The organism is Pseudomonas sp. P20, from assembly GCF_016463925.1.
Classification (GTDB): domain Bacteria; phylum Pseudomonadota; class Gammaproteobacteria; order Pseudomonadales; family Pseudomonadaceae; genus Pseudomonas; species Pseudomonas aeruginosa.
In genome coordinates this window covers 160,626-215,703 of sequence record NZ_JAEMVM010000001.1, presented here as the reverse complement: position 1 = coordinate 215,703, position 55,078 = coordinate 160,626, and the positions used below count along the sequence as shown (strand labels likewise).

52 protein-coding genes (1 of these 52 running past the window's edge) are annotated in these 55,078 nt (G+C 67.5%); 28 read left to right on the top strand and 24 right to left on the bottom strand.

All coding sequences use genetic code 11. The annotated features are described in order from the left end of the window. The 3 genes from tse3 to metG all read right to left on the bottom strand — a co-directional run. Positions 1-864, bottom strand: partial view of a type VI secretion system effector muramidase Tse3 gene (gene tse3 / locus JHD77_RS01005; protein ID WP_003092026.1) — the 5' portion only. 363 nt of this gene lie to the left of the window's left edge; only the first 864 of its 1,227 coding nucleotides appear in the window; its start codon is at positions 862-864; its stop codon lies off the left edge, out of view. A gap of 86 nt (positions 865-950) precedes the next feature. After that, entirely contained in the window at positions 951-1,751 is an 801-nt protein-coding gene (locus JHD77_RS01000) for a DUF4349 domain-containing protein (RefSeq protein WP_003117530.1), read from the bottom strand. A 33-nt stretch (positions 1,752-1,784) separates the two neighbouring features. Further along, on the bottom strand, positions 1,785-3,821 hold the full coding sequence (gene metG / locus JHD77_RS00995; protein WP_031755534.1) for a methionine--tRNA ligase: 2,037 nt from the start codon (positions 3,819-3,821) through the stop codon (positions 1,785-1,787). Between the two features lie 130 nt (positions 3,822-3,951). Here metG and apbC point away from each other — a divergent pair, with 130 nt between their 5' ends. The 9 genes from apbC (at position 3,952) to rarD (ending at position 12,816) form a co-directional block, all read left to right on the top strand. Beyond that, complete coding sequence (gene apbC, locus JHD77_RS00990; protein ID WP_003092020.1) at positions 3,952-5,046, top strand: iron-sulfur cluster carrier protein ApbC; 1,095 nt, start codon at positions 3,952-3,954, stop codon at positions 5,044-5,046. A gap of 100 nt (positions 5,047-5,146) precedes the next feature. Next, positions 5,147-5,713, top strand: coding sequence for a dCTP deaminase (gene dcd / locus JHD77_RS00985; protein WP_003092017.1), 567 nt, complete (start codon positions 5,147-5,149; stop codon positions 5,711-5,713). Between the two features lie 423 nt (positions 5,714-6,136). After that, positions 6,137-7,024, top strand: a complete 888-nt coding sequence (gene rhlA / locus JHD77_RS00980) for a 3-(3-hydroxydecanoyloxy)decanoate synthase (protein WP_003092013.1) — start codon at positions 6,137-6,139, stop codon at positions 7,022-7,024. 65 nt (positions 7,025-7,089) lie between these two features. After that, complete coding sequence (locus tag JHD77_RS00975) at positions 7,090-8,370, top strand: glycosyltransferase (RefSeq protein WP_003117532.1); 1,281 nt, start codon at positions 7,090-7,092, stop codon at positions 8,368-8,370. Positions 8,371-8,494: 124 nt separating this feature from the next. Continuing rightward, complete coding sequence (gene rhlR, locus JHD77_RS00970) at positions 8,495-9,220, top strand: quorum sensing system transcriptional regulator RhlR (protein WP_003119559.1); 726 nt, start codon at positions 8,495-8,497, stop codon at positions 9,218-9,220. 179 nt (positions 9,221-9,399) lie between these two features. Beyond that, positions 9,400-10,005, top strand: coding sequence for an acyl-homoserine-lactone synthase RhlI (gene rhlI / locus JHD77_RS00965; protein ID WP_031755535.1), 606 nt, complete (start codon positions 9,400-9,402; stop codon positions 10,003-10,005). 154 nt (positions 10,006-10,159) lie between these two features. Beyond that, positions 10,160-10,966, top strand: a complete 807-nt coding sequence (gene pheC / locus JHD77_RS00960) for a cyclohexadienyl dehydratase (RefSeq protein ID WP_003092003.1) — start codon at positions 10,160-10,162, stop codon at positions 10,964-10,966. Between the two features lie 93 nt (positions 10,967-11,059). Continuing rightward, positions 11,060-11,920 carry a carboxylate/amino acid/amine transporter gene (locus tag JHD77_RS00955; protein WP_003092000.1) on the top strand — a complete coding sequence of 287 codons (861 nt, stop codon included), beginning with the start codon at positions 11,060-11,062 and terminating at the stop codon, positions 11,918-11,920. Next, a complete protein-coding gene (gene rarD / locus JHD77_RS00950) occupies positions 11,917-12,816 on the top strand; it encodes an EamA family transporter RarD (RefSeq protein WP_003103767.1) in 900 nt (299 codons plus the stop codon). The genes JHD77_RS00955 and rarD overlap by 4 nt, the downstream gene beginning before the upstream one ends. Before the next feature lie 20 nt (positions 12,817-12,836). Here rarD and JHD77_RS00945 read toward each other — a convergent pair whose 3' ends face one another. Next, a complete protein-coding gene (locus JHD77_RS00945; RefSeq protein ID WP_003103763.1) occupies positions 12,837-13,433 on the bottom strand; it encodes a C40 family peptidase in 597 nt (198 codons plus the stop codon). 456 nt (positions 13,434-13,889) lie between these two features. On the opposite strand from JHD77_RS00945, the gene JHD77_RS00940 reads away from it, so the two are divergent. Then, entirely contained in the window at positions 13,890-15,584 is a 1,695-nt protein-coding gene (locus JHD77_RS00940; protein ID WP_003103761.1) for an NAD-dependent malic enzyme, read from the top strand. Positions 15,585-15,699: 115 nt separating this feature from the next. Here the strand turns inward: JHD77_RS00940 and JHD77_RS00935 are convergent, their stop codons facing one another. The 4 genes from JHD77_RS00935 to JHD77_RS00920 all read right to left on the bottom strand — a co-directional run bounded on the left by JHD77_RS00935 (position 15,700) and on the right by JHD77_RS00920 (position 19,580). Further along, on the bottom strand, positions 15,700-16,158 hold the full coding sequence (locus JHD77_RS00935) for an NUDIX hydrolase (RefSeq protein ID WP_003113894.1): 459 nt from the start codon (positions 16,156-16,158) through the stop codon (positions 15,700-15,702). After that, positions 16,155-16,697, bottom strand: coding sequence for a dihydrofolate reductase family protein (locus tag JHD77_RS00930; RefSeq protein WP_003103756.1), 543 nt, complete (start codon positions 16,695-16,697; stop codon positions 16,155-16,157). The genes JHD77_RS00935 and JHD77_RS00930 overlap by 4 nt, the downstream gene beginning before the upstream one ends. Before the next feature lie 19 nt (positions 16,698-16,716). After that, positions 16,717-18,045: a mechanosensitive ion channel family protein gene (locus JHD77_RS00925; RefSeq protein ID WP_003103754.1), complete on the bottom strand. Its 1,329-nt coding sequence runs from the start codon at positions 18,043-18,045 to the stop codon at positions 16,717-16,719. Between the two features lie 167 nt (positions 18,046-18,212). After that, positions 18,213-19,580, bottom strand: a complete 1,368-nt coding sequence (locus tag JHD77_RS00920) for an MFS transporter (RefSeq protein ID WP_191519413.1) — start codon at positions 19,578-19,580, stop codon at positions 18,213-18,215. A 185-nt stretch (positions 19,581-19,765) separates the two neighbouring features. Between JHD77_RS00920 and JHD77_RS00915 the strand changes: the two genes are divergently transcribed. Next, positions 19,766-21,106 carry a DEAD/DEAH box helicase gene (locus JHD77_RS00915; RefSeq protein ID WP_003122185.1) on the top strand — a complete coding sequence of 447 codons (1,341 nt, stop codon included), beginning with the start codon at positions 19,766-19,768 and terminating at the stop codon, positions 21,104-21,106. Positions 21,107-21,227: 121 nt separating this feature from the next. On the opposite strand, the gene JHD77_RS00910 is transcribed toward JHD77_RS00915, so the two are convergent. Beyond that, on the bottom strand, positions 21,228-22,943 hold the full coding sequence (locus tag JHD77_RS00910) for an MFS transporter (protein WP_003103747.1): 1,716 nt from the start codon (positions 22,941-22,943) through the stop codon (positions 21,228-21,230). Positions 22,944-23,159: 216 nt separating this feature from the next. On the opposite strand from JHD77_RS00910, the gene JHD77_RS00905 reads away from it, so the two are divergent. Further along, positions 23,160-24,485: a hypothetical protein gene (locus tag JHD77_RS00905; protein ID WP_003103745.1), complete on the top strand. Its 1,326-nt coding sequence runs from the start codon at positions 23,160-23,162 to the stop codon at positions 24,483-24,485. A 323-nt stretch (positions 24,486-24,808) separates the two neighbouring features. On the opposite strand, the gene JHD77_RS00900 is transcribed toward JHD77_RS00905, so the two are convergent. The 5 genes from JHD77_RS00900 to JHD77_RS00880 all read right to left on the bottom strand — a co-directional run bounded on the left by JHD77_RS00900 (position 24,809) and on the right by JHD77_RS00880 (position 32,744). Then, positions 24,809-25,039 (bottom strand): YheU family protein, encoded by a 231-nt coding sequence (locus JHD77_RS00900; RefSeq protein ID WP_003091959.1) that lies wholly within the window; start codon positions 25,037-25,039, stop codon positions 24,809-24,811. Between the two features lie 51 nt (positions 25,040-25,090). Beyond that, positions 25,091-27,847 (bottom strand): hybrid sensor histidine kinase/response regulator, encoded by a 2,757-nt coding sequence (locus JHD77_RS00895; RefSeq protein WP_031755537.1) that lies wholly within the window; start codon positions 27,845-27,847, stop codon positions 25,091-25,093. A gap of 136 nt (positions 27,848-27,983) precedes the next feature. Further along, a complete protein-coding gene (locus tag JHD77_RS00890) occupies positions 27,984-29,180 on the bottom strand; it encodes an osmoprotectant NAGGN system M42 family peptidase (protein ID WP_003111432.1) in 1,197 nt (398 codons plus the stop codon). After that, positions 29,177-30,934, bottom strand: a complete 1,758-nt coding sequence (gene ngg, locus JHD77_RS00885) for an N-acetylglutaminylglutamine synthetase (protein ID WP_003111433.1) — start codon at positions 30,932-30,934, stop codon at positions 29,177-29,179. Before ngg ends, JHD77_RS00890 begins: the two co-directional genes overlap by 4 nt. A 40-nt stretch (positions 30,935-30,974) precedes the next feature. After that, the gene (locus JHD77_RS00880) at positions 30,975-32,744 is read right to left on the bottom strand and encodes an N-acetylglutaminylglutamine amidotransferase (RefSeq protein WP_003119567.1); all 1,770 of its coding nucleotides are present in this window, start codon (positions 32,742-32,744) and stop codon (positions 30,975-30,977) included. 142 nt (positions 32,745-32,886) lie between these two features. Here JHD77_RS00880 and JHD77_RS00875 point away from each other — a divergent pair, with 142 nt between their 5' ends. After that, positions 32,887-33,360, top strand: a complete 474-nt coding sequence (locus JHD77_RS00875; protein WP_003091943.1) for a MarR family winged helix-turn-helix transcriptional regulator — start codon at positions 32,887-32,889, stop codon at positions 33,358-33,360. Positions 33,361-33,514: 154 nt separating this feature from the next. Here the strand turns inward: JHD77_RS00875 and JHD77_RS00870 are convergent, their stop codons facing one another. Further along, entirely contained in the window at positions 33,515-34,267 is a 753-nt protein-coding gene (locus tag JHD77_RS00870) for a sulfite exporter TauE/SafE family protein (protein ID WP_003117537.1), read from the bottom strand. A gap of 100 nt (positions 34,268-34,367) precedes the next feature. After that, positions 34,368-36,332, bottom strand: coding sequence for a bifunctional tRNA (5-methylaminomethyl-2-thiouridine)(34)-methyltransferase MnmD/FAD-dependent 5-carboxymethylaminomethyl-2-thiouridine(34) oxidoreductase MnmC (gene mnmC, locus JHD77_RS00865; protein WP_034022754.1), 1,965 nt, complete (start codon positions 36,330-36,332; stop codon positions 34,368-34,370). On the opposite strand from mnmC, the gene JHD77_RS00860 reads away from it, so the two are divergent. The 4 genes from JHD77_RS00860 (at position 36,331) to JHD77_RS00845 (ending at position 40,097) form a co-directional block, all read left to right on the top strand. After that, on the top strand, positions 36,331-36,450 hold the full coding sequence (locus tag JHD77_RS00860; RefSeq protein ID WP_003091936.1) for a hypothetical protein: 120 nt from the start codon (positions 36,331-36,333) through the stop codon (positions 36,448-36,450). The genes mnmC and JHD77_RS00860 overlap by 2 nt on opposite strands. A 25-nt stretch (positions 36,451-36,475) precedes the next feature. After that, entirely contained in the window at positions 36,476-37,966 is a 1,491-nt protein-coding gene (gene pap, locus JHD77_RS00855) for a polyphosphate:AMP phosphotransferase (RefSeq protein WP_004345272.1), read from the top strand. Between the two features lie 152 nt (positions 37,967-38,118). Further along, a complete protein-coding gene (locus JHD77_RS00850) occupies positions 38,119-39,303 on the top strand; it encodes a thiolase family protein (protein WP_003102299.1) in 1,185 nt (394 codons plus the stop codon). A 128-nt stretch (positions 39,304-39,431) separates the two neighbouring features. Next, positions 39,432-40,097: a YceH family protein gene (locus JHD77_RS00845; protein WP_003091932.1), complete on the top strand. Its 666-nt coding sequence runs from the start codon at positions 39,432-39,434 to the stop codon at positions 40,095-40,097. Between the two features lie 223 nt (positions 40,098-40,320). Here the strand turns inward: JHD77_RS00845 and JHD77_RS00840 are convergent, their stop codons facing one another. Further along, the gene (locus JHD77_RS00840) at positions 40,321-41,892 is read right to left on the bottom strand and encodes a malate:quinone oxidoreductase (RefSeq protein ID WP_003102300.1); all 1,572 of its coding nucleotides are present in this window, start codon (positions 41,890-41,892) and stop codon (positions 40,321-40,323) included. Between the two features lie 202 nt (positions 41,893-42,094). Beyond that, positions 42,095-42,304: a DUF6316 family protein gene (locus JHD77_RS00835; protein ID WP_003102301.1), complete on the bottom strand. Its 210-nt coding sequence runs from the start codon at positions 42,302-42,304 to the stop codon at positions 42,095-42,097. 205 nt (positions 42,305-42,509) lie between these two features. Between JHD77_RS00835 and JHD77_RS00830 the strand changes: the two genes are divergently transcribed. The 10 genes from JHD77_RS00830 (at position 42,510) to JHD77_RS00785 (ending at position 50,923) form a co-directional block, all read left to right on the top strand. Beyond that, complete coding sequence (locus JHD77_RS00830; protein ID WP_003102302.1) at positions 42,510-43,148, top strand: peroxiredoxin; 639 nt, start codon at positions 42,510-42,512, stop codon at positions 43,146-43,148. Between the two features lie 250 nt (positions 43,149-43,398). Next, on the top strand, positions 43,399-44,400 hold the full coding sequence (locus JHD77_RS00825; RefSeq protein WP_003117540.1) for an aliphatic sulfonate ABC transporter substrate-binding protein: 1,002 nt from the start codon (positions 43,399-43,401) through the stop codon (positions 44,398-44,400). Positions 44,401-44,403: 3 nt separating this feature from the next. Next, positions 44,404-45,228, top strand: a complete 825-nt coding sequence (locus tag JHD77_RS00820) for an ABC transporter permease (RefSeq protein ID WP_003102304.1) — start codon at positions 44,404-44,406, stop codon at positions 45,226-45,228. Next, positions 45,225-45,974 carry an ABC transporter ATP-binding protein gene (locus tag JHD77_RS00815; protein ID WP_003091922.1) on the top strand — a complete coding sequence of 250 codons (750 nt, stop codon included), beginning with the start codon at positions 45,225-45,227 and terminating at the stop codon, positions 45,972-45,974. Before JHD77_RS00820 ends, JHD77_RS00815 begins: the two co-directional genes overlap by 4 nt. A gap of 153 nt (positions 45,975-46,127) precedes the next feature. Continuing rightward, a complete protein-coding gene (ssuE, locus tag JHD77_RS00810) occupies positions 46,128-46,721 on the top strand; it encodes an NADPH-dependent FMN reductase (protein ID WP_003091915.1) in 594 nt (197 codons plus the stop codon). Positions 46,722-46,839: 118 nt separating this feature from the next. Continuing rightward, positions 46,840-47,811 (top strand): sulfonate ABC transporter substrate-binding protein, encoded by a 972-nt coding sequence (locus tag JHD77_RS00805; protein WP_003091913.1) that lies wholly within the window; start codon positions 46,840-46,842, stop codon positions 47,809-47,811. Positions 47,812-47,888: 77 nt separating this feature from the next. Beyond that, a complete protein-coding gene (gene ssuD, locus JHD77_RS00800; RefSeq protein WP_003091910.1) occupies positions 47,889-49,037 on the top strand; it encodes an FMNH2-dependent alkanesulfonate monooxygenase in 1,149 nt (382 codons plus the stop codon). Positions 49,038-49,057: 20 nt separating this feature from the next. Next, positions 49,058-49,846 carry an aliphatic sulfonate ABC transporter permease SsuC gene (gene ssuC, locus JHD77_RS00795; RefSeq protein ID WP_003102309.1) on the top strand — a complete coding sequence of 263 codons (789 nt, stop codon included), beginning with the start codon at positions 49,058-49,060 and terminating at the stop codon, positions 49,844-49,846. Further along, positions 49,843-50,667 (top strand): aliphatic sulfonates ABC transporter ATP-binding protein, encoded by an 825-nt coding sequence (gene ssuB, locus JHD77_RS00790; protein WP_003102311.1) that lies wholly within the window; start codon positions 49,843-49,845, stop codon positions 50,665-50,667. The genes ssuC and ssuB overlap by 4 nt, the downstream gene beginning before the upstream one ends. A gap of 40 nt (positions 50,668-50,707) precedes the next feature. Next, positions 50,708-50,923 (top strand): TOBE domain-containing protein, encoded by a 216-nt coding sequence (locus JHD77_RS00785; protein ID WP_003091900.1) that lies wholly within the window; start codon positions 50,708-50,710, stop codon positions 50,921-50,923. A 179-nt stretch (positions 50,924-51,102) separates the two neighbouring features. Here JHD77_RS00785 and JHD77_RS00780 read toward each other — a convergent pair whose 3' ends face one another. From JHD77_RS00780 to JHD77_RS00755, 6 genes are all read right to left on the bottom strand, one after another. Beyond that, positions 51,103-51,441: a HopJ type III effector protein gene (locus tag JHD77_RS00780; RefSeq protein ID WP_003091899.1), complete on the bottom strand. Its 339-nt coding sequence runs from the start codon at positions 51,439-51,441 to the stop codon at positions 51,103-51,105. A gap of 51 nt (positions 51,442-51,492) precedes the next feature. Next, positions 51,493-51,804: a DUF1244 domain-containing protein gene (locus JHD77_RS00775; protein ID WP_003091898.1), complete on the bottom strand. Its 312-nt coding sequence runs from the start codon at positions 51,802-51,804 to the stop codon at positions 51,493-51,495. A 128-nt stretch (positions 51,805-51,932) separates the two neighbouring features. Next, a complete protein-coding gene (gene folX, locus JHD77_RS00770) occupies positions 51,933-52,304 on the bottom strand; it encodes a dihydroneopterin triphosphate 2'-epimerase (RefSeq protein WP_003091897.1) in 372 nt (123 codons plus the stop codon). Between the two features lies 1 nt (position 52,305). Further along, a complete protein-coding gene (folE, locus tag JHD77_RS00765) occupies positions 52,306-52,866 on the bottom strand; it encodes a GTP cyclohydrolase I FolE (protein ID WP_003091896.1) in 561 nt (186 codons plus the stop codon). A gap of 17 nt (positions 52,867-52,883) precedes the next feature. After that, positions 52,884-53,588, bottom strand: a complete 705-nt coding sequence (gene folM, locus JHD77_RS00760) for a dihydromonapterin reductase (RefSeq protein WP_003091895.1) — start codon at positions 53,586-53,588, stop codon at positions 52,884-52,886. A gap of 110 nt (positions 53,589-53,698) precedes the next feature. Next, positions 53,699-54,256: an antibiotic biosynthesis monooxygenase gene (locus tag JHD77_RS00755; protein ID WP_003102317.1), complete on the bottom strand. Its 558-nt coding sequence runs from the start codon at positions 54,254-54,256 to the stop codon at positions 53,699-53,701. Positions 54,257-54,535: 279 nt separating this feature from the next. On the opposite strand from JHD77_RS00755, the gene JHD77_RS00750 reads away from it, so the two are divergent. Beyond that, on the top strand, positions 54,536-54,988 hold the full coding sequence (locus JHD77_RS00750) for a flavodoxin (RefSeq protein ID WP_003102319.1): 453 nt from the start codon (positions 54,536-54,538) through the stop codon (positions 54,986-54,988). Positions 54,989-55,078: the final 90 nt, after the last annotated feature.

The following is a 55,078-nucleotide window of genomic DNA, read 5'->3' as shown; positions in this document are numbered from 1 at the left end:
CTTGATCGCGGTGGAGACCACTACCTGGCCGAGGCCGATGGAGGTGTTGGCGCTCTTGATGCTGACTGCCGCCTGATAGTCCTTGGCGTCTTCGTCGCGAGTCTGGTCACGCTGCTCGGCGAGGATGATCGCGCCGATCAGTTGCGGCGTCAGGTCGTACTTGCGCGCGGCCGCGGACATGACCTTGGCCCGCGACGGCGGGTTGCCCGGATAGGCGTCGGGGAACAGCGTGCTGATCGGCTGGCCGACCAGCGTCTGTGCCTGGTTCAGCTTGTCTTGCGGCGACAGCTGGCTCAGGTAGGCGCCCAGGTCGCCGAGCGGGTTGCTGTACTTGGTGACGGTCGCCGGGTCCTTGTTGAGCAGCTTGAGCTGGTCGCCGAAGGCAATGGACGGCAGGTCGGTCGGATTGACGCCGGTGGCGCCGACCCCGCTGAACGGACCCTGGATCGCCTGGCTGGCCACCCCGGTGGCGCCGGCCGCGGCGAAGCCCAGGCGGCCAGCGGCGTCGGCGAGGTCGGCGCAGATGTCGAAGAAGGTGATGGTGGGGAAGTAGATCCAGTTGTCGGTCTGGGTGCCCAGGGGATTGTTGATCAGGCTGCGGATCAAGGCATTGCGTGCCTGGTAGCGCTGCATGGTGGTGCGCCCGGCGATGCTGGCGATCAGCGAGCGCGCCAGTTCCGGCGGGCCCACCCGCTGGAACAGCTTGATCAGCGAGCCGCTCTTGTCGAGTGCGGCGATGGTCGCATCGGGCACGTTGTCGTTGCGGATCGCGGCGATCACCCGGCGGGCTTCCTGGCGGGTCACCTGCCAGTCGTCCCAGCTATAGGAAATCAGTGACTCGATCAGGTCGCTGGTGGCGGTCATCGGTCTTCCTCCTTGTGAGTTGCCAGGCCCGTCAGGCGGTCCTGGGCGAAAGAGCGGACCCTCCCGGTCCGCCCGTATGCCTGGGCTCAGCGCGCCTCGTTCTTGCCGGGCCGCCGCAGCCAGCGCCACAGGCCGCGCAGCAACAGGCCCAGCGGCAGCAGCACGACGAGGAACGGCAGGCTGTAGGCGAAGAACTTCATTGCGGCGATGGTGCCATCGACAAGGTCGTCGAGCAGTTGCCCGGCGGCCGTGGCGAGCTGGCCGAGGCGGCTGTCCGGCTGCGCCTCGCTGCTGAAGCTCAGGGTCAGCAGGTTGGTAGCGATGCGCCGCTGCTGCTGGGCGCCGGCCTGGGCGTTGTCGGCCAGTTGGGCTTCCACCGCGGCGATTTCCTTGGCCAGGGCCAGCAGGTCGCCGACGCTCATGTCCTTGCGCCCCTGGTATTGCTGCAGGGTCTGGTACTCGCGTTGCAGGCGCTCGCGTTGCTGGCGGGTGTCGGCGACCGCCTGGGCCAGGTCCTCGGCGCGGGTCTGCCGGCTTTCCAGCGTGCCGCCCTCGGCAGCGGCCGCGACCAGCTTCTCCACGCCGTCCGGGACGATGCGCACGGTGAGTTCGGCGTAATGGCCGATACCGCCGCGTTGTTCGATGGCGAGCACGTCGCACTGGCCGAAGCGCTCGCTGTTGCAGGCGTCGCGGCTGGCGGCGAGTTGCGCGTCGATACGCGCGGCGGGAAGGCGGATGCCGACGCGGTGTTCGTAGGCGAGGGCGGTGCCGGGTTTGCCCGTCTCGCCCTGGAAACCGGCATTGCCGGAGACGCTTTCGGCGTGTTCGGCGGAGCATCCGTAGAGCGCCGCCAGCAGGACGCCGGCGGCAAGCTTCCATGCGTTCATTCTATCGAGCCCTCCATGGCTTCGTGGTCTGCGTTACTTGACGCGCTGGCCCGGCTTGGCTCCGCTGTCCGGACTCAGCAGGTAGATCTCCTCGCCACCCGGGCCGGCGGCCAGGACCATGCCCTCGGACACCCCGAACTTCATCTTGCGCGGCGCCAGGTTGGCCACATAGAGCGTCAGGCGGCCTTCCAGGGCGCTCGGGTCGGGATACGCGCTCTTGATCCCGGAGAACACGTTACGCTTCGCGTCGCCGATGTCCAGCGACAGGCGCAGCAGCTTGTCGGCGCCTTCGACGAATTCGCACTTCTCGATCAGGGCGATGCGCAGGTCGACCGCGGCGAAAGCGTCGAAGTCGATCTCCGCGGCGATGGGTTCCTTGACCAGCTCGCCGTTGCCGGCGGGTTGGGATGCGGCGGCGGCGAGGTCTTCCTTGGAGGCTTCGATCATGGCTTCTACTTTCGCGGGCTCGATACGGGTCATCAGGGGCTGGAACGGGTTCAACTGGTGGTTGGCCAGCAGGGTCTGGTGGTCGGCCCAGGTCAGCGGGGCGACGTTGAGGAAGGCTTCGGCGGCGGCGGCCAGCTTCGGCAGCACCGGCTTGAGGAAGATCACCAACTGGCGGAACAGGTTGATGCCCAGGCCGCAGACGGCCTGGACCTTGTCCTGCTGGCCTTCCTGCTTGGCCAGCGCCCAGGGCGCCTGTTCGGCGATCCAGGCGTTGGCGCGGTCGGCGAGGGCCATGATCTCGCGCATGGCGCGATTGAAGTCGCGGGCCTCATAGGCCTCGGCGATGCCCGGTGCGGCCTCGCGGAAGGCGGCGAGCAGCTCCGGCGCCGGATCGGCGCCGACCAGCACGCCGGCGTTGCCCTTGTGGATGAAGCCGGCGCAGCGGCTGGCGATGTTGACGACCTTGCCGACCAGGTCGGAGTTGACCTTCTGCACGAAGTCCTCGAGGTTCAGGTCGAGGTCCTCGACGCCGCGGCCGAGCTTGGACGCGTAGTAGTAGCGCAGGTATTCCGGGTCCAGGTGGTCGAGGTAGGTGCGCGCCTTGACGAAGGTGCCGCGCGACTTGGACATCTTCTGGCCGTTCACGGTCAGGTAGCCGTGCACGTTCAGCGCGGTCGGCTTGCGGTAGCCGGCGCCTTCGAGCATGGCCGGCCAGAACAGCGCGTGGAAGTTGACGATGTCCTTGCCGATGAAGTGGTACAGCTCGGCGCCGGAGTCCTTGCCCCAGAACGCGTCGAAGTCCAGCTCGGGACGCCGCGCGCAGAGGTTCTTGAAGCTGGCCATGTAGCCGATCGGCGCGTCCAGCCAGACGTAGAAGTACTTGCCGGGAGCGTCGGGAATCTCGAAGCCGAAGTACGGCGCGTCACGCGAGATGTCCCACTGCTGGAGGCCGCTGTCCAGCCATTCGGCGAGCTTGTTGGCCACCGACTCCTGAAGGGCGCCGCTGCGGGTCCATTGCTTGAGCATGGCCTCGAAGTCCGGCAGCTTGAAGAAGTAGTGCAGCGATTCCTTGAGCACCGGGGTGGCGCCGGAGATCGCCGATTTCGGGTCCTTCAGTTCGGTCGGGGCGTAGGTCGCGCCGCAGGCCTCGCAGTTGTCGCCGTACTGGTCGGCGGTGCCGCACTTCGGGCAGGTGCCCTTGATGAAGCGGTCGGCGAGGAACATCTGCTTTTCCGGGTCGAAGTACTGGGTCACCGGGCGGGTGTCGATGTGCCCGGCGTCGCGCAGTTTCAGGTAGATCGCGCTGGACAGCTCGCGGTTCTCTTCCGAGTGGGTCGAGTGGTAGTTGTCGAAGTCCACCAGGAAGTCGGCGAAGTCGCCCATGTGCTCGGCGCGCACGGCGTCGATCAGTTGCTCGGAGGTGATGCCCTCGCGCTCGGCGCGGAGCATGATCGCCGAACCGTGGGCGTCGTCGGCGCAGACGTAAACGGCCTGGTTGCCACGCATCTTCTGGAAGCGCACCCACATGTCCGTCTGGATGTACTCCAGCATGTGTCCCAGGTGAATGGAACCGTTGGCGTAGGGGAGGGCGCTGGTAACGAGGATCTTGCGTGGTTCGGACATGGGTTCGGCTTATCGGCTGAGAGCTAAACGGATCGGTCACTATAAAGAAGCGGCGGTTTTTTTTCATCCGCGCGCCACTCGGGTAGGATGACCGGCATCGATTCCCCGCTTAACCCTCAGGAAATCCCCCATGTCCGCTATCACTCGCCAAACGGTGGAAGCCACCCTCCGCCAGTACCAGGACCCCTATCTGAACCAGGACCCCGTCAGCGCCGGCTGCCTGCGCGAGGTGGAGATCCAGGGCGACCGCGTGCGGGTGCGCCTGGAACTGGGGTACGCCGCCGGGCTGTTCAGAAACGGCCTGGCGCAAACCCTGCAAATGGCCCTGGAGGCGCTCGACGGCGTCGCTCGCGCCGAGGTCCGGGTCGACTGCGTGATCCAGCCGCACAAGGCACAGCCGCAGGTCGAGGTGATGGGCAACGTGAAGAACATCGTCGCGGTGGCTTCCGGCAAGGGCGGCGTCGGCAAGTCCACCACCGCCGCCAACCTGGCCCTGGCCTTGGCCCGCGAGGGTGCGCGGGTGGGCATCCTCGACGCGGACATCTACGGACCCAGCCAGGGCATCATGTTCGGCCTGCCGGAAGGCACCCGGCCGAAGGTCCGTGAGCAGAAGTGGTTCGAGCCCCTGGAGGCGCACGGGGTGCAGGTGATGTCGATGGCCTTCCTCACCGACGACAGCACGCCGGTGGTCTGGCGCGGGCCGATGGTCTCCGGTGCCCTGATCCAACTGATCACCCAGACCGCCTGGGACAACCTCGACTACCTGGTGGTGGACATGCCGCCGGGCACCGGCGACATCCAGCTGACCCTGGCGCAGAAGGTGCCGGTGGCCGGCGCGGTGATCGTCACCACCCCGCAGGACCTGGCGCTGCTCGACGCGAAGAAGGGCGTGGAGATGTTCCGCAAGGTGAACATCCCGGTGCTCGGCGTGGTGGAGAACATGGCGGTGCATATCTGCTCCAACTGCGGCCATGCCGAGCACCTGTTCGGCGAGGGCGGCGGCGAGAAGCTGGCGGCGCAGTTCGGCGTCGAGCTGCTGGCGTCCATGCCGCTGTCGATCGCCATCCGCACCCAGGCCGACAGCGGCCGGCCGACGGTGATCGCCGACCCGGAAAGCCAACTGGCGATGCTCTACCAGGAAATCGCCCGCCATGTCGGCGCGCGCATCGTTCTCAGCGAGCGGGCCAGCGTCGGCCTGCCGAACATCAGCATCAGCGACGACTGAGGCGCTCGGGCAGCCGTCGGCGACGGCTGCCTTTGCCCTGGGGCGGCGGCCCCGGTAAGATTCGCGATCATTTTTCGCAGCTTTCGACAGGACACCCTCCATGACCATCAAATCGGACAAGTGGATTCGCCGCATGGCTCAGGAGCACGGCATGATCGAGCCGTTCGTCGAGCGCCAGGTGCGCGGCGCGGACGACAGCCGGGTGATTTCCTACGGGGTGTCCAGCTACGGCTACGACGTGCGCTGCGCCGCCGAATTCAAGGTGTTCACCAACATCCATTCGGCGGTGGTCGATCCGAAGAACTTCGACGAGAAAAGCTTCGTCGACATCAACAGCGACGTCTGCATCATCCCGCCGAACTCCTTCGCCCTGGCGCGCACCGTCGAGTACTTCCGCATCCCGCGCGACGTCCTGACCATCTGCCTGGGCAAGAGCACCTACGCGCGTTGCGGCATCATCGTCAACGTCACCCCGCTGGAGCCGGAGTGGGAAGGCCATGTGACCCTCGAGTTCTCCAATACCACCAACCTGCCGGCGAAGATCTACGCCAATGAAGGCGTGGCGCAGATGCTCTTCCTGCAATCCGACGAGGCCTGCGAAGTGTCCTATAAGGACCGTGGCGGCAAATACCAGGGCCAGCGCGGCGTGACCCTGCCAAAAGCCTGACGCCAGAGCGTTTCGACACCGGAAACCGGGCCTGGCGCCCGGTTTTTTCATGCCTTTTCCGCCAACCCCTCGCTGTTCCCCGCCGGCCGCTCTGGCACGCCTTATCGCGGGCGGGCAGGGGCTTATGCGCAGGCGGCCGCCCGTCCTGTGAAATCTGGCAGTTACCGTTAGCTTTCGAATTGGCTAAAAAGTGTTCATCGGCTACGCGTGAACACGGACGCCAATCGTTTGCGCAGGCCGATCTGCAAGACCCACACAAGCCCCTCGCCTGAAGGGGTACGCATCCGCCGTGGCTGGTCCGCGCGGATGGCCGCTGAGTTACTTGTCTGCCGTTCGAACAACAAGAACGAACTCTACGTAATGCCGGGATACCCGTGGCAGCGATAGCTGTTTGCCTGTTCGAAAATTTTTGGGAGGTGTGAAATGCGGCGCGAAAGTCTGTTGGTATCGGTTTGCAAGGGCCTGCGGGTACATGTCGAGCGCGTTGGGCAGGATCCCGGGCGCAGCACGGTGATGCTGGTCAACGGCGCGATGGCGACCACCGCCTCGTTCGCCCGGACCTGCAAGTGCCTGGCCGAACATTTCAACGTGGTGCTGTTCGACCTGCCCTTCGCCGGGCAGTCGCGGCAGCACAACCCGCAGCGCGGGTTGATCACCAAGGACGACGAGGTGGAAATCCTCCTGGCGCTGATCGAGCGCTTCGAGGTCAATCACCTGGTCTCCGCGTCCTGGGGCGGTATCTCCACGCTGCTGGCGCTGTCGCGCAATCCGCGCGGCATCCGCAGCTCGGTGGTGATGGCATTCGCCCCTGGACTGAACCAGGCGATGCTCGACTACGTCGGGCGGGCGCAGGCGCTGATCGAGCTGGACGACAAGTCGGCGATCGGCCATCTGCTCAACGAGACCGTCGGCAAATACCTGCCGCCGCGCCTGAAAGCCAGCAACCATCAGCACATGGCTTCGCTGGCCACCGGCGAATACGAGCAGGCGCGCTTTCACATCGACCAGGTGCTGGCGCTCAACGATCGGGGCTACCTGGCTTGCCTGGAGCGGATCCAGAGCCACGTGCATTTCATCAACGGCAGCTGGGACGAATACACCACCGCCGAGGACGCCCGCCAGTTCCGCGACTACCTGCCGCACTGCAGTTTCTCGCGGGTGGAGGGCACCGGGCATTTCCTCGACCTGGAGTCCAAGCTGGCCGCGGTACGCGTGCACCGCGCCCTGCTCGAGCACCTGCTGAAGCAACCGGAGCCGCAGCGGGCGGAACGCGCGGCGGGATTCCACGAGATGGCCATCGGCTACGCCTGAACCCTTGACCTGCGAAGACCCGGCCTGGCCGGGCTTTGCGGTTGCATAACGCACGGAGTAGCCCCATGCACGCCATCCTCATCGCCATCGGCTCGGCCGGCGACGTATTTCCCTTCATCGGCTTGGCCCGGACCCTGAAATTGCGCGGGCACCGCGTGAGCCTCTGCACCATCCCGGTGTTTCGCGACGCGGTGGAGCAGCACGGCATCGCGTTCGTCCCGCTGAGCGACGAACTGACCTACCGCCGGACCATGGGCGATCCGCGCCTGTGGGACCCCAAGACGTCCTTCGGCGTGCTCTGGCAAGCCATCGCCGGGATGATCGAGCCGGTCTACGAGTACGTCTCGGCGCAGCGCCATGACGACATCGTGGTGGTCGGCTCGCTCTGGGCGCTGGGCGCACGCATCGCTCACGAGAAGTACGGGATTCCCTACCTGTCCACGCAGGTCTCGCCATCGACCTTGCTGTCGGCGCACCTGCCGCCGGTACACCCCAAGTTCAACGTGCCCGAGCAGATGCCGCTGGCGATGCGCAAGCTGCTCTGGCGCTGCATCGAGCGCTTCAAGCTGGATCGCACCTGCGCGCCGGAGATCAACGCGGTGCGCCGCAAGGTCGGCCTGGAAACGCCGGTGAAGCGCATCTTCACCCAATGGATGCATTCGCCGCAGGGCGTGGTCTGCCTGTTCCCGGCCTGGTTCGCGCCACCCCAGCAGGATTGGCCGCAACCCCTGCACATGACCGGCTTCCCGCTGTTCGACGGCAGTATCCCGGGGACCCCGCTCGACGACGAACTGCAACGCTTTCTCGATCAGGGCAGCCGGCCGCTGGTGTTCACCCAGGGCTCGACCGAACACCTGCAGGGCGACTTCTACGCCATGGCCCTGCGCGCGCTGGAACGCCTCGGCGCGCGTGGGATCTTCCTCACCGGCGCCGGCCAGGAACCGCTGCGCGGCTTGCCGAATCACGTGCTGCAGCGCGCCTACGCGCCACTGGGAGCCTTGCTGCCATCGTGCGCCGGGCTGGTCCATCCGGGCGGTATCGGCGCCATGAGCCTGGCCTTGGCGGCGGGGGTGCCGCAGGTGCTGCTGCCCTGCGCCCACGACCAGTTCGACAATGCCGAACGGCTGGTCCGGCTCGGCTGCGGGATGCGCCTGGGCGTGCCGTTGCGCGAGCAGGAGTTGCGCGGTGCGCTGTGGCGCTTGCTCGAGGACCCGGCCATGGCGGCGGCCTGTCGGCGTTTCATGGAATTGTCACAACCGCACAGTATCGCTTGCGGTAAAGCGGCCCAGGTGGTCGAACGTTGTCATAGGGAGGGGGATGCGCGATGGCTGAAGGCTGCGTCCTGAACGGTGCTGGCATAACAGATAGGGTTGCCATGATTTTGCCGTATCGGCAAGGCTGCGCGCTTGACAGCGTCATACCCCGGGCCAATTCTGCTGTGATGCATTTTATCGATCAGGGCTTACTGCAATGAGGAATGACGGAGGCTTTTTGCTGTGGTGGGACGGTTTGCGTAGCGAGATGCAGCCGATCCACGACAGCCAGGGCGTGTTCGCCGTCCTGGAAAAGGAAGTGCGGCGCCTGGGCTTCGATTACTACGCCTATGGTGTGCGCCATACGATTCCCTTCACCCGGCCGAAGACCGAGGTCCATGGCACCTATCCCAAGGCCTGGCTGGAGCGATACCAGATGCAGAACTACGGGGCCGTGGATCCGGCGATCCTCAACGGCCTGCGCTCCTCGGAAATGGTGGTCTGGAGCGACAGCCTGTTCGACCAGAGCCGGATGCTCTGGAACGAGGCTCGCGATTGGGGCCTCTGTGTCGGCGCGACCCTGCCGATCCGCGCGCCGAACAATTTGCTCAGCGTGCTTTCCGTGGCGCGCGACCAGCAGAACATCTCCAGCTTCGAGCGCGAGGAAATACGCCTGCGGCTGCGTTGCATGATCGAGTTGCTGACCCAGAAGCTGACCGACCTGGAGCATCCGATGCTGATGTCCAACCCGGTCTGCCTGAGCCATCGCGAACGCGAGATCCTGCAATGGACCGCCGACGGCAAGAGTTCCGGGGAAATCGCCATCATCCTGAGCATTTCCGAGAGCACGGTGAACTTCCACCACAAGAACATCCAGAAGAAGTTCGACGCGCCGAACAAGACGCTGGCTGCCGCCTACGCCGCGGCGCTGGGCCTCATCTGAAGCGCAGGGCGCGCCGGCCGGCGCGCCCTACCAGATTTGGCAGGTTGCCTGCCGTTCATCCTCCTTTAGTCTTCCCCCTCATGTGTGTGCTGGTATGTCCTCCGACTGAGAGGGCCCAGGAGTATCAGGGTAGGGATGCCGCCTTTTTTTCTCGGCCGGCACGACACGGGGACTTGGTCATGATCGAATTGCTCTCTGAATCGCTGGAAGGGCTTTCCGCCGCCATGATCGCCGAGCTGGGACGCTACCGGCATCAGGTCTTCATCGAGAAGCTGGGCTGGGACGTGGTCTCCACCTCCAGGGTCCGCGACCAGGAGTTCGACCAGTTCGACCATCCGCAAACCCGCTACATCGTCGCCATGGGCCGCCAGGGTATCTGCGGTTGCGCCCGCCTGTTGCCGACGACCGACGCCTACCTGCTCAAGGAAGTCTTCGCCTACCTGTGCAGCGAAACCCCGCCCAGCGATCCGTCGGTATGGGAGCTTTCGCGCTACGCCGCCAGCGCGGCGGACGATCCGCAACTGGCGATGAAGATATTCTGGTCCAGCCTGCAATGCGCCTGGTACCTGGGCGCCAGTTCGGTGGTGGCGGTGACCACCACGGCCATGGAGCGCTATTTCGTTCGCAACGGCGTGATCCTCCAGCGCCTCGGCTCGCCGCAGAAGGTCAAGGGCGAGACGCTGGTCGCGATCAGCTTCCCGGCCTACCAGGAGCGCGGCCTGGAGATGCTGCTGCGCTACCACCCGGAATGGCTGCAGGGCGTACCGCTGTCGATGGCGGTGTGAGGTCGTCAGCCGTTTCGCGCACTTTTTTCCGCTTCTCCTGCCGCATGCTCGGCCCGCGCCCCGGCGTCATCGGGCGTTCCCCTGCATTCCGGGATTTGGCCGCGGCTGCCGACTTGCGTAGTCTCTCTGCGGTCCGCCATCCCGAGGAGTCGCCATGCCGAAGTCATTCCGCCATCTCGTCCAGGCCCTGGCCTGCCTTGCGCTGCTGGCCAGCGCCAGCCTCCAGGCGCAGGAGAGCCGCCTCGACCGCATCCTCGAGAGCGGCGTGTTGCGCGTCGCCACCACTGGCGACTACAAGCCCTTCAGCTACCGCACGGAGGAGGGCGGCTATGCTGGCTTCGATGTGGACATGGCGCAGCGCCTGGCCGAGAGCCTGGGGGCCAAGCTGGTAGTGGTGCCGACCAGTTGGCCGAACCTGATGCGCGATTTCGCCGACGACCGCTTCGACATCGCCATGAGCGGCATCTCGATCAACCTGGAGCGCCAGCGCCAGGCGTATTTCTCGATTCCCTACCTGCGCGACGGCAAGACGCCGATCACCCTCTGTAGCGAAGAAGCGCGTTTCCAGACCCTGGAGCAGATCGACCAGCCGGGCGTGACGGCCATCGTCAACCCCGGCGGCACCAACGAGAAGTTCGCCCGGGCGAACCTGAAGAAGGCCCGGATCCTGGTGCATCCGGACAACGTGACGATCTTCCAGCAGATCGTCGACGGCAAGGCCGACCTGATGATGACCGACGCCATCGAGGCCCGCCTGCAGTCGCGTCTGCACCCGGAACTCTGCGCCGTGCATCCGCAGCAACCCTTCGACTTCGCCGAGAAGGCCTACCTGCTGCCGCGCGACGAGGCCTTCAAGCGCTACGTCGACCAGTGGCTGCACATCGCCGAGCAGAGCGGCTTGTTGCGCCAGCGCATGGAGCACTGGCTCGAATACCGCTGGCCCACCGCGCACGGCAAGTAATACAGGGCCGGCGAGGGTGGCCGCGGGCCCGCGCGGCCTTCCTTGGCGGCGGCAAAAACGTTATGGTCGGCGCCCCATCCTGGTGCCTGGTCCATGCGTTATCTACTGTTCGTCACCGTCCTCTGGGCGTTCTCCTTCAACCTGATCGGCGAGTACCTCGCCGGCCAGGTCGACAGCTACTTCGCCGTGCTTACCCGGGTCCTTCTCGCTGGCCTGGTGTTTCTCCCGCTGACCCGCTGGCGCGGCGTCGAACCGCGTTTCGTCGGCGGGGTGATGCTGGTCGGCGCGCTGCAGTTCGGCATCACCTACGTCTGCCTGTACCTGAGCTTCAACGTGCTGACGGTGCCCGAGGTGCTGCTGTTCACCGTGCTGACGCCGGTCCACGTGGCCCTGTTCGACGACCTGCTCAACCGCCGCTTCAACTTCTGGGCCCTGGCCGCCGCGCTGGTAGCGGTGCTGGGCGCGGCGATCATCCGCTACGACGGGATCACCGGCGAGTTCCTCCAGGGCTTCCTGCTGCTGCAACTGGCCAACGCCACCTTCGCCGCCGGCCAGGTGCTGTACAAGCGCCTGGTGCGCAAGTACCCGTCCGAGCTGCCGCAGCGCCAGCGCTTCGGTTATTTCTTCGTTGGCGCGCTGCTGGTGGCGTTGCCTGCCTGGCTGCTGTTCGGCGATCCGCAGCGCCTGCCGGCCGGCGAGCTGCAATGGGGCGTACTGGTATGGATGGGGCTGCTGGCCACCGCCCTCGGCCAGTTCTGGTGGAACAAGGGCGCCACCGAGGTGGACGCCGGTACCCTGGCGGTGATGAACAACCTGCACGTGCCGGTCGGGTTGCTGCTCAACCTGCTGATCTGGAACCAGCACGCCGACCTGCCGCGCCTGGCCCTGGGCGGCGCGGTGATCGTCGCTTCGCTGTGGGTCAACCGGCTCGGCCGGCGCGAGGTGCGTGCATGAGGATTTCCGGACAGGGCGTGCTGCTGTCGCTGGCCGCCTCGGTGCTGTTCGTTACCCTGCCGGGCTACGTCCACCTGCTGGAGCCGCTGGACAGCCTGCAGGTGGTGGCGCATCGGGTGGTCTGGTCGATCCCGATGGTATTCCTGCTGGTCGTCGCCACCCGCCAGTGGCCGACCCTGCGCGCCGCCTGGTGCCGGCTGTTCGCCGAGCCCTGGCTGCTGGCCTGCTTCCCGCTGACCGCGGCGATGATGCTGCTGCAATGGGGCATCTTCATCTGGGCGCCGTTGGCCGGGAAAACCCTTGAACTGTCGCTGGGCTACTTCCTCCTGCCGCTGGCGATGGTGCTGGTGGGGCGGGTGTTCTACGGCGAGCGCCTGACGCCGCTGCAGGCTATCGCCGTGGCCTGCGCGCTGGCCGGGGTGCTCCACGAGTTCTGGCTGACCCGCGCGTTCTCCTGGGTCTCCCTGGTCACCGCGCTGGGCTATCCCCCGTACTTCATGCTGCGGCGCAGGATGGGCGTGGACGCGCTGTCCGGGTTCGTCTTCGAGATGCTCTTCCTGCTGCCGCTGGCGTTGGCCGCGCTGTACTGGCTGGGCGACGAGAGCCAGGCCTTCCGCGAGGCGCCGCGCCTGTGGCTGCTGCTGCCGATGCTGGGGCTGATCAGCGCGCTGGCCTTCGGCGCGATGATGGCTTCCAGCCGGCTGCTGCCGATGGGGCTGTTCGGGATTCTCAGCTACGTCGAACCGGTGCTGCTGTTCCTGGTGGCGGTACTGTTCCTCGGCGAGGCGTTCCGTCCCGAGCAGCTATGGACCTACGCGCCGATCTGGCTGGCGGTGCTGTTGACCGGCTGGGACAGCGCGCGCCTGCTGAGGAAACAGGCGCGGCGGGGCATCTGAGCGAGCCGCAGGCGCCGGAATCAGCGCTTGCGGGTGCTTTCGACCTGGGCGAGGGTGGTCGGCAGGATGCGCTTGCCGGCCAGGTAGTGGCGTTTCCAGTAGCTGCTGTTGAGGTCGGAGACGCGGACCTTCTTGCCGCGCCGCGGCGCATGCACGAAGCGGTCGTTGCCGACGTAGATGCCGACGTGGTCGACGCTGCGGCTGCGGATCCGGAAGAACACCAGGTCGCCCGGTTGCAGCTTGCCGCGGGAGACCTTGTTGTTGTCCATGTTGTAGATGGCGCGGGCGGTCCGCGGCAGGTCGACGTCATCGACGTCCTGGAACACATAGTTGACCAGGCCGCTGCAATCGAAGCCTTTCTTCGGCGTGGTGCCGCCCCAGCGGTAGGGGGTGCCGATCATGCTGAAGGCGCGGTCGGTGACTTCGGAAGCGGCGGCCGCGACCACCGAGCGGTTGGCGGACTGGCGGGTGCTGACGACCCGGCTGGGCGACAGGGTGGAATTCTTCGACGGCTTGAAGGTGTGGGTGACCTGGTTGGAAGCCAGGCTGGGCGTCGAGAGGGCGGCCAGAAGGGCCGCGAAGCCTACAGACAGGCATGTCAAAAAGGGTGAACGCATTTCGGCATGTCTTCGCGTGCGTGAATAACGGTCCAGGCTTCCGCTGGTTCGTGGTTACTCTCTGTTCATCGGAGTGTCTTCTGGGTGACCGGAACGAGCCCTCCTGACTCTTCCGACCAGGCCGTCAAACGAAACGGCCAACTGCTTCCGGGCCTGGATGCATTCAGGTTGTCCCGGCGATAACGGGCTTAACGAAGGAAAATCGGGGACTCATCGGCGTTCCCAGCGTATTCCCCTACGAAAGCGGCGGCTATTGTGACCTATTTTGACGCCGGCCTTCTGACCATTCGTCGAATGATCGGTTCCGGATGTGACGCGCCGGTTTCGCCGTGCAAGTGGCGATACTTGCGGGTCCGGCAATGACCTGTTGTTCGCCGTGGCCTTGGAAAGCCTCTGCGCCGGGGGTATGTTCGTGGTCCCCGTACCCGAGTGAAGCCCGTAGAAGCGAGTCCAGATATGACCGAAACAGCCAAGCGTCCCTTGTACGTTCCCCATGCCGGCCCTTCGCTGCTGGAGATGCCGCTGCTGAACAAAGGCAGCGCGTTCAGTACCCAGGAACGCATCGATTTCAACCTGCAGGGCCTGCTGCCGCACAACATCGAGACCATCGAGGAGCAGACCGAGCGCGCCTACAGCCAGTACAACCTGTGCAACACCGATCTGGACCGCCACATCTTCCTGCGCTCGATCCAGGACAACAACGAGACCCTGTTCTTCCGCCTGCTCGAGGAGCACCTGGAAGAAATGATGCCGATCATCTACACCCCCACGGTCGGCCAGGCCTGCCAGGAGTTCTCGAAGATCTACCGGACCCACCGCGGCCTGTTCATCTCCTACCCGGACCGCGAGCGGATCGACGACATCCTGCGCAGCGCCACCAAGAACAACGTGAAGATCGTGGTGGTCACCGACAGCGAGCGGATCCTCGGCCTCGGCGACCAGGGCATCGGCGGGATGGGCATCCCGATCGGCAAGCTGTCGCTGTACACCGCCTGCGGCGGTATCAGCCCGGCCTACACCCTGCCGGTGGTGCTGGACGTCGGCACCAACAACCCGGACCTGCTCAACGACCCGATGTACATGGGCTGGCGCCACGAGCGGGTGAGCGGGGCGCAGTACGAGGAGTTCGTCGACCTGTTCATCCAGGCGATCAAGCGCCGCTGGCCCAACGTCCTGCTGCAATTCGAGGACTTCGCCCAGACCAATGCCATGCCGTTGCTGGAGCGCTACAAGGACGAGCTGTGCTGCTTCAACGACGACATCCAGGGCACCGCCGCGGTGGCCGTGGGCACCCTGCTGGCGGCTTGCAAGGCCAAGGGCGAGAAGCTCAGCGAGCAGACCGTGACCTTCGTCGGCGCCGGCTCCGCCGGTTGCGGCATCGCCGAACAGATCATCGCCGCCATGCAACTGGAGGGCCTGGACGAGGCCCAGGCGCGTCGGCGCATCTTCATGGTCGACCGCTGGGGCCTGCTCACCGACGACATGAGCAACCTGCTCGACTTCCAGCACCGCCTGGCGCAGAAGCGCGCCGATCTCGGTGCCTGGGGCGGCCAGCAGGGCGACGACCTGGCGTTGCTGGAAGTGATCCGCAATGCCCGGCCGACGGTGCTGATCGGCGTCTCCGGGCAGCGCGGGCTGTTTTCCGAAGAGGTCATCCGTGAGCTGCACAGCCATTGCAAGCAGCCGCTGGTGATGCCGCTGTCCAACCCGACCTCGCGGGTCGAGGCGACTCCGCAGGAAATCCTCAACTGGACCGACGGCCAGGCGCTGGTCGCCACCGGTAGCCCGTTCCAACCGGTGCAGGTGGGCGACAAGCGGATTCCCATCGCCCAGTGCAACAACGCCTATATCTTCCCCGGCATCGGCCTGGGGGTGATCGCCGCGCGGGCCAACCGGGTCACCGAAGGCATGCTGATGGCCGCGGCCAACGCCCTGGCCAACTGCTCGCCGATCGTTACTCAGGGCGAGGGCGCCGTGTTGCCGGCGCTGGGCGACATCCGCGAGGTCAGCAAGCGCATCGCCGTCGCCGTGGCCAAGCAGGCCCAGGCCGAGGGCAAGGCCCTGCATACCAGCGACGAGGTACTGAACGACGCCATCGAGGCGAACTTCTGGTTCCCGCGCTACCGTGCCTACCGCCGGACTTCGTTCTGAGGCTCAGCCGCAGGCTGCGCACGGGGGAGAGGCGTTAACCGCCGATATTCCGCGCGATCGGTGCGAGAACGCGAAAAGGCCACCCCGAGGTGGCCTTTTTCGTTGACGGTAGCGCTCAGCGCACATGATCGGGGCGCGTCCGGTGTTCGGCCTGGGTTTCCGGGTTTTCCGCCGCGCGCCGCGCCAGGGCCGGCAGGACATGATCGCGCAGCAGCGGCGCGAGATTGTCCGGCTGCGCTTGGCCGGGGACCAGCCAGGCCAGTTCCTCCAGCTCCGCCTGCGCACAGACGGCGTGGGGCAAGCGGGCGACGTAGATATCGGCATCGACGCGGGTGTTCGCCTCGTTGGCCGCCGGCGCCTGGAAGCTGCCGAGGTGCTCGAAGGTCGAGGCGCCCATCGGCAGGCGCAGTTCCTCCAGCAGTTCGCGCTGTAGCGCGGCGAGGGGCGTTTCGCCCGGCTCGCGCTTGCCGCCCGGGAGCATGAAGGCCTGGGTGCCGCGCTTGCGCACCAGCAACAGGTTGCCCTGGTCGTCGAACAGGCAGGCGGCGGAAATGCTCAGCAGGTTGTCGGTCATTGCGGGTCGTCCTCGGCGATCACCTGGTAGCGCATCTGTACGATGCCGCTGTTGTAGCCATGTTGTTCCAGCAGTTGCAGGCGCCGCTCGCGGCCGCCGGCGAACAGCGGGATGCCGGCGCCGAGCAGCTGCGGAATGACGCTGACGATCACCTCGTCGAGCAGCCCGGCCGCCAGGCAACTACCGGCGAGGCTGCCGCCGCCGGCCAGCCAGACCCGCCGGCAGCCCTGTTCGCCGAGGCGTGCGAGGCCTTCCTGGGGCGTGTCATGGCGCAACTCGACGCCTTCCACCGCGCTCTCCCGGGGATTGCGGGTGAGCACCTGGCAGGGCTTGCCCGGATACGGCCAGTCGCCGAAGCCGCGCACGATATCGTAGGTGCCGCGGCCCATCAGCAGCCCGTCGATGCCCTGGTAGAAGCCGTTGTAGCCATGGTCGTTGCCGCCCTCGGCGAAACGGTCGAGCCAGTCGACGCTACCGTCGGGACGGGCGATGAAGCCGTCCAGGCTGGTGGCGACGTAGTAGATCAGGTGCGGTTTCATGGACGGCGCTCCCCTCGCTTCAGACAGTGGCTTCGTCGCTGCGGCTCGGTGCGGCCAACGCCTCGAACGAACGGGCCTCGGCGTCACGCCCTTCGAGCATGCCCTGCAGCCCCTGGCGCAGGTCCTGGCCGCTGGGCTGCTGGTAGGCGCCGAGGCCGAACTCCGGCATCACCGCCAGCAGGTAGTCGAACACGTCGCCCTGGATGCGCTCGTAGTCGACCCAGGCGGTGGTGCGGGTGAAGCAGTATATCTCCAGCGGGATGCCCTGGGCGGTCGGCTGCAACTGGCGGACCATGCAGGTCATGTGCGGATGGATGTCCGGATGGTTCTGCAGGTAGGCGAGGGCGTAGGCGCGGAACGTACCGATGTTGGTCAGCCGGCGGCGGTTGGCGGCCAGCGGGGCGACCCCGCCGTTGGCGGCATTCCACTCCTGCAACTCGGTCTGCTTGCGGGCCATGTATTCGGTGAGCAGGCGCACCTGGCTCAGGCGCCGCTCTTCCTTCTCGTCGAGGAAACGCACCTGGCTGGAGTCGACGTAGATCGCCCGCTTGATCCGCCGTCCGCCGGACTGCTGCATGCCGCGCCAGTTCTTGAACGACTCCGACATCAGGCGCCAGGTCGGCACCGAGACGATGGTCTTGTCGAAGTTCTGCACCTTCACGGTGTACAGGGTGATGTCCACCACGTCGCCGTCGGCGCCGACCTGCGGCATCTCGATCCAGTCGCCGACTCGCAGCATGTCGTTGCTGGTGAGCTGCACGCTGGCGACGAAGGACATCAGGGTGTCCTTGTAGACCAGCAGGAGGACCGCCGACATCGCGCCGAGGCCGGACAGCAGCAGGAGCGGCGAGCGGTCGATGATGATCGAGACGATGATGATCGCGCCGAACACGAACACGGCGATCTTCGCCAGTTGCACGTAGCCCTTGATCGAGCGGGTGCGGGCGTGCTCGGTACGCGCGTAGATGTCCAGCAGGGCATTCAGCAGCGCTGTGAGGGCGAGGATCAGGAACAGCACGGTGAAGGCCAGTGCCAGGTTGCCGAGGAAGTGCGCGGCCTTGTCCGGCATCTCCGGGATCCATGGCAGGCCGAATTGCACCAGCAGCGAGGGCGTGGTCTGCGCCAGGCGCTGGAACACCTTGTTGCGGATCAGGTCGCCGAGCCAGTGCAGCGCGGGCTGGCGGGCGAGCAGGTTGGCGGCGTAGAGGACGATGTAGCGGGCCACCCGGCCGAGGATCAGGGCGCCCACCAGCAGCAGGCCGAAGGCCAGGCCGGCGTGCAGGATAGGGTGTTGGTCGAGCGCCGACCAGTACCCGGAGAGCTGGTCGAGAAGGGATGTGGAGTCCATGGACAGGCGACTTCCTTTGTTGCGGGCGGGGGGGACGGGCCGGCCCCGCGGTTGAACGGACATCCCGACGCGGGGGCCGGGAACGCACAAAGGAACCAAGAGTGCCCCATCGGGCGCCGGATCGCATCCCCGACGTGTCTACAAAGGTTTTCCGCCGACGCGCGGGCTCAGCCGGCAAGCTCCTCCAGGGTGCGCCCGCGGGTCTCGATGCCGAAGGCCCAGACCACCAGGGCGGCGACGCCGAAACAGAGGGCGCCGAGGGTGAACACCCCGCCCTGGCCGGTGAGCGGCAGGACCAGCCCGGTGACCAGCGGGCCGAGCAGCGAGCCGATCCGCCCGACCGCCGAGGCGAAGCCCGAGCCGGTGGCGCGCGCGGAGGTCGGATAGAGTTCCGGGGTATAGGTGTAGAGCACCGCCCACATGCCGAACAGGAAGAACTGCATGGCCAGGCCGAAGCCGATCAGCAGTGCCAGGCTGCCGCCGAACACCGCGGTCTGGCCGTAGGCGTAGGCCATCGCGCCGCCGCCGAGGAGCATCAGCACGCAGCTCGGCTTGCGGCCCCAGCTTTCCACCAGCCAGGCCGCGCAGAGGAAGCCGGGTATCCCGGCCAGCGAAATCAGCACCGTGTAGTACACCGACTGGGTGACGGCGAAGCCGGATTGCTGGAGCAGCGCGCTGAGCCAGGAGGTCAGGCCGTAGAAACCGAGCAGGGCGAAGAACCACAGGCCCCAGACGGTCAGGGTGCGGCGCCGGTAGGCTGGCGACCAGAGCTCGGCGAAGGCGCTGAAGAAGCCCGGACGGCTGCGTTCCCGCTGCGGCTGGCGCAGCGGCGGCGGCAGTTCGGTCAGGCCCAGCGAACGCATCACCCGTGCTTCTATGTCGCGCAATACCCGGTCCGCCTGTTCGCGCCGGCCGGCCTGCTCCAGCCAGCGCGGCGACTCGGGAATCAGGAAGCGGATGGCGAGGAAGAACACCGCCGGCAGCGCCAGCACCAGGAAAATGCTGCGCCAGCCGGTCAGCGGCAGCAGGAAGTAGGACAGGCAGCCGGCAGCGACGAAGCCCAGCGGCCAGAAGCCGTCCATCAGCGCAATGTACTTGCCGCGGCGGCTGGCCGGGATCATCTCCGACAGCAGCGACTGGGCGATGGGAAACTCCATCCCCATGCCGATCCCCAGCAATACCCGGTAGAAGGTCAGGCTGTCGAGGTCGCCGGCGGTGGAGCACAGGTAGCTGGCCAGGCCCCAGAGCACGATGCTGGCCTGGAATACCGGCTTGCGCCCGAAGCGGTCGGCGAGCATGCCCGACAGGGCCGCGCCGATCACCATGCCGAAGAAGCTCGAGCTGGCCAGCAGCCCGGCCTGCGCCGAGTCGAGCCCGAACTCGGCTTTGATCGAGCCGAGCAGGAAGGTCATCATCGCCAGGTCCATCGAGTCGAAGAAGAACGCCAGCGCGATGATCACGAAGACCAGTCGGTGATACGGACTCAGCGGCAGCCGTTCGAGGCGTTCGGCGGCGGATGCGGGCGCGTCGGGCATGACCTGGTTCCTCTGGGCGGCGGGCGTCGAACGAGTCTGCGATCGCCGCCCGCGCCGTGCTTGCCTGGCGGCGACCCGGCGTCGAGCCGATTGCGACGCCGGCGCTGGCCGTCGCGCCGCGCGAATAAAGCCTGCGCGCCGGCGCGGCAACCGTTAGGCTATGCACCTGTCCATTTTCACGTGCAATGCCGAGGTCTCCCTTGTTCAGCCAATTTCCCCTCCACGAACGCCTGCTGAAGGCACTGGAAAGCCTGTCCTTCAGCGAGCCGACGCCGGTCCAGGCCGCGGCCATTCCCAAGGCGCTGGAGGGGCACGACCTGCGGGTCACGGCGCAGACCGGCAGCGGCAAGACCGCGGCCTTCCTGCTGCCGCTGCTGCACCGCCTGCTGGCCGAGGACAAGCCGCGCTCCCTGGCGCGCGCGCTGATCCTCCTGCCGACCCGCGAGCTGGCCCAGCAGACCCTCAAGGAAGTCGAGCGCTTCGCCCAGTTCACCTTCATCAAGGCCTGCCTGATCACTGGCGGCGAGGACTTCAAGGTGCAGGGCGCGCGCCTGCGCAAGAACCCGGAGATCATCATCGGCACCCCCGGCCGCCTGCTCGAGCAGCGCAACGCCGGCAACCTGCCGTTGCAGGACATCGAGGTGCTGGTGCTGGACGAGGCCGACCGCATGCTCGACATGGGCTTCGCCGACGACGTGCTGGCCCTGGCCAATGCCTGCCCGGCCGAGCGCCAGACCCTGCTGTTCTCCGCCACCCACAGCGGCGCCGGATTGAACAAGGTGATCGCCGAGGTGCTGCGCGAGCCGCAAGTGCTGCGCCTGAACCAGGTCGGCGAGCTGAACGAGAACGTCCGCCAGCAGGTCATCACCGCCGACGACGTGGCGCACAAGGAACAGTTGCTGCAATGGCTGCTGAGCAACGAGACCTACACCAAGGCCATCGTCTTCACCAATACCCGGGTCTCCGCCGATCGCCTGACCGGGCGGCTGATCGCCAACCAGCACAAGGTCTTCGTCCTGCATGGCGAGAAGGACCAGAAGGACCGCAAGCTGGCCATCGAACGCCTGAAGCAGGGCGCGGTGAAGATCCTCGTCGCCACCGACGTCGCCGCACGCGGCCTGGACGTCGAAGGCCTGGACCTGGTGATCAACTTCGACATGCCGCGCAGCGGCGACGAGTACGTGCACCGCATCGGCCGGACCGGTCGCGCCGGCGCCGAGGGCCTGGCGATCTCGCTGATCTGCCATGGCGACTGGAACCTGATGTCGAGCGTCGAACGCTACCTCAAGCAGAACTTCGAACGACGCAACATCAAGGAACTGAAGGCCGCCTACCAGGGGCCGAAGAAACTCAAGGCGTCGGGCAAGGCCGCCGGCAGCAAGAAGAAAAAGCAGGACAGGAAGGGCGCCGCCGCCAAGCCCGCGGCCAAGCGCAAGCCCGCCGCGCGGCCGAAGGCCGGGCCGTCGGCGGTGGTCAGCGCCGACGGCATGGCGCCGCTCAAGCGCAAGAAGCCGACGGCGGAGTGATCGCGCGCCGCCGACCGCTTCGGAGGGCGGATAACCGTTTTCGGTTATCCGCCGCGCCGGCGTTGGATGGCGGATAACGCCGCTGGCGCTGTCCGCCCCGGGGGACTGCCTGGCCCCGTTCTCAGCTCCCCGCCGTCGCGCCCGCCTCGTCGTTGGCCGGCGGCGTGGCACTCTTCACCAGCGGCGTATCGTAGCTGCTGGCCTCGTAGCTCACGCAATGGCGGATCTGCGGCGGACCGTCGCCGGCATGCAGGGCGGTGACGTTGTCGATGACGATCTTGTCGGCCAGGGTCATGCGGTCGAGCATGCGCAGGTGCTGGATCCAGTTGTCCACCAGGAACAGTTCCTGCCAGACCTCCGGGTTGCTCACGTCGCGGAACAGCGACCAGCGCTCCGCGCCGTTGCGCAGGCGCAGGCGGCGCAGCGGCTGGGCGGCGCGAACGAAGTCGCGGGTGCGCTCGGCGGGAATCCGGTATTCGATGGAGACCAGCACCATGCCCCGCCGCGTGTTGAAGACGAAGCTCGGCTGCCCGGGCATGCTCGCCGGCGCGCGGGAAATACTGGCGGCGTCCATTTCCGGCAGGCGCGAGTTGTACAGGAGGATCACCGAGGCCAGCAGCAGGCAGCCGGCGGCCAGCAGCGCGCCGTGCACGGTCATGGTCTCGGCGAGATGGCCCCAGAGGAACGAACCCAGCGCCAGGCCACCGTACAGCGCGGTCTGGTACAGCGCCAGGGCGCGCGCCTTGATCCAGTCGGGGACGAGGATCTGCACCGCCGAGTTGTAGGTGGCGAGGGCGCCGATCCAGCAGCCGCCACCGAGGATCAGCACCGGGAACAGGACCCAGAGGTTGTCCACCAGGCCGAGGGTCAGCAGGATCAGCGCCAGGGTGAAGCCGGCCAGGCTGATCAGCCGGCTGCTGCCGATCCGCTGGCGCAGGCGCGAGACCTGGGTGCTGCCGAGGATCGCGCCGAGGCCGAGGGCGCCGAGCATGTAGCCGTAGATCGCCGCGTCGCCGTCCGGGTTGCGGTGCGCCAGCAGCGGCAGCAGGGCCCAGACCGCGCTGGCGGAGAGGCCGAAGGCGAAGGAGCGCATCATCACCAGGCGGGTGACGGTGGAGTACTGGGTGAAGCGCAGCGCCGCGGTGACGCCTTCGAGGATGCCTTCCGGCGGCAGGCTGCGCTTGGGCACGTCGCGCCGCCACTGCCAGATCGCCCAGATCAGGGCCATGTAGCAGAAGCTGTTGAACAGGAACACCCAGGCCGGTCCCACCGCGCTCAGCAACAGGCCGCCGAGGGCCGGGCCGGCGGCGCGGGCGACGTTGTAGTTGACGCTGTTGAGCAGCACCGCGTCGCTGACCATGCGCGCCGGCACCTGCTCGTTGACCGCCGCCTGCCAGGCCGGGATGGTCACCGAGCCGCCGAGGGAGATCCAGAGGATGGAGATGATCAGCAGCACCGGGTCGAGGTAGCCGAGGAAGGCCAGCAGGGTGGCGAACATCGCCCCGGTCATCTCGAAGCTGAGTCCCCAGAGCATGATCTTGCGCCGGTCGTGGTTGTCGGCGATGACCCCGGAGAGGATCGACAGCAGCACCAGCGGCAGCGCCGCGGCGACCTGGATCATCGCCACCATCAGCGGGCTGGCGTGGGCGTCGGTGACCACCCAGGCGGCGGCCACCGACTGGGCCCAGGTGCCGAGGTTGGCGAACAGGTTGCAGATCCAGATGATGCGGAAGGCCTGGATCGAGAACGGCGCCCAGGTGCCGGTGCGTTCTGGCTTGGCCGCTTGGCCTTCGGGTTTGAGGGGCAGGTCGTGCTTGGGCGAAACGGACTGGAGCATCAGATGGGTGCCTTGTATCAGCGTGCCTGATGTCGGGAAAGTCTAGCCGCCTGGCGCCTGGGCGCCATTGATGGCGGTCATGGGGCCGGCCCGGCGTGGATAGACATTGGTCCGATGGCGCTATCGGAGAGTTCCGATGTCCAGGCAGGACAGTGCCCTGGGTGTCCCGCATTGGTAGGCTTGCCGGCACCGAGTCGAGACAAGAGCGAAAAGCCGATGAAGTTGCTGTTGCGTTGCCTGCTGCTGGGGGCGTGGGTCGTCTCGCCGAGCCTGTGGGCCTGGTCCAACCATACGGTGGGCAGCTACCTGGCATTACGCGAGCTGGCGGCCATCCGCGAGGCGCCGGAAGTCGAGGTGGAGCCGCTGGAGGCGTTCCTCGCCGCCGAGCGCGGCGGACTGGCCGCCCTGCTGGACGAGCAGGAAGCCTACGCCCGAGCGCATATCGGCAACTACCCGGCGCGTCCGGACGCCCTGCGCTTCGCTGCCGAGGGCGAGGCCGGCGACTTGCGTCAGGCGTTCCTCGCGGCGCTGCGGGTCAACCCGGAGATCCGCCTGGCGCTGGCGCTCCAGCCGCTTCCCGGGCAGGACCAGCCGCAGCGCCCGCACCTCAAGCCACAGGAGGTGCTGGTGTTCCAGAACCTCTCGCCGTGGACCGCCTGGCGTTTCATCCGCCTGGAGCCCGGCGAGCGAGTCGCGCCCCTGGCAGTGCTGGCCACCGCCGCCGACGAACCGGACTACGGCCACGACATCAACCTGTTCAGCGACAACCCCGGCGAAGCCGGCCAGCGCTACGGCTTCGGCACCCAGCCATTCGGCGACCCGCGCTTCGAGTTCAGCTCCCAGGCGCCGTTCCACATGGGCTTCTACCACGAGGCGGCGGTGATCTACAGCGGCGCGCCGTTCCTCGCCCGGGCCTGGCCGGAATGGCGTGCCTACCAGTACTTCGGCCTGTCCCGCTTCGCCTTCGCCAACGGTCATCCCTACTGGGGCTACCGGTTCCTTGGCTGGGGCATGCACTACATCCAGGACATCACCCAGCCCTACCACTCCACGCCGCTGCCCGGTGCCAGCCTGGCGGCGATGCTACAGATGGAGGGCAAGGCATTGCTCGGCTACCCGGAGGAAAAGCAGGCGGCCATCGAGCGTGTCGCGAACCGCCATACCGCGGTGGAGAAATACCAGTTCGACTGGCTGCGCCAACTGCTCCGCGACGGCCGCCCGCAGCCGATGCTCGACGCCTACGCCGACACCCGCCGCGACGGTGCCTATCCGGCCTATTCGCCGACCTACTTGCGCGAGGTGGTGGCCGCCGAGTCGAACGCCCACGCCGCGGCCTTCGACGCCGCCATCGGCGAATGGCTGGCCGCCCGCCCGGCCTCCGCCGCGCAGGACTTCAGCGAGAGCAACCAGCCACGCCCTGAGGCCCACGACAATGCGGCGCTGAACGCGCAACTGATCGAACTGATCGGGCATTTCGGCGCGCATAGCCGGAACATCGTCAGGGCGGCGTTGGAGACGGAGGAGGGTGGGGCGAAGGAGTGAGGGGGCGGCGGATAAGCGGCGGATAACCGCGAGCGGTTATTCGCCCTACGGAGCGGGGGCACTGTCCGGCGTTTCCGGGGCGTGTAGGGCGGATGAGCGGCGGATGACCGCGAGCGGTTATTCGCCCTGCGGAGCGGGGGCGCAGTCCGGCTTTTTCGGGGTGTGTAGGGCGAATAACGCCATGGGCGTTATCCGCCGATGTCGCGGATGAGCGGCGGATGACCGCGAGCGGTTATTCGCCCTACGGAGCGGGGGCGCTGTCCGGCGTTTCCGGGGGGGGCAGGGCGGCGAACCCGCCCCGCCAGGCGGGGCGATGCCGCGACTCAGTCGCGCAACAGCTCCGCAGGCACCTCGCTGCGCAACATCAACTGGCACTGCTGGCTCTCCGGGTCGAACAGGATCACCGCCTCGCCCCGCCGCAAGGCATGCCGGGCGCGTTCTACACGCACGTCCAGCGGGGTCTCGTCGCCATTGTCGGTGCCTTCGCGGGTGACGAAGTCTTCCAGCAGGTTGTTCAGGGTGTCGGCTTCGAGCAGGTCGTGGGGGATCAGCATTGGCGGTACTCCGGGATGGCGGCGAATGCTAGCGCGACGCATCGCGCACTGTCATGCCTGTCGCGAAGGCTGGCCGAGCAGGCGTTCGAGGGTGGCATAGAGTTCCGCCCGGTCCACCGGCTTGCCGAGGTAGGCGTCCATGCCGGCCTCGATTCCGGCCCGGCGGTGTTCGTCGAGGATGTGCGCGGTCAGGGCAACGATCGGTACGCGCGGCCAGCCCTGGGCACGCTCCTCCCGGCGGATCAGGCGGGTCGCCTCGAAGCCGTCCATTTCCGGCATCTCGCCATCCATCAGGATCAACTGGATGCCGTTCGGATCGCGCAGGTACTCGTCCAGCGCGAGCCGTCCGTTGCCGGCCAGGCGCACCGCGTAGCCGCGCTTGGCGAGGAAGCCGCGCACCACCAGCTGGTTCACCGGGTTGTCCTCGGCGACCAGGATGCATGGGGCGTCCGGGCGTTCGTCCGGGGCCGCCTCGCTGCTCCGCCCTGGCTGTCGGCGCCGCTCCCGGTACAGTTCCAGCAGGGCTTCGCGCAGGGCCTTCACTGCCACCGGCTGGGCCAGGGCCAGCAGGCGCAGGCCTTCGTGCGGCGGCAGGTCCTGGCAGTGCTGCGGCGGGCATAGCAGGAGGATGCGCTGGCCTTGCTCCAGTTGCGCATAGAGGGTGTCCAGCCAGATCGACGGCGGTCCCGGCCAGGGCGCCGCCAGGACCAGCAGGGGCGGTGCGCTGAAGTCCTCCAGGTAGGCGTTCAGCCGTCTCGGCTGCAGGCAGCGTTCGACCCGCAGCCCCCAACGCTCCAGCAATGCCTGCAGGCAGTCCAGGGTCAGGTTGTCCTCGCTGGCCAGCAGGGCCGGGCGGTGTTGCAGCAGTTGCGCCACTTCATCCGCTTCGCCGGCGTCGAGGGCGGGACTGAGCGGCAGGTCGACGCTGAACCGGGTGCCCTTGCCCGGCTCGCTGCTCACCTCGATGCGCCCGCCCATCATCTGCACCAGCTCGCGGCTGATCGCCAGGCCCAGGCCGCTGCCGCCGTAGCGGCGGGTGGTGCTGGAGTCGGCCTGGGAGAAGGATTCGAACAGGGTCTTCTGCGCCTGGGCGGATATCCCGATGCCGCTGTCGCTGACGCTGTACAGCAGGCGCTCGCGTCCGCCCTCGTCGAAGCGCCGCTGCACGCGCACGGCGACATGGCCTTCGGCGGTGAACTTGAGGGCATTGCTGAGCAGGTTCATCAGTACCTGGCGCAACCGCGTCGGGTCGCCGTTGAGGCGGCGCGGCACGCCCCTGTCCAGGCCGAGATGCAGGCGCAGGCGTTTTTCCACGGCCTGGGCGCTGAACAGCGCCAGGGTGTCGGAGAGCAGTTCCTCAAGGTCGAAGTCGATGCGCTCCAGGTGCAGCTTGCCGGACTCGATGCGAGCGTAGTCGAGGATATCGTTGATCACCGACATCAGCGCGCTGCCGGAGCTGGCGATGGTCTCCACGTAGGCCGCCTGGCCGCGGTCCAGCGGGGTGTCGCGGAGCAGTTGCAGCATGCCCAGCACGCCGTTCAGCGGGGTGCGAATCTCATGGCTCATCTTCGCCAGGAAGCGGCTCTTCGCCTCGTTCTCCACCCGCGCCTGCTCGGCCGCCTGGCGCGAGCGGAAGCCTTCCTCCTTGAGCGCATTGATGCGGTCGGCGAGGCCGATGGACAGGGTCACCAGTTCCACGGTCATGCCGATCTTGACCACGCTGCTGCCGAACAGGCCGAACAGTTCGAAGCCCAGCGAGGCGGCGGTGGTGACCAGGAACGACAGCAGCAGCGCGCCCCAGGCCAGGATGTAGTAGAGGCCGTAGCGCAGGCCCTGGCGCCAGACGTGGACGCCGGCCAGCAGCAGGCTGAGGGAGACCAGCATCACCGTCAGGCTGGCGAGGACGTTCCAGGCGCGCAGCCCCACCAGCGGCTCGCTGGCCAACAGGACCACGCAGGCCAGCAGCAGGCCGCGGAGGAAGCGGTCGAGGCGCGGGAAGTCGCGGCGGGTGTAGAGGTAGCCGCGGCTGAACTGGATCGACACCAGGCAGCTCAGGTACATCAGCAGGTAGATGCCGGCCGACTCCAGCGCCACGTGTCCGGGCAGCAGCTTGAACAGCAGGCCGTCGAAGCTGGCGGAAAACAGGCCGAGGCTGAGGTTGTACAGCAGGTACCAGGCATAGGTGGCCTCGCGTAGCGAGACGAAGAGGAACAGGTTGTAGCAGAACAACCCGAACAGCACCCCGTAGAAGGCCCCGTTGAAGCCCATCAGGGTTTCCTGGCTGGCCGCGCTGGCCGCGTAGGTGCTGAAGTACAGCGGCACGTAGACGGTGCTGGTGCTCTGCACGCGCAGCAGCAGGGTGCTCTCGCCGGGCGGCAGTCGCAGCGGGAACCAGAAGTTGCGCACTTGCACCGGGCGCTGGGAGAAGGCGAACAGGTCGCCGCTCTCCTGCTGTTCGATGCGCCCATCGGCGGTCAGCAGGTAGACCTTGAGGTCGTCCAGCAGCGGGTAGTTGATCTCCAGGAAACCGGCCAGGTCGGTGCCGTTGCGGTTGTCCAGGCGCACCCTGAACCACCAGGCTGCGGCGTTCTTGCCGAAGTTCGCGTGGTCGCCGCGCAGGGCGGCGAAGGCCTGCGCCGGCAAGGCGAGGATGTCGCCCAGACGCGCCTTGCCGCCGGCGTCGCGGTAGTACTCGGCGTACTCGCCCAGGGACAGGCGCAGGTCCTCTCCGTCCAGCGGCGCGGGCGGCTGCGCCCGGGCCGGCAGCGCGCAGCAGAGCAACAGCAGGACCAGGCAGAGTCGAGACATGCAACTACTCCATGGACACGAGTCGGCACGCATGATGCTACGGAGGAAACGAGACAGGCGAGGGAACCTGCCATCAGCCTAGCAGTTGGCTGGAGAGGAGGGCGGCCTCCCCGGAGGCGGGGAGGCCGGCGCGGGCTCAGCCCTTGTCGCTGTTGTTGCTGCTGTCGAGCACTTCGTCCACCGGCGGGACGTGGGTGCAGCTTTCCATGTGCACCGGATGCTCGAGCTGCTTGTTGAAGCGTTCCAGCGAGGTTTCCCGGGGCTTGGCGTCGCTGGCGAAGACCGGCGGGCTGAGGATGTAGGCGGTGAGCAGCCGGCTCAGCGCGGCGAGACTGTCGATGTGCGTGCGCTCGTAGCCGTGGGTGGCGTCGCAGCCGAACGCCAGCAGCGCGGCGCGGGTGTCGTGGCCGGCGGCGATCGCCGACTGCGCGTCGCTGTGGTAGTAGCGGAACAGGTCGCGGCGCAGGGCGATGTCGTGGCGCTCGCCGAGCCGCAGCAGGTGCCGCGACAGATGGAAGTCGTAGGGCCCGCCGGAGTCCTGCATGGCCACGCTGACGCTGTGCTCGTTGGAATTCTGGCCTTCGGCCACCGGGGCGATGTCGATGCCGACGAACTCGCTGACGTCCCAGGGCAGGGCGCCGGCGGCGCCGGAGCCGACTTCCTCGGTGATGGTGAACAGCGGGTGGCAGTCGATCGGCGGCTCCTGGCCGCTTTCCTTGACCGCCTTCAGCGCCGCCAGCAGCGCCGCGACCCCGGCCTTGTCGTCCAGGTGGCGGGCGCTGATATGGCCGCTCTCGGTGAACTCCGGCAGCGGATCGAAGGCCACGTAGTCACCCACCGAGATGCCCAGGCTCTCGCTGTCGGCGCGACTGGCGGTATAGGCGTCGAGACGCAGCTCGATGTTGTCCCAACTGATCTTCAGGTTGTCCACCTCGGTATTGAAGGCGTGGCCCGAAGCCAGCAGCGGCAGCACGCTGCCACGGAACACGCCCTGTTCGGTGAACACCGTGACCCGGCTACCCTCGGCGAAGCGGCTCGACCAGCAGCCTACCGGGGCCAGGCCGAGGCGGCCGTTGGGCTTGATCTCGCGGACCAGCGCGCCGATCGTGTCGAGGTGCGCGGAAACCGCCCGGTCGGGGGTATTCAGGCGGCCCTGGAGGGTCGCCCGGATGGTTCCCCGGCGAGTCATCTCGAAGGGCACGCCAAGTTCGTCGAGCTGCTCGGCGACATAGCGCACGATGGTATCGGTGAAGCCGGTGGGGCTGGGGATGGCGAGCATCTCCAGCAGCACCCGTTGCAGGTAGTTGAGGTCCGGTTGTGGCAGAGGGGTCATGAAGGCACCTCGCGGCTGAGGGGGAAGAGAAGATCGACGAAGCGTTCGGCGGTCGGCTGCGGCTCGTGGTTGGCCAGGCCGGCGCGCTCGTTGGCTTCGATGATCACGTAGTCGGGCTGGTCGGCGGCCTCGACCAGGAAGTCCAGGCCCACCACCGGTATTTCCAGGGCCCGCGCGGCCTGGATCGCGGCCTCGCGGAGGGCCGGATGGAGGGCGTCGGTGACGTCCTCGAGGATGCCGCCGGTGTGCAGGTTGGCGGTGCGCCGCACGGCCAGGTGTTCGCCGCTGGGCAACACGTCGTCGTAGCCATAGCCGGCGGCCCGCAGGGTGCGCTCGGTCTCGTGGTCGAGCGGGATGCGGCTTTCCCCGCCGGTGGCGGCCTGGCGCCGGCGGCTCTGCGCCTCGATCAGCTCGCGGATGCTGTGCCGGCCGTCGCCGATCACCGCGGCGGGACGACGGATGGCGGCGGCCACCACCTCGTAGCCAATCACCAGCACGCGCAGGTCGTGGCCGGCGTGGTAGCTCTCCAGCAGCACGCGCGAATCGAAATGGCGGGCGGCCTCGATGGCCTCCTCGACCTCTTCCGCGGTGCGCAGGTCCACCGCCACGCCCTGGCCCTGCTCGCCGTCCACCGGCTTGACCACCAGCGAACCGTGCTCGGCGAGGAACGCGGCGTTTTCCTCCGCGCTGCCGGCCAGGCGCTGCTGTGGCTGGCGCAGGCCGGCGTGCTGCAGGGCGCGGTGGGTGAGGACCTTGTCCTGGCAGAGGGTCATGCTTACCGCCGTGGTCAGGTCGGAGAGCGATTCACGGCAGCGGATCTGCCGGCCGCCCTGGGTCAGGGTGAACAGGCCGCCCTCGGCGTCGTCGACGCGCACCTCGATGCCGCGCCGGTGGGCTTCGTCGACGATGATCCGGGCGTAGGGGTTGAGGTCTTCCTCCGGGCCGGGGCCGAGGAACAGCGACTGGTTGATGCCGTTCTTGCGCTTGATGGTGAAGGTCGCCAGTTCGCGGAAGCCGAGCTTGCGGTAGAGCGCCTTGGCCTGCTGGTTGTTGTGCAGCACCGAGAGGTCGAGGTAAGCCAGTTCGCGGCTCATGAAGTGCTCGACCAGGTGCCGTACCAGCGCCTCGCCGACGCCCGGCCGGCTGCATTGCGGGTCCACCGCCAGGCACCAGAGGCTGGAGCCGCCCTCCGGATCCTGGAACGCCTTGGCGTGGTTGAGGCCCATCACCGTGCCTACCGCGACGCCAGTGTCGGCGTCCTCGGCCAGCCAGTAGATCGGCCCGCCCTGGTGGCGCGGGCTGAGGCGCTCGGTCTGCACCGGAAGCATGCCGCGCGCCAGGTACAGGCGGTTGATCGCCGCCCAGTCCTCCTCGGTATGCACCCGGCGGATGCGGAAACCGCGTGGCGGACGGCGCGCCGGGCGGTAGTCGGTGAACCACAGGCGCAGGGTATCCGAGGGATCGAGGAAGAGCTGCTGCGGGGCGTGGGCCAGGACCTGCTGCGGCGCCGCCACGTAGAGCGCGATGTCGCGTTCGCCGGGGGCTTCCTGCAACAGGTCGCGGGCCAGTTCCTCGGCGTCCGGGTAGGTCTGCCCGATCAGCAGGCGGCCCCAGCCGCAGTGGATGCTCAGCGGTTTCTCGGTGGGCTCGCTGTGATCTTCGGCGAGACGCGCCTGGAGGCGTTCGTAGGTGGGCGCCTGGATACGTTGCAGGCGCTGGTTGTGCGGGTGAGGCAGATGCAAGTGGCCTTTCATGATCGCTCCTGGTTCGGGCCCCTGCGTTGGGGGCCCATTTTCAAAGTCCCTGTTCGCTGAGCCAGAGGTTGAGGGCGGCCAGCTGCCACAGCTTGGAGCCGCGCAGCGGTGTGAGGTCGCCGTTCGGATCGCTCAGCAGGCGATCGAATATCGCCGGCTGGAACAGGCCGCGGTCCTGGCTCGGGTCGAGCAGCAGTTCGCGTACCCATTCGCGGGTGCGGCCCTGCAGGTGCTTGAGGCCGGGCACCGGGAAGTAGCCCTTGGGCCGGTCGATGACTTCGCTGGGAATCACCTTGCGCGCGGCACCCTTGAGCACCTGCTTGCCGCCGTCGCCGAGCTTGAAGCGGGCGGGAATGCGCGCCGACAGCTCGGCCAGGCGGTAGTCGAGGAACGGCACGCGGGCTTCCAGGCCCCAGGCCATGGTCATGTTGTCGACCCGCTTGACCGGGTCGTCGACCAGCATGATCGTGCTATCCAGGCGCAGCGCCTTGTCCACCGCGGCCTCGGCGCCGGGGCTGGCGAAGTGGTCGCGGACGAAGCGCCCGGCGACGTCCTCGACGCGGAAGCGCTCGCCGACGGTGGCCAGGTATTCCTCGTGGTCGCGGTCGAAGAACGCCGCGCGGTACGCGGCGAAGGCGTCGTCGGCGCCATCCACCTTCGGATACCAGTGGTAGCCGGCGAACAGCTCGTCGGCGCCCTGGCCGCTCTGCACCACCTTGCAGTGCTTCGAGACTTCCCGCGCGAGCAGGTAGAAGGCGATGCAGTCGTGGCTGACCATCGGCTCGCTCATGGCGCGGAAGGCCGCCGGCAACTGCTCGATCACTTCGTGCTCGCCGATGCGCAGGCGATGGTGACGGGTGTGATAGCGCTCGGCGATCAGGTCGGAATACTGGAACTCGTCGCCGCGCTCGCCGCCGGCATCCTCGAAGCCGATGGAGAAGGTCAGCAGGTTGTCCACCCCGGCTTCGTGCAGCAGGCCCACCAGCAGGCTCGAATCGACCCCGCCGGAGAGCAGCACGCCGACCTCGCGGGCGGCGCGCTGGCGGATCGCCACCGCTTCGCGGAGGCCGTCGAGGACGCGCTCCTGCCAGTCGTCGAGCGTCAGCTCGCGCTCGTCCGGGCGTGGGCCGTAGTCCAGCGTCCACCAGGTGCGCTGCTCGCAGCTGCCGTCGAGGTCGACGCTCATCCAGGTCGCCGGCGGCAGCTTCTTCACGCCCTCCAGCAAGGTGTGCGGGGCGGGAACCACGGCGTGGAAGTTGAGGTAGAAATTCAGCGCCTGCGGATCGAGGTCGCTGGCGATGTCGCCGCCCTTGAGCAGGGCCGGCAGGCTCGAGGCGAAGCGTAGGCGCGAGCGGTCGAGGCTGTAGTAGAGCGGCTTGATGCCGAGTCGGTCACGGGCCAGGAACAGCCGCTGGCGATCGCGCTCCCAGACGGCGAAGGCGAACATCCCATTGAGCCGGGGCAATAAATCGGCGCCCCAGGCATGGTACCCCTTCAAGAGAACTTCGGTGTCGCCGCCGGAGAAGAACCGATAGCCAAGGCTTTCCAGTTCGCCACGCAGTTCGGGGTAGTTGTAGATGGCGCCATTGAACACCATGGCCAGGCCGAGATCGGGATCGATCATCGGTTGGCCGGAAGCTTCCGCCAGGTCCATGATCTTCAGCCGTCGATGTCCGAGGGCGATCGGACCCTGGGCGTGGAAGCCCCAGGCGTCGGGGCCGCGAGGGGCCAGGTGGTGGGTGATGCGTTCGACCGCTGCGAGGTCGGCTGCCTGGTTGTCGAAACGAAACTCTCCTGATATGCCGCACATATTCCTTACCGGTTCTCCGTTGGGGAAGTGGGTTGCGTACCCCTTCCGGGTACATGACTTACCTAACAGAGGACCGTTACAGTTGGAAGGAGTTCTATACGAATTTTCCGGGCCTATCAGGACCCTTAACGAAGAATTTATTATGGTTGAAAGTAATAAGACCGCTGCCGATACCTATTCGCTCGCTATTTTCCGCGCCATCCGCCGCCTCCAGCAGGCCGCTGAAATCCACTCCAAGCGTCTCAGCCGATACGGCGGCCTGACCCCGCTGCAATTGCTGATCCTGCATGTCCTGGCGGTGGAGGGAGAACTGACCGCGACGCAACTGGCCAAGCTGGTCAGCCTGTCCCAGGCATCGCTCTCCGGCGTGCTCGACCGCCTCGAAGGACGCGGCCTGCTCTATCGTCGGCGCGACGAACAGGACCGGCGCAAGTCCTGGCTGCACCTCGACCCGGCCGGCCACGAAGCCCTGGCGGAGGCGCCGCCGCTATTGCCGGAGTACGTGATCGAGCGCTTCGCCGCGTTGCCCGAGTGGGAGCGCCACGGCCTGCTGGCCGCGCTGCTGCGCGCGGCCGACCTGTTCGGCTTGCCGGAAGAGGACGTCGAAGAAGAGTGAGGGCGCCAGGTTCGCTACGAAAGACAGTCGCGTCGGCGGTCTTTACCTGGCGAACCTGCCGATGCCTGGTGGACAAGCGCGTTGTACGCCATGGCGTGACCTTCGCGTAGGGCGCATAACGCCGCTTCCCCGGTGCCCCGGCCGCCGAGGAAAGCTACCCGCCGTAGAGCTTCTGCGCCGCCAGGGAGAAGCTCACCGCCACCAGCATCAGCGCGAACAGGCGTTGCAGGGTCGGGCCGCCGAGGCGCTGCGCCAGCAGGTTGCCGCCGAGCACGCCGACCGCGCCGCCGGCGGCGAGGCCGCCGAGCAGCGGCAGCGGCGGGTGGGCGCCGGTCAGGTAGATCAGGAAGCCGCCGCCGGAGACCAGCGCGATCACCGCCATCGAGGTGGCGGTGGCGGCCATCATCGACAGCGGGGTGAACCAGAGTAGCCCCGGCACCACCAGGAAGCCGCCGCCCACGCCCATCAATCCCGACAGCAAGCCGACCGCCAGGCCGATGCCGAGCAGCGGCAGGCTCCGTGCCTGGTCGCTGGCCTCGCGTTTCATCCCGGCGCCGCGCCACATGCGCCAGGCCGACCAGAGCACCAGCAGGCAGAAGGCGACGATCAGCACGCCTTCCGGGACGAAGCGGCCGAGCCATTGGCCGACGGCGTTACTCGGCAGGCCGGCCAGCGCCAGGACCAGCACCGGCCGCCAGGCCACCTGGCCCTGGCGCGCGCGCGGAATGGCGCCAATCAGCGCCGACAGGGCGACCGCGCCGAGGCTCACGCCGATGGCGTCGCGCAGCGGCAGGTGCAGGCTGAGCAGCAGGGGCAGGGCGACCAGCGAGCCGCCGGCGCCGGTGAGGCCGAGCAGCAGGCCGAGAACGGCGCCGATGCCCAGGGATTCGAAGAGCAGTACATCCATCGTCGATCAACTATTTCCGCGGGTGAGCCAGCCGGTGGTCCGGTATGGCCTGCGCGTGCGGCAGGCCCGAAGGGTAGCGCAAATCGGTGCGCCCGGGGCTTCAGCCGCGCTGCCCGCGCACCAGGTCGCGCAGCAGGAAGCGGTTCGGGTGGCAGGCCTCGGCCACCGCGCGCGGCAGCGGCAGCGGCTCGCCGCAGATCCACGCCGCCAGCAGTTCGCCGGACAGCGGCGCGCTGATCAGCCCGCGCGAGCCGTGGCCGCTGTTCAGGTACAGGCCTGGCAGCCAGGGGCAGGCACGCTCCGGCACCTGGCGGGCGTCGCGGGCGAGCACCGCGTAGACCTCGTCGAAGGCCGCGCGCTCGGCCAGCGGGCCTACCAGGGGCAGGTAGTCGGGGCTGGTGCAGCGGAATGCCGCGCGGCCTTCCAGGCGCTCCAGCGGCAGGTCGTCGGCGCCCAGGCGCTGCAACAGGTCGGGGGATATTTCCCGCAGCAGTTCGAGGTTGCCCTGGTGTTCGGCGAGGGTCGGCGCCAGGTCTTCGCTCTTGAAGTCGAAGCTGGCGCCGAGGGTGTGTTCGTCGCCACGCGGCGGTGCGACGTAGCCCTCGGCGCAGACCACGGTGCGCAGCGCCCGGCTTTGCGGGGTGGCCGGCAGGCGGGTGACCTGCCCGCGAATGCGCTTCAGCGGCAGCTCGGCGGCGGGCGGGAAGTCGCGGATGTCGGCGGCGGTGGCGAGGATCGCGAGTGGCGCGCGGGCCAGGCATTCGTCGCCGGCGTAGGCGCACCAGTCGTCGCCCTCGCGGCGCAAGCGTACTGCCCGGCCGCTCAGCAGGGTGATCCCGGGGGTGGCGGCCAGGGCCTGGCACAGCGCGGGCGGATGGACCCAGCCGGCTTCGGGATAGAACAGGCCGCCGGCGGGCAGGGCGACGCCGGCGAGGCGCTCGGCCTGCTCGCGCTCCAGGCCGTGCAGCAGGTCGGCGGGGAAGGCTGCGGCCAGTTGCGCCTGGCGTTGCGCTTCCTTGGCGTCGAAGGCCAGTTGCAGTACGCCGCAGGCGTCCCAGTCGTGGTCGCGCCGCAGGCGTTCGAGCAGCCGGCGGGTATGGCCGAAGCCGCTGAGCACCAGGCGCGACAGCGGCGTGCCGTGGGCCGAGAGTTTCAGGTAGAGCACGCCCTGGGGGTTGCCCGAGGCTTCCCGGGCGAGGCCGGGATGGCGTTCGATCAGGGTCACCTGCCAGCCGCGCGCGGCGAGGCTGGCGGCGCTGGCGCAGCCGGCCAGGCCGCCGCCGACCACCAGTGCCGCGCGGCGCCCGGCGTGGGGCGCGGGGCGTGCGTACCAGGGCTTGCCGGCGTTCGCCGGCGGCCCCTGGTAGGTGCCGCTGAGCATCTCGCGCTTCTGTCCGTAGCCCGGTACCCGTTGCATGGCGAAACCGGCCTCGACCAGCCCGCGGCGAACGAAACCGGCGCTGGTGAAAGTGCCCAGGGTCGCCTGCGGCGCCGACAGTCGCGCCAGTTCGGCGAACAGTACGGGCGACCACATGTCCGGGTTCTTCGCCGGGGCGAAGCCATCGAGGAACCAGGCGTCGACCCGCGCGTCGAGCTGCGGCAGGCACTCCAGGGCATCGCCCAGCAGCAGGGTCAGGCCGACCCTTCCGCCCGCGAACGCCAGGCGCTGGAAGCCCGGGTGCACGGCAAGGTACTGGCCCAGCAGGGCCTTGCTCCAGGGCGCCAGTTCCGGCCATAGCGCCAGGGCGCGGCGCAGGTCGGCGGCGGCGAGGGGGAATTTCTCCACGCTGACGAACTCCAGGCGCGCGCCGGCCGGCGCGACCCGCTCGAACAGCTGCCAGGCGCAGAGGAAGTTCAGTCCGGTGCCGAAGCCGGTCTCGCCGATGCACAGCACCTCGCCGTCGCCCAGCGCGGCGAAGCGCTCGGCCAGGCGGTTGGTGGCGAGGAACACATGGCGCGTCTCGTTGAGCCCGGAATGCCGGGAAAAATATACGTCGCCGAAGGCGCGGGATAGCGGCTGGCCGTTTTCGTCCCAGTCGAGCTGGGCATGCTGGAAGTCGGACATGGCAGAACCTGAAAAAGCGGATGGCGCATTTTACGGGGCTTTGCCGGCCAGCGGCGAGGCGCTGCGCGAACATGCCGCGGCGCCGCGCAGACAGCCGCACGCCGATCCGCTACCTTGAAGGACTCAGGTTAAGGGAGACCTCCATGTTCGAATCCGCGGAAGTTGGCCACAGCATCGACAAGGACACCTACGAGAAGGCCGTCATCGAGTTGCGCGAAGCGCTGCTCGAGGCGCAGTTCGAGCTCAAGCAGCAGGCGCGCTTCCCGGTGATCATCCTGATCAACGGCATCGAGGGCGCCGGCAAGGGGGAGACGGTCAAGCTCCTCAACGAGTGGATGGACCCGCGCCTGATCGAAGTGCAGAGCTTCCTCCGTCCCTCCGACGAGGAACTGGAGCGGCCGCCGCAGTGGCGCTTCTGGCGGCGCCTGCCGCCCAAGGGGCGGACCGGTATCTTCTTCGGCAACTGGTACAGCCAGATGCTCTACGCGCGGGTCGAGGGGCATATCAAGGAGGCCAAGCTGGATCAGGCCATCGATGCCGCCGAACGCTTCGAGCGCATGCTCTGCGACGAAGGCGCGCTGCTCTTCAAGTTCTGGTTCCACCTCTCCAAGAAACAGCTCAAGGAACGCCTCAAGGCGCTGGAAAAGGACCCGCAGCACAGCTGGAAGCTCAGTCCGCTGGACTGGAAGCAGAGCGAGGTCTACGACCGCTTCGTGCATTACGGCGAGCGCGTGCTGCGCCGTACCAGCCGGGACTACGCGCCCTGGTACGTGGTGGAAGGCGCGGACGAGCGCTACCGCGCCCTGACCGTCGGCCGCATCCTTCTCGAAGGGTTGCAGGCCGCGCTGGCCACCAAGGAGCGCGCCAAGCGCCAGCCGCACGCCGCACCGCTGGTGTCGAGCCTGGACAACCGTGGCCTGCTGGACTCCCTGGACCTGGGCCAGTACCTGGACAAGGACGCCTACAAGGAGCAGCTCGCCGCCGAGCAGGCGCGCCTGGCCGGGCTGATCCGCGACAAGCGCTTCCGCCAGCATTCGCTGGTCGCGGTGTTCGAGGGCAACGACGCGGCCGGCAAGGGCGGCGCCATCCGCCGTGTCACCGACGCGCTGGACCCGCGCCAGTACCATATCGTGCCGATCGCCGCGCCGACCGAAGAGGAGCGCGCGCAGCCCTATCTCTGGCGCTTCTGGCGGCACATCCCGGCGCGCCGCCAGTTCACCATCTTCGACCGTTCCTGGTACGGCCGCGTGCTGGTAGAACGCATTGAGGGCTTCTGCGCACCGGCCGACTGGCTGCGCGCCTATGGCGAGATCAACGACTTCGAGGAGCAGCTCAGCGAGTACGGGATCATCGTGGTGAAGTTCTGGCTGGCGATCGACAAGCAGACCCAGATGGAGCGCTTCAAGGAGCGCGAGAAAACCCCCTACAAGCGCTACAAGATCACCGAGGAAGACTGGCGCAACCGCGACAAGTGGGACCAGTACGTGGACGCGGTGGGCGACATGGTCGACCGTACCAGCACCGAGATCGCGCCCTGGACCCTGGTCGAAGCCAACGACAAGCGCTTCGCCCGGGTCAAGGTGCTGCGCACCATCAACGACGCCATCGAAGCGGCGTACAAGAGGGACAAGTGAGGCCCGCCGGAATGCGGCGCCGTCCTCTCCAGGGGATGGCGACGCATACGCCGGATGAATGATCGGTGCCTCGCGCGATTGCCTCGCCTTATCCTCGCTCGATCCGGCCGCTGCCCCGGCGGCCGACCGACAATAACAGCGAGGGTACCCCCATGCGTGAAGTGGTGATCGTCGACAGCGTCCGGACCGGCCTGGCCAAGTCCTTCCGCGGCAAGTTCAACCTGACCCGGCCGGACGACATGGCCGCCCACTGCGTCGACGCGCTGCTGGCGCGCAACGACCTCGACCCGCTGCTGGTGGATGACTGCATCGTTGGCGCCGGCTCCAACGAAGGCGCCCAGGGCCACAACATCGGGCGCAACGTGGCGGTGCTCTCCGGCCTCGGCATCCAGGTGCCGGGGATGACCCTCAACCGCTACTGTTCCTCCGGCCTGCAGGCGATCGCCATCGCCGCCAACCAGATCGCTTCCGGTTGCAGCGAGGTGATCGTCGCCGGCGGCGTCGAGTCGATCACCCTGACCCTGAAGAGCGTCAACACCGACCACCTGGTGAACCCGCTGCTGCAAAGGGAGGTGCCGGGCATCTACTACCCCATGGGGCAGACCGCCGAGATCGTCGCCCGTCGCTACGGCATCACCCGCGAGGCCCAGGACGCCTACGCCCTGCAGAGCCAGCAGCGGATGGCGCGAGCCCAGGCGGACGGGCTGTTCGCCGACGAGATCGTGCCGATGACCACCCGCTACGCGGTGGAGGACAAGGCCAGCGGCGAGAAGCAGGTGCTCGACGGAGTGGTCGACCGCGACGACTGCAACCGCCCGGACACCACCCTCGAAGGCCTGGCCTCGCTGAAGCCGGCGTTCGCCGAGGACGGTTCGGTCACCGCCGGTAACGCCTCGCAACTCTCCGACGGCGCCTCGATGACCCTGCTGATGAGCCTGGAGAAAGCGCTGGCGCTGGGCCTGGAGCCGAAGGCCTTCTTCCGTGGCTTCACCGTGGCCGGCTGCGAGCCGGACGAAATGGGCATCGGTCCGGTGTTCTCGGTGCCGAAGCTGCTCAAGGCGAAGGGGCTGAAGATCGCCGACGTCGATCTCTGGGAACTCAACGAAGCCTTCGCCTCGCAGTGCCTGTACTGCCGCGACCGGCTGGAGATCGACAACGAGAAGTACAACGTCAATGGCGGCTCCATCGCCATCGGCCACCCGTTCGGCATGACCGGCTCGCGCCAGGTCGGTCATCTGGTCCGCGAACTGCGCCGGCGCAACCTGCGCTACGGCGTGGTGACCATGTGCGTCGGCGGCGGCATGGGCGCCAGCGGGCTGTTCGAAGCCGTACGCTGAGCCCGTGCGCGACGGCGGGCCCCGCAGGTCGGGGCTCGCCTCATGGGTTTTATTTACATGACGCTCCGTGCCATCCCCGGCGACTCGCGCTAGGCTAGGCGCCTTTTTCCTTGCATAGGGATGTAGCGATGTCCACCGAGCCCAACTCGCCGTTCGTCGACGACCCGCTGAGCGCCGTCGATGCACGGATTCTCGGCAGCCTCGTCGAGAAGCAGGCGACCACCCCGGAAACCTATCCGCTGACCCTCAATGCCCTGGTCCTCGCCTGCAACCAGAAGACCAGCCGCGATCCGGTGATGAACCTCACGCCCGGCCAGGTCGGCCAGAGCCTGCGCCAGCTCGAGGGGCGCGGCCTGGTCAGGCTGGTGATGGGCAGCCGCGCCGACCGCTGGGAGCACACCCTGGGCAAGGGCCTGGAATTGGTGGCGCCACAGGTGGCGCTGCTCGGCCTGCTGTTCCTGCGTGGTCCGCAGACCCTCAACGAACTGCTCACCCGCAGCAACCGCCTGCACGATTTCGACGACGTCGAGCAGATCCGCCACCACCTGGAACGCCTCGCCGGCCGTGGCCTGGCCGTGCACCTGGAGCGTCGCGCCGGGCAGCGCGAGGAGCGCTACATGCACCTGCTCGGCAGCCAGGCCGACCTCGAGGCCGCCGTGGAGGCGATGGGCAGCGACCCGGAACGCGCCGCGCCGGCCGCTCTGTCGGCCGATGCGGAAGCGCGGATCGCCGAGCTGGAGACGCGCCTGGCGGCGCTGGAGGAGCGCCTGGCCAGGCTCGAAGGAGGGGCGTGATATCGCGGGAGGGCGCAATCGGTGACATGCAGGTTCCGGCGGATAACCGCGAGCGGTTGTTCGCCCTACGGCCCGCAGTGACTTTGTGGGCGGCGCTGCCTGTCGGGTAGGGCGAATAACGCCAGCGGCGTTATCCGCCGATGCGCCGCCCCGCAAGGCGAACGCCAACCCAAAAAAGCCCGGCTATTGCCGGGCTTTTTCATGCGCGCGCGTCGGTGGCCGATCAGGCCTCCGGCTGTACCGGCACGTGGATCAGTTGCAGGCGCTCGCTGCTCCAGGCACGGGTGCTGTTGGTCAGCTCGATGTCGTTGTTCAGCTTGCGCCCGTAAGACGGCACGATTTCCTTCAGGCGTGCCTGCCACTCGGGGGTAGCGACCTTGTCCTTGAAGGCCTTCTCCAGCACCGACAGCATGATCGGCGCGGCGGTCGAGGCGCCCGGCGAGGCGCCGAGCAGGGCGGCGACGGAGCCGTCCGCTGCGGTCACCACTTCGGTGCCGAATTGCAGTACGCCGCCTTTCTCGGCGTCCTTCTTGATGATCTGCACGCGCTGGCCGGCCTGCACCAGCTTCCAGTCCTCGTCGCGGGCTTCCGGGAAGTACTCGCGCAGCGAGGCCATGCGGTCGTCCTGGCTGAGCATCAACTGGCCGATCAGGTACTGGCTGAGATCGAAGTTGTCGATGCCGGCGTTGAACATCGGGCCGATGTTGCCGCTGGTCACCGAGCCCGGCAGGTCCCACAGCGAGCCGTTCTTCAGGAACTTGGTGGAGAAGGTGGCGAACGGACCGAACAGCAGAACCGGCTTGCCGTCGATCATGCGGGTGTCGAGGTGCGGCACCGACATCGGCGGCGAACCCACCGAAGCCTTGCCGTAGACCTTGGCCAGGTGGCGCTTGACCACGTCCGGGTTGGTGGTGGCGAGGAACGAACCGCCCACCGGGAAGCCGGCGTAGCCTTCGGCCTCGGGGATGCCGGACATCTGCAGCAGCTTCAGCGCGCCGCCGCCGGCGCCGATGAAGACGAACCTGGCCTTGACGCTGGTTTCCTTGTCGCCATTGGCCAGGTCGGCCATGGTCACGGTCCAGGTGTTGTCGTCGTTGCGCTTGAGGTCGCGGACCTCATGTTGCAGGCGCAGCTTGAAGGTGTCCTTGGCCGACAGCGAGCCCACCAGTTGGCGAGTGATCTCGCCGAAGTTGACGTCGGTGCCGATCGACATGCGCGTGGCGGCGATCTTCTGCCCCGGCTCGCGGCCTTCCATCACCAGCGGCACCCACTGCTTGATCTGCTCGGGGTCTTCCGAGTACTCCATGCCGCGGAACAGCGAGCTGTGCTGCAGGGCGGCGTGGCGCTTCTTGAGGAAGGCGACGTTGTCGTCGCCCCAGACGAAGCTCATGTGCGGGACGTTGTTGATGAACGACTTCGGATCGTTCAGCACCTTGCGGTCGACCTGGTAGGCCCAGAACTGCTTGGAGATCTCGAAGTTCTCGTTGATCGCCACCGCCTTGCTGATATCCATCGAGCCGTCCGCGGCCTCGCTGGTGTAGTTCAGTTCGCAGAACGCCGAGTGACCGGTGCCCGCGTTGTTCCAGCCGTTGGAGCTTTCTTCGGCGACCTTGTCCAGGCGCTCGACCATCTCGATGGTCCAGCCCGGTTCCAGTTCGTTCAGATAGGTACCCAGGGTGGCGCTCATGATGCCGCCACCGATCAGGAGCACGTCGACCGGTTTTTCCGATTCGACGCTGTTTTTGGAGCAACCCAGCACGCTGACGCACAAAAGCATCAATAAGATTTTTTTCATGGATTTACCGCTAGAAAACGTGGAGAAGCGTGGATACGCACGACATGGCAGGTATTCACCGGGTGAATGATACTGGAACTCACCCCCGATGTGAGTGCGTTCACATGCGGTGACATTTGCCTCGGCGTTCCGCCGAGAATACCTGCCTTCCCTTTCTTGAACGTTTCAGCCGCCGGGAAATAAATTCAGCGCCTGTATCGTTTCAGCGGGAACCCGGCGCGTGGATTTCCGCCGATTGGCGCATCCTGCGGATATACGCGTCGATTTCCCGCTCCGCGTCGAAACGGGTGAAATAGGGACCTTCCAGGGTCCCTTCGCGGGTGGAGAAGAAGTACTGCCCATTCACCGAACTTATGCGATCGCTGCGAAAGCGGGTGGCTGGGGTGGGATCGGTGGAACGTTTCCCCAACATGACGGCGACTCCTGGATAGCGGGCCAAGGTGTTTTCAGTGTAGGCGGGGCTTGGCCGGGCGGCAGGCCGGCGGACGAAAGGAGACGGATTTCCAGGCGAAGGGTTGGGTATTCTATTTTTGGTTATAAGAAAATCTGAATTTATTCTTTTTAACGTCAGCCGGCCTTGGGCATAGTGGGCTCCAACACGAACAAGGAGTGACCCCATGAGCCTCAGACTCGGCGACATCGCCCCCGATTTCGAACAGGACTCCAGCGAAGGGCGTATCCGCCTCCACGAGTGGCTGGGCGACAGCTGGGGCGTGCTGTTCTCCCACCCCGCCGACTTCACCCCGGTGTGCACCACCGAGCTGGGTTTCACCGCCAAGCTCAAGGACCAGTTCGCCCAGCGCGGGGTCAAGGTCCTGGCGCTGTCGGTGGATCCGGTGGAGTCGCACCTGAAGTGGATCGACGATATCAACGAGACCCAGGACACCCGGGTCAATTTCCCGATCATCGCCGACGCCGACCGCAAGGTTTCCGAACTCTACGACCTGATCCACCCGAACGCCAACGACACGCTGACCGTGCGTTCGCTGTTCATCATCGACCCGAACAAGAAGGTGCGCCTGATCATCACCTACCCGGCGAGCACCGGGCGCAATTTCAACGAGATCCTCCGGGTGATCGATTCGCTGCAACTGACCGACGAGCACAAGGTCGCCACGCCAGCCAACTGGGAGGACGGCGACGAGGTGGTAATCGTGCCTTCGCTGAAGGACGAGGAAGAGATCAAGCGGCGTTTCCCCAAAGGCTACCGCGCGGTGAAGCCCTACCTGCGCCTGACGCCCCAGCCCAACCGCTGAGGCCGGATTCGTCCCGCCTGCATGGGCAGGCACGGCAGGCGGGACCTTTTATTCGACGGTGCGTGCCGTCATGCAACGCTGTTTAGCCACGAGCAGGGTTTTTGGCCGGTTTCGACCGGCCCTCTTTTTTATGTGCGCCAGCGCGTCGCCGCGACGCTTTTTATCCGCCATCCATTTCCGAAACCGGCTCTGACTTGCCCGCCAGACGGGGAGAAGGCTCGCTCATCCACCTCCTTCCAGGAGCAGACGCATGATCGCCGCTCTCCGTCGCTGCCGGGCCTGGCTGGCCCTGCTCGCCGTTCTTGCCGTGTTTCCCGCGGCAGAGGCCGCCGCCCCCGCTGAAATCCGTCTCGACTATGCCTACTACGCCCCCACCAGCCTGGCGCTCAGGAAGTTCGGCTGGCTGGAGAAAAGCCTGGACGGCAGCGGCACCCGGGTGCGCTGGGTGTTCAGCCAGGGCAGCAACCGTTCCCTGGAGTACCTCAACGCCGGCAGCGTCGATTTCGCCTCGACCGCCGGCCTCGCCGCGGTACTCGCGCGGGCCAACGGCAGCCCGGTACGTACCGTATACGTCGCCAGCCGCCCGGAGTGGACCGCGCTGCTGGTGCGCAAGGATTCGCCGATCCGCAGCCTCGCCGAGCTCAAGGGGCGCAAGGTGGCTGCCACCAAGGGCACCGATCCCTACCTGTTCCTGCTCCGCAGCCTGCACAGCGTAGGCCTGGACAAGAACGACCTGCGTATCGTCCACCTGCAGCATCCCGACGGCCGGGTAGCCCTGGAGAAGGGCCAGGTCGACGCCTGGGCCGGACTCGATCCGCACATGGCGGCCAGCGAGTTGCAGGCCGGCTCGCGGCTGCTCTACCGCAACCTCGGCTTCAACAGCTACGGCGTGCTCAATGTCCGCGAGGATTTCGCCGAACGCCATCCGCAACTGATCCGCCAGGTGCTGGCGGCCTACGAGCAGGCGCGCCACTGGGTGATCGGGCATCCCGACGAGGCCGCGCAACTGCTTGCCGAGGAAGCCGGCCTGCCGCTGGAAGTGGCTCGCCTGCAACTGTCGCGCACCGATTTCAGCCAGCCGCTGCCGGGCGCCGAACAGGTCGCCGCGCTCAAGGCCGCGGCGCCGATCCTGGCGGACGAGCGCCTGGTGCGGCCGGGCGTGGACGTGCAGAAGGTGGTCGACGAACTGATCGCGCCGCAGTGGGCCGCCGAGGTCATCGGCGGTGTCCCGTTGGCGCGCACGGAGCCCTGAGCCATGGTCAGCCAGAGCCTGCGACTGGCCCGGCGAGTCTCGCGCCGGGCGTGGCGACTGCGCGTGCCGGGCGCCTGGCGGGCCTGGGCCTTGCCGCTGCTGGCACTATCGTCGTGGGAGGCGCTGGTGCGCCTGGGCTGGCTGCCGGCCTACCAGATGCCGGCGCCGAGCGGCATCCTGCTGACCCTGGTGGAACTGGCTCGCGGCGAGCTGTGGGGGCATGTCGGCGCGAGCCTGGCGCGGGTCGCCGCCGGCTTCGCGATCGGCAGCGGCCTGGCCCTGGTGGTCGGTACCTGGGTCGGTCTCAGTCGTCGCGCCGAAGCCTACCTGGAGCCGAGCTTCCAGGCCCTGCGGGCGATCCCCAGCCTGGCCTGGGTGCCCCTGCTGCTGCTCTGGTTCGGCATCGACGAGACGCCGAAGATCGTCCTCATCGCCCTCGGCGCCTTCTTCCCGGTCTACCTCGCGCTGGTCGCCGGGGTACGCGGGGTCGATCGCAAGTGGGTGGAACTGGGGCGGCTCTACCGTTTGTCGCGCTTCGCCCTGGTCCGCCGCATCCTCCTTCCGGCGGCGCTGCCGAACCTGTTCACCGGCCTGCGCGGGGCGCTCAGCCTGAGCTGGATGTTCCTCGTCGCGGCGGAGCTGATCGCCGCCACCCAGGGCCTCGGCTACCTGCTCAGTGACGGTCGGGAAACCTCGCGTCCGGACCTGGTGATCGCCGCGATCCTGGTCCTGGCGGCCCTCGGCAAGCTCAGCGATGGCCTGCTCCGCTCGCTGGAGCGCCGGGCCCTGCGCTGGCGCGACAGCTTCGACGGGGAGGGCGGCGCATGAGCGGCCTGCTCGACCTGCTGGAGATTCGCAAGGCCTATGGCGATACGCGGGTGCTGGAGGGCGTGGCGCTGTCGCTGGCGCCCGGCGAGGTGGTCAGCCTGCTCGGCCCCAGTGGTTGCGGCAAGAGCACCCTGCTGCGGATCGCCGCCGGACTGGACGATGACTTCCAGGGCACTGTCGAACGCAACCCGATCCTCGGCTTCGGCCCGGACGGCGAGAACGGCCGCAGCGGCGGAATCGGCGTGGTGTTCCAGGAGCCGCGCCTGTTGCCCTGGCTGACGGTGGCGCAGAACGTCGGTTTCGCCGACGGCTGGCTGGAGGACGAGCACTGGGTCGAGCGCCTGCTCGCCGATGTCGGACTGGCCGGCTGCGGAGGATTGCTGCCCAAGCAACTGTCCGGCGGCATGGCGCAGCGCGCGGCGATCGCCCGCGGTCTCTACGGACGGCCGCAGGTGCTGTTGCTCGACGAGCCGTTCAGCGCGGTCGACGCCTTCACCCGCATGCGCCTCCAGGACCTGCTGCAGGACGTGGTGCAGAACTACGAGATCAGCGTCCTGCTGGTCACCCACGATCTCGACGAGGCGTTCTATCTCGCCGACCGCGTGCTGCTGATGGGCGGCCGTCCCGGACACATCCGCCGCGAGTTCCACGTACCGCTGGCGCGTCCCCGCGATCGCCGGGCGGTGGAGCTGGCCTACTTGCGCGGCGAGGCCCTGACCGAAATGCAGCGGGCGCACGTGCTCTGAGGCAAGACCCCGAACCGGGTTCTTATATGTTTTATGGAATAAATAAATGAATAAAAAACATTTATTGGAATATGAGGCCGCCTGTTAAGGTCTATGCAACTTGGTTAGCAAGCCAAACGAATATTCTGTTTTCCGGTTATAAGGAATCCCCCCATGCTCGTCGTTTCCATCGCCGGAAGTCCCAGCGTACGCTCCCGCTCCGGGGTGTTGCTGGAGCGTGCCAGGGACTGGCTGAGCCGTCGCGGCGTCGAGGTGGCCAGCCACCAGGTGCTGGATTTTCCCGCCGAGGACCTGCTGCGTGCCCGCCTCGACAGTCCGCCGGTACTGGCGCTGGCCGAGCAGATCGGCCGCGCCGACGGCCTGCTGGTCGCCACCCCGGTGTACAAGGCCTCGTTTTCCGGCGCGCTGAAGGTCCTGCTCGACCTGTTGCCCGAGCGCGCCCTGGAGCACAAGGTGGTGCTGCCGTTCGCTACCGGTGGCAGCAGCGCGCACATGCTGGCCGTGGACTATGCATTGAAGCCGGTCCTGGCCGCGCTCAAGGCCCAGGAGGTACTGCATGGCGTATTCGCCGTGGACAAGCAGATCGCCTACGCCACCGAGAGCGACCCGGCGCGCCTGGAACCGGTCCTCGAGCAGCGCCTGGAAAACGCCCTGGAAACCTTCCACCTGGCCCTCTCGCGACGGCCGCAGCCGATCGACCCGCAGTTGCTCAACGAGCGCCTGGTGAACGCCCGCTGGAGCATCTGATCCGTCCGCCGCCAGCGCACGCGCGCCGCGGCCCGATTGCACAACGCACACACGACGACCTCACTGTTCCGTCAACGGCGCGGCAGGTTCGGCACCCACAACGACAAAGGAGAGCGCCATGCGCACCATCGCTTTGCGTCGTGGACTGGCGGCCCTGCTGGTGGCGGCCCTGTCCTACGGCGTTCAGGCCGACGAGAAGTCGGCCAACACCCTGCGGATCGGCTACCAGAAATACGGCACCCTGGTCCTGCTCAAGGCCCGCGGCACCCTGGAGAAACGTCTCGCCGAAGACGGCGTGAAGGTGCAATGGACCGAGTTTCCCGGTGGCCCGCAACTGCTCGAGGGACTCAATGTCGGCAGCATCGACTTCGGCGTGACCGGCGAAACCCCGCCGGTATTCGCCCAGGCCGCCGGCGCCGACCTGCTCTACGTGGCCTACGAACCGCCGGCGCCGACCAGCGAGGCGATCCTCCTGCCGAAGGACTCGCCGATTCGGTCGGTGGCCGAGCTGAAGGGCAGGAAAGTCGCCCTGAACAAGGGCTCCAACGTGCATTACCTGTTGGTCCGCGCCCTCGAGCAGGCCGGCCTGAAGTACAGCGACATCCAACCCGTCTACCTGCCGCCGGCCGACGCCCGCGCCGCCTTCGAGCGTCACAGCGTCGACGCCTGGGTGATCTGGGACCCCTACCAGGCCGCCGCCGAGAAGCAGTTGTCCGCGCGGGTCCTGGTGGATGGTCGCGAGCTGGTCGACAACCACCAGTTCTACCTCGCCACCCGGACTTACGCGCAACGGCATCCGCAGGTGCTCGACAAGCTAGTGGACGAGATCCGCGAGGTCGGTGACTGGTCGCGGGCCAACCCGCAGCAGGTGACCGAGCAGGTCGCGCCGCTGCTCGGGCTGCCCGCCGACATCACCCTTACCGCGGTGAAGCGCCAGGGCTACGGCGCGCAGTTGATCACCCCGGCGGTGGTCGAGGCGCAGCAGAAGATCGCCGACACCTTCACCCAGCTGAAGCTGATTCCCAAACCGCTGAGCATCAAGGACGTGATCTGGACGCCACCGGCCGGCAAGGTCGCCAGCGCACCCTGAGCCCGTACCGCCCACATACCGACACGATCATCGCGCGGCTACGCCACGCCGGCGCGCTCACCCTGGAGTCAATTGCGATGAGCCTCGAGATTTTCTGGTTCCTTCCCACCCACGGCGACGGCCACTACCTGGGCACCACCCAGGGCGCCCGTGCCGTCGACCACGGCTACCTGCAGCAGATCGCCCAGGCCGCCGACCGCCTGGGCTTCGGCGGCGTACTGATCCCCACCGGACGTTCCTGCGAGGACTCCTGGCTGGTCGCCGCCTCGCTGATCCCGGTAACCCAGCGCCTGAAGTTCCTCGTCGCGCTGCGTCCCGGGATCATTTCGCCGACCGTCGCCGCGCGCCAGGCGGCGACCCTGGACCGGCTGTCCAACGGCCGCGCGCTGTTCAACCTGGTCACCGGCGGCGATCCCGACGAACTGGCTGGCGACGGCCTGCACCTGAGCCACGCCGAACGCTACGAGGCCTCGGTAGAATTCACCCGCATCTGGCGTCGCGTGCTGGAGGGCGAGACCGTCGACTACGCCGGCAAGCACATCCAGGTGAAGGGCGCCAAACTGCTCTATCCGCCGTTGCAGCAGCCGCGTCCGCCGCTGTACTTCGGCGGCTCCTCGGAGGCCGCCCAGGACCTCGCCGCCGAGCAGGTCGAGCTGTACCTGACCTGGGGCGAGCCGCCGGCGGCGGTTGCCGAGAAGATCGCCCAGGTACGCGAGAAGGCCGCCCGCCAGGGCCGCCAGGTGCGCTTCGGGATCCGCCTGCACGTGATCGTCCGCGAGACCAGCGAGGAAGCCTGGCAGGCCGCCGATCGCCTGATCGCGCACCTCGACGACGACACCATCGCCCGCGCCCAGGCCTCCCTGGCGCGCTTCGACTCGGTCGGCCAGCAACGCATGGCCGCGCTGCACGGCGGTTCGCGCGACAACCTGGAAGTCAGCCCCAATCTCTGGGCCGGCGTCGGCCTGGTGCGCGGCGGCGCCGGCACCGCGCTGGTCGGCGACGGGCCGACGGTGGCGGCGCGGGTCAGGGAGTACGCCGAGCTGGGCATCGATACCTTCATCTTCTCCGGCTATCCGCACCTGGAAGAGTCCTACCGGGTCGCCGAACTGCTGTTCCCGCACCTCGACGTGCAGCGCCCGGCGCAGCCCGAGGGACGCGGCTATGTCAGCCCGTTCGGCGAGATGGTGGCCAACGACATCCTGCCCCGGCAGGCCGCGCAGAGTTGAGAGCGGTCGGAGCGAACGACATGAGCATTTCCAAACGACTGGCCGAGCGCCTGGCGCCCTGGGCGCTGCCGCTGGTCCTGCTGGCGGTGTGGCAGGCGGCGGTTGAGTTCGGCTGGCTGTCCAGCCGCATCCTCCCCGCGCCCAGCGCCGTACTCGAGGCCGGCTGGGCGCTGCTGCGCAGCGGCGAGATCTGGCAGCACCTGGCGATCAGCGGCTGGCGCGCGGCGATCGGCTTTCTCATCGGCGGCGCCATCGGCCTGGTGCTGGGCTTCGTCACCGGCCTGTCGAAGTGGGGCGAACGCTTCCTCGACAGTTCGGTGCAGATGATCCGCAACGTGCCGCACCTGGCGCTGATCCCGCTGGTGATCCTGTGGTTCGGCATCGACGAGTCGGCGAAGATCTTCCTGGTCGCCCTCGGCACGCTGTTCCCGATCTACCTGAACACCTACCATGGCATCCGCGGCATCGACCCCGGCCTGCTGGAGATGGCGCGCAGCTACGGGTTGTCCGGCTTCGCCCTGTTCCGCCAGGTGATCCTGCCCGGCGCGCTGCCGTCGATCCTGGTCGGGGTGCGCTTCGCCCTCGGCTTCATGTGGTTGACCCTGATCGTCGCCGAGACCATTTCCGCCAGCTCCGGCATCGGTTACCTGGCGATGAACGCCCGCGAGTTCCTGCAGACCGACGTGGTGGTCCTGGCGATCCTGCTCTATGCCGTCCTCGGCAAGCTCGCCGACCTCGCCGCCCGCGGCCTGGAACGCGTCTGGCTACGCTGGCACCCGGCCTACCAGGTCAAGGGAGGTGGCGCATGAATGCCCACAACGCCGCCCTTGGCGGCACTCCGCAGCGCCTCAAGCGCGGTATCCCGCTGGCCCTGCGCGGAGTGGCGCGGCGCTTCGGCGAGCGCGAGGTGCTCAAGGACATCGACCTGCTGGTTCCGGCAGGGCAGTTCGTCGCTATCGTTGGCCGCAGCGGCTGCGGCAAGAGCACCTTGCTGCGCCTGCTGGCCGGCCTCGACCAGCCCAGCCGCGGCGAGTTGCTGGCCGGCTCGGCGGCGCTGGCCGAGGCCCGCGAGGACACCCGGCTGATGTTCCAGGACTCGCGCCTGCTGCCGTGGAAGCGGGTGATCGACAACGTCGGCCTCGGCCTGCGCGGCGACTGGCGGGCGAAGGCCCTGCAGGCGCTGCGGGCGGTCGGCCTGGCCGAGCGTGCCAACGAGTGGCCGGCGGCCCTGTCCGGCGGGCAGAAGCAACGCGTCGCGCTGGCTCGCGCGCTGATCCACGAGCCGCGCCTGCTGTTGCTCGACGAGCCGCTCGGCGCGCTCGATGCGCTGACCCGGATCGAGATGCAGCAACTGATCGAAGGACTCTGGCGCGAACACGGTTTCACCGTCCTGCTGGTCACCCACGACGTCAGCGAGGCGGTGGCGGTGGCCGACCGGGTGATCCTCATCGAGGACGGCGAGATCGGCCTCGACCTGCCGGTGGAACTGCCCCGGCCGCGCTCGCGTGGCTCGGCGCGACTGGCCGCGCTGGAAGCCGAAGTGCTCAACCGGGTGCTGGCGCAGCCGGAGCTGCCGCCGCAACCCGAACCCGTTTCACCCCTGCCCACGCAACTGCGCTGGGCGCTCTAACCAACCATGCCTCGTTCCGAATCCCCCCAGGAGAAACGCCATGACCATCAAAGCCATCAACGTTCGTAACCAGTTCAAGGGCACCGTGAAGGAAATCATCGAAGGGCCGGTGCTCTCCGAGATCGACGTGCAGACCGCCGCCGGGATCGTCACTTCGGTGATCACCACGCGTTCGGTGAAGGAACTGGAGCTGGCCATCGGTAGCGAAGTGATCGCCTTCGTCAAGTCCACCGAGGTATCCATCGCCAAGCTGTGACGCTGGCTGCGCCGCGCTTGCGGTGGCGAGAAGGGCGGGGACCCCGATGGGGCCCCGCCTTTTTTCGTCGCGTATCGGCAAGGCCGGCCGGTGGCGACGGCTGGCGTGGGTCGCTATGGAGCGGTCGGTAGGGCGAATAACCGCTCGCGGTTATCCGCTGTGGGGGCGACCGGGACTTCTCAGCCCCGGCGCGACAGGGGCTGGCGCTCGAAATGCACGCCGGCCAGGCCGGTCTGTTGCAGGGCGCGGATGTTGGCGTGGTCGTCGCCTTCCGGGTTGTCGCGCACCGCACGGTAGTGCTCGCCGAAGGCCAGCAGGGTTTCCTCGAGGCTGAGGCCCTCGAGGATGGCGAAGCCCAGGGTCTTGCAGGAACCTTCGTTCTGCCCGGCCGGGTTGCTCACGCTGCCGTTGTCGAAGGCGCTCGGCGTGTAGCTGTAGTGCTCGGCGATGAACGCCAGGGTGTCGGTGAACAGGTGGTGTTCGCTGCGCAGACGCGCGCGGAAGTCGGTCAGGGTCATCGAAACAGGCTCATGGTGTCTGGGGCAGGGTTGGCAAGGGGCCCGGTGGCCTCAGGCGTTGCCCTGGCTCTTGGCGAAGGCGGCCTGTTGTTCCGGGCTCGCTTCTTTCTGGTACTTGGCTTTCCACTCGGCATAGGGCATGCCGTAGATCTCTTCGCGGGCCTGGTCATTGCTGACTTCCACCCCGAGGTCGTCGGCGGCGGCCTTGTACCACTTGGACAGGCAGTTGCGGCAGAAACCGGCGAGGTTCATCAGGTCGATGTTCTGCACGTCCTTGCGGGTCTGCAAATGATGGACCAGGGTGCGGAAGGCGGCGGCTTCGAGTTCCAGGCGTTGCTGTTCGGTGAGGTTGGCTGCGGTCATGGCGGTGTTTCTCGACGATGGCTCGGGGCAGGGTGAAGGCACAGGGCCAGGTCCGGCGATGATAAGAGTTGGCGCGGCCGGCGGGCAACGCTTGTGCGCGTCTTCGCGCGGTTCGCTCGTCGGCCGCCTCAGCGGTGGCCGGCGAGGGTGATCGAGACCGACTCGGCGAAGCGCAGCGCGTGCGGCTTGTCCACTTCCACCTCGGCGTAGCGCACCGCCGGGTTCTCCATCACCAGGTCGAGGATTTCCTGGGTCATCCGTTCGAGCAGGGCGAAGCGGTTCTCCTCGACGTGGCGGATGATCGCCTTGGTGATGGTGCGGTAGTTCAGCGCATGCTCGATGTCGTTGACCTCCACGGCGTCCGCGGCCGGGTAGAGGATGGTCAGGTTGATCAGCACGTCCTGCTTGTTGAGGATTTCCTCCTCCTTGATCCCGATGAAGGTGCGCAGGCGCAGGTCCTTGACGCGGATTCGCGCCATTCCCGGTTCCAGTCGCGGCATGTCACTTGCTCCTTCCGATCAATTGCAGAAATTCCTGGCGGGTGGTGTTCGAGTCGCGGAACGCGCCGAGCATCACCGAGGTGAACATCTGCGAGTTCTGCTTCTCCACCCCGCGCATCATCATGCACATGTGCTGGGCCTCGATCACTACCGCCACGCCGGCGGCGCTGGTCACCTGGCGGACCGCCTCGGCGATCTGCCGGGTGAGGTTCTCCTGGATCTGCAGGCGGCGGGCGAACATGTCGACGATCCGCGCCACCTTCGACAGGCCGAGCACCTTGCCGGTGGGAATGTACGCCACATGAGCCTTGCCGATGAAGGGCAGGAGGTGGTGTTCGCACAGGGAGTACAGCTCGATGTCGCGGACGATGACCATTTCATCGTTGTCCGAGGCGAACAGCGCGCCGTTGACGATTTCCTCCAGGGTCTGGCCATAGCCGTGGCAGAGGTACTGCATGGCCTTGGCCGCGCGCTTCGGGGTGTCGAGCAGGCCTTCGCGCTGCGGGTCTTCGCCGAGACCGACGAGGATCTCCCGGTAATGCTGGGAAAGTGCTGGGTTCATAAGGGGTCCTTGGCGCCTCACTTGACGTGGCGGCCGCCGTTCACGGTCAGGGTGGTCCCGGTGACGTAGGGGTTGTCCAACAGGTAGCGAAGGCTCTGGTAGATGACTTCCGGCCCCGGTTCGATGCCGAGGGCGGATTTCGCCAGGGTGCGGGCGCGGTATTCGGCGTCGTCCCCGTCGTTGAACATCACCAGCGCCGGTGAAATGGCGTTGACCTTGATCCTCGGCGCGAAGCGCGCGGCGAACGACAGGGTCAGGTTGTCCAGCCCGGCCTTGCTCGCGCAGTAGGCGATACGCCGGGCGCTGCCCTTGCGCGCCACGTCGTCGGTGAGGTGAACGATGTCGGCAGGCTGCGAGCGTTCCAGCAGCTCGGCGCAGTGCAGGTTGATCAGGTAGGGCGCGAGCATGTGCACGCTGAACAGTTGCTGGAACGCCTCGGCTTCGTGGCCGGGCGTCTCGGCGACCCAGTCCGAGGCGTTGTGGACGATCGCTCGCAGGCTGTCGGTATGCTGTCGGAGGGCCCCGATGAAGGCGAAGATGCCGGCCTCGCTGGCGAAGTCGGCGTGCAGGGTCAGCGCGCCGGCCTGGCGCAGTTCGTCCAGCGCCGGGCGTTCGCTGCGGTAGCTGACGATCACCGACTCGCCGTCGGCCAGCAGGCGGCGGGCGCAATGCAGGCCGACACGCTGGCTGGCGCCGGTGATCAGGATCGGGGCTGTCGCCATGGGACTCTCACAGCAGGCGAAGGGAATCGGATGGATGCAGGGTACCCGACTGAGCCAGTCGGGCAAAGCCTTGCGCTACGGCCCACCCCGCCGGGGTGGGCGGCAAGCCGTCAGTGCGCTTCCGGCAGGCTGGCGGCGCGCTGCGGGCGGCGGTGCAGCCAGGGGGCGAGCAGGCGGCTGGAGAGAGGGATGAACCAGTAGGTCATCAACGGGGTGAGGACCAGGGTGCTGAGCAGCACCCGCGCGGCCAGCGACAGCTCGCCGAGGTAGGGGCCGGCGCCGAGGTTGAAGGCCAGCGAGACCGGGAAGAACGCCAGCCAGATCGCCACGCTCTGCTTCCAGCGCGGCGGTTTGCGGTTGTCGTCGAACCAGGCGGCGAGACCGTGGGCGCGGCGCTCGCGCGGTTCGTCGAAGAGCCCCTGGCCGCGTTCGAGCCAGGCCTGGCGCGAGGCGGAGTGGGCCCAGGCGGCGAGGGTGGCGTCGTCGGCGAAGCGAAAGATCATCTGGAATTCGTCTCCGCCGGCGGGCGGCGCCAGCGCCCCGGAGCCGAGGTAGCCGGGGAAGTCGGCGGCGAGGGCTTCGCCTTCGCGCTGCCAGGCGAGGAAGTCGCGGTAACGGCCGGCGGCGACGCGGCGGGCCACCAGCAGGGTAACGGGAGCGGTAGACATCGTGTATCTCCTGGAACGGTTGAGCGCGCTTCGTGGGCGCCCTCGGACAACGGCGCAGCGCCGGGGGTGGTGGGCTGCGTCGGAGGACAGGCAAGGATCGTTCCCGCCGTGGTGGCGAAGGTTCGCTGCCGTGTCTACGGCAGCGCGATGACATCCCGATGACAGGGTGCGCACCGAAATGGTGCTTTTGCAGCCTGTCTGCATTGATTCGGTGCGTCCCGCTCGGCGAACGCATGCGGCATAATGCCCGGCTTACCCCTGTTGGCTTACGGAGTGTTCATGAAAGTCGCCATTCTCTCCGGCTCGGTCTACGGCACCGCCGAAGAAGTCGCCCGGCACGCCCAGAAATTGCTGTCCGCGGCCGGCCTCGAGGCCTCCCATCTGCCCCGCGCCAGCCTCGACGAACTCAAGGCCTTCGCCCCCGAGGCATTCCTGGTGGTGACCTCGACCACCGGCATGGGCGAACTGCCGGACAACCTGCAACCGCTGTACTACGCGATCCGCGACCAACTGCCGGCCTGGCACGGCCTGCCGGGCGGGGTCATCGGCCTGGGCGATTCGAGCTACGGCGACACGTTCTGCGGTGGCGGCGAGCAGGTTCGCGAACTGTTCGGCGAACTGGGCGTGCGCGAAGTGCTGCCGATGCTGCGCCTGGATGCCAGCGAAACCGTTACCCCCGAGACCGACGCCGAGCCTTGGCTGGCCGAGTTCGCCGCCGCCCTCAAGGGCTGATCCCGGGCCTGCCCCGCCGAGGCGGCGGATAAGCGCGTAGCGGTTATTCGCCCTACACGGGGAGGGAGCAAGCGGTAGGGCGAATAACGC

Excerpts from the sequence above, each read along its gene's own strand:
- JHD77_RS00785 (WP_003091900.1), top strand. The coding sequence starts at position 50,708 with ATGACCATCAAAGCCATCAACGTTCGTAACCAGTTCAAGGGCACCGTG.
- mnmC (WP_034022754.1), bottom strand. The coding sequence starts at position 36,332 with ATGTCCGACTTCCAGCATGCCCAGCTCGACTGGGACGAAAACGGCCAG.
- JHD77_RS00880 (WP_003119567.1), bottom strand. The coding sequence starts at position 32,744 with ATGTGCGGCATATCAGGAGAGTTTCGTTTCGACAACCAGGCAGCCGAC.
- JHD77_RS00825 (WP_003117540.1), top strand. The coding sequence starts at position 43,399 with ATGATCGCCGCTCTCCGTCGCTGCCGGGCCTGGCTGGCCCTGCTCGCC.
- JHD77_RS00955 (WP_003092000.1), top strand. The coding sequence starts at position 11,060 with ATGCGTTATCTACTGTTCGTCACCGTCCTCTGGGCGTTCTCCTTCAAC.
- JHD77_RS00905 (WP_003103745.1), top strand. The coding sequence starts at position 23,160 with ATGAAGTTGCTGTTGCGTTGCCTGCTGCTGGGGGCGTGGGTCGTCTCG.
- rhlI (WP_031755535.1), top strand. The coding sequence starts at position 9,400 with ATGATCGAATTGCTCTCTGAATCGCTGGAAGGGCTTTCCGCCGCCATG.
- JHD77_RS00890 (WP_003111432.1), bottom strand. The coding sequence starts at position 29,180 with ATGACCCCTCTGCCACAACCGGACCTCAACTACCTGCAACGGGTGCTG.
- rhlA (WP_003092013.1), top strand. The coding sequence starts at position 6,137 with ATGCGGCGCGAAAGTCTGTTGGTATCGGTTTGCAAGGGCCTGCGGGTA.
- JHD77_RS00830 (WP_003102302.1), top strand. The coding sequence starts at position 42,510 with ATGAGCCTCAGACTCGGCGACATCGCCCCCGATTTCGAACAGGACTCC.
- folE (WP_003091896.1), bottom strand. The coding sequence starts at position 52,866 with ATGAACCCAGCACTTTCCCAGCATTACCGGGAGATCCTCGTCGGTCTC.
- folX (WP_003091897.1), bottom strand. The coding sequence starts at position 52,304 with ATGCCGCGACTGGAACCGGGAATGGCGCGAATCCGCGTCAAGGACCTG.
- JHD77_RS00835 (WP_003102301.1), bottom strand. The coding sequence starts at position 42,304 with ATGTTGGGGAAACGTTCCACCGATCCCACCCCAGCCACCCGCTTTCGC.
- metG (WP_031755534.1), bottom strand. The coding sequence starts at position 3,821 with ATGTCCGAACCACGCAAGATCCTCGTTACCAGCGCCCTCCCCTACGCC.
- JHD77_RS00930 (WP_003103756.1), bottom strand. The coding sequence starts at position 16,697 with ATGAAACCGCACCTGATCTACTACGTCGCCACCAGCCTGGACGGCTTC.
- folM (WP_003091895.1), bottom strand. The coding sequence starts at position 53,588 with ATGGCGACAGCCCCGATCCTGATCACCGGCGCCAGCCAGCGTGTCGGC.
- ngg (WP_003111433.1), bottom strand. The coding sequence starts at position 30,934 with ATGAAAGGCCACTTGCATCTGCCTCACCCGCACAACCAGCGCCTGCAA.
- JHD77_RS00850 (WP_003102299.1), top strand. The coding sequence starts at position 38,119 with ATGCGTGAAGTGGTGATCGTCGACAGCGTCCGGACCGGCCTGGCCAAG.
- ssuE (WP_003091915.1), top strand. The coding sequence starts at position 46,128 with ATGCTCGTCGTTTCCATCGCCGGAAGTCCCAGCGTACGCTCCCGCTCC.
- JHD77_RS00780 (WP_003091899.1), bottom strand. The coding sequence starts at position 51,441 with ATGACCCTGACCGACTTCCGCGCGCGTCTGCGCAGCGAACACCACCTG.
- JHD77_RS00820 (WP_003102304.1), top strand. The coding sequence starts at position 44,404 with ATGGTCAGCCAGAGCCTGCGACTGGCCCGGCGAGTCTCGCGCCGGGCG.
- JHD77_RS00805 (WP_003091913.1), top strand. The coding sequence starts at position 46,840 with ATGCGCACCATCGCTTTGCGTCGTGGACTGGCGGCCCTGCTGGTGGCG.
- JHD77_RS00755 (WP_003102317.1), bottom strand. The coding sequence starts at position 54,256 with ATGTCTACCGCTCCCGTTACCCTGCTGGTGGCCCGCCGCGTCGCCGCC.
- JHD77_RS01000 (WP_003117530.1), bottom strand. The coding sequence starts at position 1,751 with ATGAACGCATGGAAGCTTGCCGCCGGCGTCCTGCTGGCGGCGCTCTAC.
- apbC (WP_003092020.1), top strand. The coding sequence starts at position 3,952 with ATGTCCGCTATCACTCGCCAAACGGTGGAAGCCACCCTCCGCCAGTAC.
- JHD77_RS00860 (WP_003091936.1), top strand. The coding sequence starts at position 36,331 with ATGGCAGAACCTGAAAAAGCGGATGGCGCATTTTACGGGGCTTTGCCG.
- ssuD (WP_003091910.1), top strand. The coding sequence starts at position 47,889 with ATGAGCCTCGAGATTTTCTGGTTCCTTCCCACCCACGGCGACGGCCAC.
- JHD77_RS00915 (WP_003122185.1), top strand. The coding sequence starts at position 19,766 with ATGCCGAGGTCTCCCTTGTTCAGCCAATTTCCCCTCCACGAACGCCTG.
- JHD77_RS00870 (WP_003117537.1), bottom strand. The coding sequence starts at position 34,267 with ATGGATGTACTGCTCTTCGAATCCCTGGGCATCGGCGCCGTTCTCGGC.
- ssuC (WP_003102309.1), top strand. The coding sequence starts at position 49,058 with ATGAGCATTTCCAAACGACTGGCCGAGCGCCTGGCGCCCTGGGCGCTG.
- JHD77_RS00975 (WP_003117532.1), top strand. The coding sequence starts at position 7,090 with ATGCACGCCATCCTCATCGCCATCGGCTCGGCCGGCGACGTATTTCCC.
- JHD77_RS00845 (WP_003091932.1), top strand. The coding sequence starts at position 39,432 with ATGTCCACCGAGCCCAACTCGCCGTTCGTCGACGACCCGCTGAGCGCC.
- JHD77_RS00900 (WP_003091959.1), bottom strand. The coding sequence starts at position 25,039 with ATGCTGATCCCCCACGACCTGCTCGAAGCCGACACCCTGAACAACCTG.
- JHD77_RS00775 (WP_003091898.1), bottom strand. The coding sequence starts at position 51,804 with ATGACCGCAGCCAACCTCACCGAACAGCAACGCCTGGAACTCGAAGCC.
- JHD77_RS00935 (WP_003113894.1), bottom strand. The coding sequence starts at position 16,158 with ATGACCGACAACCTGCTGAGCATTTCCGCCGCCTGCCTGTTCGACGAC.
- rarD (WP_003103767.1), top strand. The coding sequence starts at position 11,917 with ATGAGGATTTCCGGACAGGGCGTGCTGCTGTCGCTGGCCGCCTCGGTG.
- pap (WP_004345272.1), top strand. The coding sequence starts at position 36,476 with ATGTTCGAATCCGCGGAAGTTGGCCACAGCATCGACAAGGACACCTAC.
- ssuB (WP_003102311.1), top strand. The coding sequence starts at position 49,843 with ATGAATGCCCACAACGCCGCCCTTGGCGGCACTCCGCAGCGCCTCAAG.
- JHD77_RS00925 (WP_003103754.1), bottom strand. The coding sequence starts at position 18,045 with ATGGACTCCACATCCCTTCTCGACCAGCTCTCCGGGTACTGGTCGGCG.
- JHD77_RS00750 (WP_003102319.1), top strand. The coding sequence starts at position 54,536 with ATGAAAGTCGCCATTCTCTCCGGCTCGGTCTACGGCACCGCCGAAGAA.
- JHD77_RS00840 (WP_003102300.1), bottom strand. The coding sequence starts at position 41,892 with ATGAAAAAAATCTTATTGATGCTTTTGTGCGTCAGCGTGCTGGGTTGC.
- JHD77_RS00910 (WP_003103747.1), bottom strand. The coding sequence starts at position 22,943 with ATGCTCCAGTCCGTTTCGCCCAAGCACGACCTGCCCCTCAAACCCGAA.
- JHD77_RS00895 (WP_031755537.1), bottom strand. The coding sequence starts at position 27,847 with ATGTCTCGACTCTGCCTGGTCCTGCTGTTGCTCTGCTGCGCGCTGCCG.
- dcd (WP_003092017.1), top strand. The coding sequence starts at position 5,147 with ATGACCATCAAATCGGACAAGTGGATTCGCCGCATGGCTCAGGAGCAC.
- pheC (WP_003092003.1), top strand. The coding sequence starts at position 10,160 with ATGCCGAAGTCATTCCGCCATCTCGTCCAGGCCCTGGCCTGCCTTGCG.
- JHD77_RS00875 (WP_003091943.1), top strand. The coding sequence starts at position 32,887 with ATGGTTGAAAGTAATAAGACCGCTGCCGATACCTATTCGCTCGCTATT.
- JHD77_RS00940 (WP_003103761.1), top strand. The coding sequence starts at position 13,890 with ATGACCGAAACAGCCAAGCGTCCCTTGTACGTTCCCCATGCCGGCCCT.
- JHD77_RS00815 (WP_003091922.1), top strand. The coding sequence starts at position 45,225 with ATGAGCGGCCTGCTCGACCTGCTGGAGATTCGCAAGGCCTATGGCGAT.
- JHD77_RS00945 (WP_003103763.1), bottom strand. The coding sequence starts at position 13,433 with ATGCGTTCACCCTTTTTGACATGCCTGTCTGTAGGCTTCGCGGCCCTT.
- rhlR (WP_003119559.1), top strand. The coding sequence starts at position 8,495 with ATGAGGAATGACGGAGGCTTTTTGCTGTGGTGGGACGGTTTGCGTAGC.
- JHD77_RS00920 (WP_191519413.1), bottom strand. The coding sequence starts at position 19,580 with ATGCCCGACGCGCCCGCATCCGCCGCCGAACGCCTCGAACGGCTGCCG.